Annotated in this window: 50 protein-coding genes and 1 tRNA gene (1 of these 51 running past the window's edge); 21 read left to right on the top strand and 30 right to left on the bottom strand. The window is 67.1% G+C overall.

What is annotated here, in order from left to right; genetic code table 11:
* Positions 1-679, bottom strand: part of the annotated coding region (locus tag DLJ58_RS30835; RefSeq protein WP_124861847.1) for a hypothetical protein (this coding region is incomplete at its 3' end). The annotated region extends 438 nt beyond the left edge of the window; 679 of its 1,117 annotated nt are in view.
* Between the two features lie 658 nt (positions 680-1,337).
* Here DLJ58_RS30835 and DLJ58_RS30830 point away from each other — a divergent pair.
* Positions 1,338-3,281 carry an ATP-dependent nuclease gene (locus DLJ58_RS30830; RefSeq protein WP_124861844.1) on the top strand — a complete coding sequence of 648 codons (1,944 nt, stop codon included), beginning with the start codon at positions 1,338-1,340 and terminating at the stop codon, positions 3,279-3,281.
* 22 nt (positions 3,282-3,303) lie between these two features.
* Entirely contained in the window at positions 3,304-4,833 is a 1,530-nt protein-coding gene (locus DLJ58_RS30825) for a UvrD-helicase domain-containing protein (RefSeq protein ID WP_124861841.1), read from the top strand.
* A 267-nt stretch (positions 4,834-5,100) separates the two neighbouring features.
* Here the strand turns inward: DLJ58_RS30825 and DLJ58_RS30820 are convergent, their stop codons facing one another.
* The 14 genes from DLJ58_RS30820 to DLJ58_RS30755 form a co-directional block, all read right to left on the bottom strand.
* Positions 5,101-6,393, bottom strand: coding sequence for a hypothetical protein (locus tag DLJ58_RS30820; RefSeq protein WP_124861838.1), 1,293 nt, complete (start codon positions 6,391-6,393; stop codon positions 5,101-5,103).
* A gap of 74 nt (positions 6,394-6,467) precedes the next feature.
* A complete protein-coding gene (locus tag DLJ58_RS30815) occupies positions 6,468-6,848 on the bottom strand; it encodes a hypothetical protein (RefSeq protein ID WP_124861835.1) in 381 nt (126 codons plus the stop codon).
* Between the two features lie 96 nt (positions 6,849-6,944).
* Complete coding sequence (locus DLJ58_RS30810) at positions 6,945-10,310, bottom strand: LysM peptidoglycan-binding domain-containing protein (RefSeq protein ID WP_124861832.1); 3,366 nt, start codon at positions 10,308-10,310, stop codon at positions 6,945-6,947.
* Positions 10,311-10,396: 86 nt separating this feature from the next.
* Positions 10,397-10,819, bottom strand: coding sequence for a TadE family protein (locus tag DLJ58_RS30805; RefSeq protein WP_124861829.1), 423 nt, complete (start codon positions 10,817-10,819; stop codon positions 10,397-10,399).
* The gene (locus DLJ58_RS30800; protein ID WP_124861826.1) at positions 10,816-11,250 is read right to left on the bottom strand and encodes a TadE/TadG family type IV pilus assembly protein; all 435 of its coding nucleotides are present in this window, start codon (positions 11,248-11,250) and stop codon (positions 10,816-10,818) included. Before DLJ58_RS30800 ends, DLJ58_RS30805 begins: the two co-directional genes overlap by 4 nt.
* The gene (locus DLJ58_RS30795; protein WP_124861824.1) at positions 11,247-11,588 is read right to left on the bottom strand and encodes a TadE family protein; all 342 of its coding nucleotides are present in this window, start codon (positions 11,586-11,588) and stop codon (positions 11,247-11,249) included. Before DLJ58_RS30795 ends, DLJ58_RS30800 begins: the two co-directional genes overlap by 4 nt.
* An 83-nt stretch (positions 11,589-11,671) precedes the next feature.
* Complete coding sequence (locus DLJ58_RS30790) at positions 11,672-11,872, bottom strand: hypothetical protein (protein ID WP_124861821.1); 201 nt, start codon at positions 11,870-11,872, stop codon at positions 11,672-11,674.
* Between the two features lie 32 nt (positions 11,873-11,904).
* Positions 11,905-12,762, bottom strand: coding sequence for a type II secretion system F family protein (locus tag DLJ58_RS30785; protein WP_124861818.1), 858 nt, complete (start codon positions 12,760-12,762; stop codon positions 11,905-11,907).
* Positions 12,759-13,664 (bottom strand): type II secretion system F family protein, encoded by a 906-nt coding sequence (locus DLJ58_RS30780; protein WP_124861815.1) that lies wholly within the window; start codon positions 13,662-13,664, stop codon positions 12,759-12,761. Before DLJ58_RS30780 ends, DLJ58_RS30785 begins: the two co-directional genes overlap by 4 nt.
* Entirely contained in the window at positions 13,661-15,190 is a 1,530-nt protein-coding gene (locus DLJ58_RS30775; RefSeq protein ID WP_124861812.1) for a TadA family conjugal transfer-associated ATPase, read from the bottom strand. The genes DLJ58_RS30780 and DLJ58_RS30775 overlap by 4 nt, the downstream gene beginning before the upstream one ends.
* Positions 15,183-15,989: a CpaE/TadZ family protein gene (locus DLJ58_RS30770; protein ID WP_124861809.1), complete on the bottom strand. Its 807-nt coding sequence runs from the start codon at positions 15,987-15,989 to the stop codon at positions 15,183-15,185. Before DLJ58_RS30770 ends, DLJ58_RS30775 begins: the two co-directional genes overlap by 8 nt.
* A 1-nt stretch (position 15,990) precedes the next feature.
* Positions 15,991-16,563 carry an SAF domain-containing protein gene (locus DLJ58_RS30765; RefSeq protein WP_158629649.1) on the bottom strand — a complete coding sequence of 191 codons (573 nt, stop codon included), beginning with the start codon at positions 16,561-16,563 and terminating at the stop codon, positions 15,991-15,993.
* Between the two features lie 104 nt (positions 16,564-16,667).
* Positions 16,668-17,537, bottom strand: a complete 870-nt coding sequence (locus tag DLJ58_RS30760) for a hypothetical protein (RefSeq protein WP_124861803.1) — start codon at positions 17,535-17,537, stop codon at positions 16,668-16,670.
* A 14-nt stretch (positions 17,538-17,551) separates the two neighbouring features.
* Positions 17,552-17,980, bottom strand: coding sequence for a hypothetical protein (locus tag DLJ58_RS30755; RefSeq protein WP_124861801.1), 429 nt, complete (start codon positions 17,978-17,980; stop codon positions 17,552-17,554).
* 581 nt (positions 17,981-18,561) lie between these two features.
* Here DLJ58_RS30755 and DLJ58_RS30750 point away from each other — a divergent pair.
* The 5 genes from DLJ58_RS30750 to DLJ58_RS30730 all read left to right on the top strand — a co-directional run bounded on the left by DLJ58_RS30750 (position 18,562) and on the right by DLJ58_RS30730 (position 25,929).
* Positions 18,562-19,071 carry a hypothetical protein gene (locus DLJ58_RS30750; RefSeq protein WP_124861798.1) on the top strand — a complete coding sequence of 170 codons (510 nt, stop codon included), beginning with the start codon at positions 18,562-18,564 and terminating at the stop codon, positions 19,069-19,071.
* A gap of 50 nt (positions 19,072-19,121) precedes the next feature.
* Entirely contained in the window at positions 19,122-19,646 is a 525-nt protein-coding gene (locus DLJ58_RS30745; RefSeq protein ID WP_124861795.1) for an ImmA/IrrE family metallo-endopeptidase, read from the top strand.
* A gap of 8 nt (positions 19,647-19,654) precedes the next feature.
* On the top strand, positions 19,655-20,893 hold the full coding sequence (locus DLJ58_RS30740; RefSeq protein WP_124861792.1) for an MAB_1171c family putative transporter: 1,239 nt from the start codon (positions 19,655-19,657) through the stop codon (positions 20,891-20,893).
* Positions 20,890-21,750 carry an oxygenase MpaB family protein gene (locus DLJ58_RS30735; RefSeq protein ID WP_124861789.1) on the top strand — a complete coding sequence of 287 codons (861 nt, stop codon included), beginning with the start codon at positions 20,890-20,892 and terminating at the stop codon, positions 21,748-21,750. Before DLJ58_RS30740 ends, DLJ58_RS30735 begins: the two co-directional genes overlap by 4 nt.
* A gap of 219 nt (positions 21,751-21,969) precedes the next feature.
* A complete protein-coding gene (locus tag DLJ58_RS30730) occupies positions 21,970-25,929 on the top strand; it encodes a hypothetical protein (protein WP_124861785.1) in 3,960 nt (1,319 codons plus the stop codon).
* Between the two features lie 62 nt (positions 25,930-25,991).
* Here DLJ58_RS30730 and DLJ58_RS30725 read toward each other — a convergent pair whose 3' ends face one another.
* Positions 25,992-27,008 (bottom strand): C40 family peptidase, encoded by a 1,017-nt coding sequence (locus tag DLJ58_RS30725; protein WP_244219202.1) that lies wholly within the window; start codon positions 27,006-27,008, stop codon positions 25,992-25,994.
* A 38-nt stretch (positions 27,009-27,046) separates the two neighbouring features.
* A complete protein-coding gene (locus tag DLJ58_RS30720; RefSeq protein ID WP_124861779.1) occupies positions 27,047-27,511 on the bottom strand; it encodes a hypothetical protein in 465 nt (154 codons plus the stop codon).
* A 265-nt stretch (positions 27,512-27,776) separates the two neighbouring features.
* On the opposite strand from DLJ58_RS30720, the gene DLJ58_RS30715 reads away from it, so the two are divergent.
* From DLJ58_RS30715 to DLJ58_RS34770, 8 genes are all read left to right on the top strand, one after another.
* A complete protein-coding gene (locus tag DLJ58_RS30715) occupies positions 27,777-28,073 on the top strand; it encodes a hypothetical protein (RefSeq protein WP_244219201.1) in 297 nt (98 codons plus the stop codon).
* Positions 28,074-28,076: 3 nt separating this feature from the next.
* Positions 28,077-28,820: a DUF8175 domain-containg protein gene (locus DLJ58_RS30710; protein WP_124861771.1), complete on the top strand. Its 744-nt coding sequence runs from the start codon at positions 28,077-28,079 to the stop codon at positions 28,818-28,820.
* Positions 28,821-28,824: 4 nt separating this feature from the next.
* Complete coding sequence (locus DLJ58_RS33940) at positions 28,825-30,273, top strand: hypothetical protein (RefSeq protein WP_158629648.1); 1,449 nt, start codon at positions 28,825-28,827, stop codon at positions 30,271-30,273.
* Complete coding sequence (locus tag DLJ58_RS30695; protein WP_124861760.1) at positions 30,270-31,760, top strand: SCO6880 family protein; 1,491 nt, start codon at positions 30,270-30,272, stop codon at positions 31,758-31,760. The genes DLJ58_RS33940 and DLJ58_RS30695 overlap by 4 nt, the downstream gene beginning before the upstream one ends.
* Before the next feature lie 21 nt (positions 31,761-31,781).
* A complete protein-coding gene (locus tag DLJ58_RS30690; protein ID WP_124861757.1) occupies positions 31,782-33,227 on the top strand; it encodes a hypothetical protein in 1,446 nt (481 codons plus the stop codon).
* Positions 33,224-35,059 carry a type IV secretory system conjugative DNA transfer family protein gene (locus DLJ58_RS30685; RefSeq protein WP_124861754.1) on the top strand — a complete coding sequence of 612 codons (1,836 nt, stop codon included), beginning with the start codon at positions 33,224-33,226 and terminating at the stop codon, positions 35,057-35,059. Before DLJ58_RS30690 ends, DLJ58_RS30685 begins: the two co-directional genes overlap by 4 nt.
* Positions 35,060-35,600: 541 nt before the next feature.
* Positions 35,601-38,903, top strand: coding sequence for an NACHT domain-containing protein (locus DLJ58_RS30680; RefSeq protein ID WP_124861751.1), 3,303 nt, complete (start codon positions 35,601-35,603; stop codon positions 38,901-38,903).
* A gap of 156 nt (positions 38,904-39,059) precedes the next feature.
* On the top strand, positions 39,060-39,239 hold the full coding sequence (locus tag DLJ58_RS34770; RefSeq protein WP_244219200.1) for a hypothetical protein: 180 nt from the start codon (positions 39,060-39,062) through the stop codon (positions 39,237-39,239).
* A 289-nt stretch (positions 39,240-39,528) separates the two neighbouring features.
* On the opposite strand, the gene DLJ58_RS30670 is transcribed toward DLJ58_RS34770, so the two are convergent.
* The 5 genes from DLJ58_RS30670 to DLJ58_RS30650 form a co-directional block, all read right to left on the bottom strand.
* Entirely contained in the window at positions 39,529-40,479 is a 951-nt protein-coding gene (locus tag DLJ58_RS30670; RefSeq protein WP_124861748.1) for a hypothetical protein, read from the bottom strand.
* A 183-nt stretch (positions 40,480-40,662) separates the two neighbouring features.
* The gene (locus DLJ58_RS30665) at positions 40,663-41,163 is read right to left on the bottom strand and encodes a DUF4913 domain-containing protein (protein WP_124861745.1); all 501 of its coding nucleotides are present in this window, start codon (positions 41,161-41,163) and stop codon (positions 40,663-40,665) included.
* Positions 41,160-42,305 (bottom strand): hypothetical protein, encoded by a 1,146-nt coding sequence (locus DLJ58_RS30660; protein WP_124861742.1) that lies wholly within the window; start codon positions 42,303-42,305, stop codon positions 41,160-41,162. Before DLJ58_RS30660 ends, DLJ58_RS30665 begins: the two co-directional genes overlap by 4 nt.
* 19 nt (positions 42,306-42,324) lie before the next feature.
* Complete coding sequence (locus tag DLJ58_RS30655; RefSeq protein WP_124861739.1) at positions 42,325-43,764, bottom strand: relaxase family protein; 1,440 nt, start codon at positions 43,762-43,764, stop codon at positions 42,325-42,327.
* Positions 43,761-44,177: a hypothetical protein gene (locus DLJ58_RS30650; RefSeq protein WP_124861736.1), complete on the bottom strand. Its 417-nt coding sequence runs from the start codon at positions 44,175-44,177 to the stop codon at positions 43,761-43,763. Before DLJ58_RS30650 ends, DLJ58_RS30655 begins: the two co-directional genes overlap by 4 nt.
* A 451-nt stretch (positions 44,178-44,628) precedes the next feature.
* On the opposite strand from DLJ58_RS30650, the gene DLJ58_RS30645 reads away from it, so the two are divergent.
* Genes DLJ58_RS30645 through DLJ58_RS30635 form a run of 3 tightly spaced genes read left to right on the top strand, consistent with a single transcriptional unit; the run spans position 44,629 to position 46,543 of the window.
* Positions 44,629-45,663 (top strand): tyrosine-type recombinase/integrase, encoded by a 1,035-nt coding sequence (locus tag DLJ58_RS30645; RefSeq protein WP_406085352.1) that lies wholly within the window; start codon positions 44,629-44,631, stop codon positions 45,661-45,663.
* Positions 45,660-45,992 (top strand): helix-turn-helix domain-containing protein, encoded by a 333-nt coding sequence (locus DLJ58_RS30640; protein ID WP_088947546.1) that lies wholly within the window; start codon positions 45,660-45,662, stop codon positions 45,990-45,992. Before DLJ58_RS30645 ends, DLJ58_RS30640 begins: the two co-directional genes overlap by 4 nt.
* A complete protein-coding gene (locus DLJ58_RS30635; protein WP_124861729.1) occupies positions 45,989-46,543 on the top strand; it encodes a hypothetical protein in 555 nt (184 codons plus the stop codon). The genes DLJ58_RS30640 and DLJ58_RS30635 overlap by 4 nt, the downstream gene beginning before the upstream one ends.
* Positions 46,544-46,548: 5 nt before the next feature.
* On the opposite strand, the gene DLJ58_RS34990 is transcribed toward DLJ58_RS30635, so the two are convergent.
* The gene (locus DLJ58_RS34990; protein WP_279635924.1) at positions 46,549-46,671 is read right to left on the bottom strand and encodes a hypothetical protein; all 123 of its coding nucleotides are present in this window, start codon (positions 46,669-46,671) and stop codon (positions 46,549-46,551) included.
* Positions 46,672-46,689: 18 nt separating this feature from the next.
* Here DLJ58_RS34990 and DLJ58_RS30630 point away from each other — a divergent pair, with 18 nt between their 5' ends.
* The 3 genes from DLJ58_RS30630 (at position 46,690) to DLJ58_RS30620 (ending at position 49,458) form a co-directional block, all read left to right on the top strand.
* Positions 46,690-47,229, top strand: coding sequence for a hypothetical protein (locus DLJ58_RS30630; protein WP_124861726.1), 540 nt, complete (start codon positions 46,690-46,692; stop codon positions 47,227-47,229).
* A 302-nt stretch (positions 47,230-47,531) separates the two neighbouring features.
* Positions 47,532-48,053, top strand: a complete 522-nt coding sequence (locus DLJ58_RS30625; protein WP_088951644.1) for a GNAT family N-acetyltransferase — start codon at positions 47,532-47,534, stop codon at positions 48,051-48,053.
* 97 nt (positions 48,054-48,150) lie between these two features.
* Positions 48,151-49,458: an MFS transporter gene (locus DLJ58_RS30620; RefSeq protein WP_167493757.1), complete on the top strand. Its 1,308-nt coding sequence runs from the start codon at positions 48,151-48,153 to the stop codon at positions 49,456-49,458.
* Between the two features lie 2,554 nt (positions 49,459-52,012).
* Here DLJ58_RS30620 and DLJ58_RS30615 read toward each other — a convergent pair.
* The 7 genes from DLJ58_RS30615 to scpB all read right to left on the bottom strand — a co-directional run.
* A complete protein-coding gene (locus DLJ58_RS30615; RefSeq protein WP_124861723.1) occupies positions 52,013-52,258 on the bottom strand; it encodes a helix-turn-helix domain-containing protein in 246 nt (81 codons plus the stop codon).
* Between the two features lie 220 nt (positions 52,259-52,478).
* The gene (locus DLJ58_RS30610; RefSeq protein ID WP_124861720.1) at positions 52,479-53,624 is read right to left on the bottom strand and encodes a tyrosine-type recombinase/integrase; all 1,146 of its coding nucleotides are present in this window, start codon (positions 53,622-53,624) and stop codon (positions 52,479-52,481) included.
* A gap of 119 nt (positions 53,625-53,743) precedes the next feature.
* Positions 53,744-53,817 (bottom strand) — tRNA-Pro (locus tag DLJ58_RS30605).
* A 196-nt stretch (positions 53,818-54,013) separates the two neighbouring features.
* On the bottom strand, positions 54,014-55,420 hold the full coding sequence (gene der / locus DLJ58_RS30600; RefSeq protein WP_091407237.1) for a ribosome biogenesis GTPase Der: 1,407 nt from the start codon (positions 55,418-55,420) through the stop codon (positions 54,014-54,016).
* A complete protein-coding gene (gene cmk, locus DLJ58_RS30595; RefSeq protein ID WP_124861717.1) occupies positions 55,417-56,097 on the bottom strand; it encodes a (d)CMP kinase in 681 nt (226 codons plus the stop codon). Before cmk ends, der begins: the two co-directional genes overlap by 4 nt.
* Before the next feature lie 195 nt (positions 56,098-56,292).
* Entirely contained in the window at positions 56,293-57,063 is a 771-nt protein-coding gene (locus DLJ58_RS30590) for a pseudouridine synthase (RefSeq protein ID WP_124861715.1), read from the bottom strand.
* Positions 57,050-57,671 (bottom strand): SMC-Scp complex subunit ScpB (gene scpB, locus DLJ58_RS30585; RefSeq protein WP_124861712.1); only part of this gene is annotated, 622 nt, incomplete at its 5' end. The genes DLJ58_RS30590 and scpB, both read right to left, overlap by 14 nt.

Here is a 57,671-nt window from a genome sequence, read left to right as displayed (position 1 = left end):
CGTTCGCCCCTGGCAGGACGAGTCGCGGCCGCTCGACCTCTATCGCCTTGCTCAGTGGAGCGGCAGCGCTGTTGGCCACCCGCTGGTTGTCGCTGTACCAGTTGTTCAAGTGGGAACTGGTGTCCCAGAAGCCGCCCCGCTTGTTGTCGTTGGCCTGGCCGTCGACCTTCATGGTCGCCTCCAGGTCGTCGGCCTTCTCACGGAACGCACCATCGGCGTACGACGACGGGTCGCTCTGGTAGTCCTTGCGCAACGCGGACAGAAAGGCTGAGGCGCTCTCGCCGTCCTGAGCGCCATCGAGTTCCCCACCGTTGGGCAGGCTCCACTCGTTGATACCAAAGCCGTCCCCCAGCGGCACCGGGATGCTCGCGACCGCTTTACGGACGTCACCCTCGATGCGTGACAACGCTCCGCTGACGTTGCTCGCGTTGGTGATCAGATCCTCGATGCCCCGGCCGATATCGCTCAGGTGCTCCCGGTACGCGTCTCCCCCGCTGCCCTTCCAGCCGGCGAGCATGCCCGGGAGACCATCGGTGTGCGGGCGCTCGGCGCCTGACGCGATCGGGCCGACAAACGAACGCCCGACCAACGCGTCCCTCAGATAACCCAGCGAGGTGGAGAGGTTGCTCCACCCTCCACTCAACGCCCCGACCGTCTCCGGATCCGCCGCAAGCGTCACCTCGCGGACGCAACTCTCCCACGTCCCAGTCATGACCACCCCTCACAGGCCATGCATGCGTGAGTAGGCATGCCTGTCGCCACGCGCCAAGCGCCTGACCCCAGCAGCTCATCGGAAGACTCGTTCGAACCCAGCGCAGAATTGCCCAGCAGCTGCGGTTCGACATGAAGTTTCACCACTGAATGCCCTCCCCCGAGTCGGCGCGAGCTTACAGTAGCCACTTCACCCCAAAGAGCGACGGGGCGGATTCCATCGATGGCGGGCTTAGTGGCAATTGTGCAGCTTTGCCGCTAGATACATCGGTCGCTGAGCGAGTCGGCACATGGCCATCGGAGGCAGCAGACGCCACAGGTCCGGACCCGCCCCCGCTGCGCCTCCCGCGCGTCCGTCCACCGTCGCTGGCTGAGTAAGGGCGTCGCGCAGTTGGTTACTACGGTCATCGCAGTCCCCAGACGGACCGCAAGCATTGACCCCGCCGCGATTGGCGAGGTGAGGGCTGCCAGAGCGTGTGCTGTGCCACCGTGATCAACTTCCAGATCTGGCCGATGAGCGGATGGCAACTTCGACTGTCTTCGCTGTTCTTGTCTGGTCACCGTGAGTGTGGTGTGGTGTCTCATTCAAGGTCAAGGAGCCTAGGATCTACGGAAGGGCTGGACGCGTGCACCTCAGCAAGATCACGGTCCACGGATTCCGCGCCAGCGCAAACCAGGATCTTCAGTGCTTGTTCCCAGGTCGGTTCTCGGTTCTTGTCGGCGCGAACAACGCCGGCAAGACCACCATCTGCGACGCGTTATCCCTCGCCCACCGGCACGTGTTCCCTCGACTGCCGCGGCCGTCGTCGGCGACCCTTGGACCGGGCGACCGCAGCATCGATGTCGAGTACACATACGCCGACGACCCGCACGAAGAAGGTCCGCTCGGTCGGCATCTGCTCGACCAGAGTGGTGTCGCCGCGTCAGGGGTCGCTGGGTCCTGGACTTACGCTCTGTCACGGGACTTAGGGCGAGTGTCCGGCCGGCTGTCGGTGGGAGCTACGAACGCTGACCTCCTCGAACAAGTCCGCCTGATTTACCTGCCAGCGTGGCGCAACCCGCTCGATGAGCTTGCTCGCCGTGAAGCGCGCATCCTGGTCGAGCTGCTTCGTGCGCAGCAGCAGCGACTAACCGGCTCACGAAATCTCGCAGGGCTGAGGGCCCGCGCCGCCGGGCTCCTCGACGCGCTTGCCCGTGACGGGGTGCTGCAACTGCTTGAGCAACGCGTCACTACCCACCTGTCGGCGTTGAGTGCTGGTGTAGCGCACCAGTGGCCGTTCATCCGCGGCCAGGTTGTCGACGACCAATACCTTGCTCGTGTCCTGGAGTTGATGATCTCCGCCGTGCAGGACCGCGCCGAGGCTCGCCATCTTGAAGTGTCGGGTCTCGGATATGTCAACCTGCTGCACATCGCTGTGACACTTGCGGCGATCCCTGACTCGCAGGACGCGGGTACCGACGAGCCCACAGAGGACCACGCGGTCGAGCCAGACCAGGCTAACCCTGACTCGCACAGCGCCGGTCAGCCGAACTCGCCCGGAGAGGATCAAGGGTCCACGGCCGCGGAGCCATCGCCGGAGGAGCAGTTGGCGCAAGCGCGCACGGAGAGAGATTCGCAGGAGGACTCGTTCTTCCCGGCGTCGCCCTTCCACGCCACGGTAGTCATAGAGGAGCCGGAAGCACACCTACACCCGCAACTGCAGCACGGCCTTGTCCGATATCTTCGTGCCACGGTTCGACGCCGACCAGAGCTGCAGGTGATCCTGTCCAGCCACGCCACCGACGTCATCACCACCTGCCGTCCAGAGGATGTGGTGGTGCTACGGCGCGCCCGCGACGGTTCAAATGTATGCCGGCCGGTGGCGAATCTACCGATAGCTGCCCGGCCTCGGGTGCTGCGAATGGCCCGGCTGCACATGGACGCGACTCGGTCGTCGGCGCTCTTCGCCGAGCGGCTCGTGCTCGTCGAAGGGGTCACCGACGCTGCGGTGCTGCGCCAGTTCGCTCGCGCCTGGGCCGGCAGCGACGCAACCCGGGCGGCGTTCGCCGAAGCGCTGACGATTGTGGTGATGGGTTGGAAAGTCGGCGAATGGCCGGTGCAGTTGCTCGCTACGGAACGCTATGAGCTCGCCGACAGGGTGGCCGTCCTCGGCGACAGCGACCTCGCTCTGGACGCGAGCCCGACGCCGCCTGTGTGGATGAGGGAATACCCGGCTGACACAGTGCGGTACTTCTCCAGCCACCCCACGCTGGAGCCAGCGTTGACTGAGGGCAATGAGACCCTTGTCGCGGAGGCGCTGCAGGGCATCGGGGTGGATGCACCAGATGAGATAAACCGGGCCACGGTGACGGCTCTCTTCCGCAGCGCGAGCCGGCGCGATGGCACCCCAGCCGGCGCGGCGGCGAAGCACAAGGGCGACTTCGCTCTCACGCTCGCTGGGCTACTTGAGGAGCGCATTGACGCCGATCCCGCTTCGGTACATGTCCCTCAGCACATGGCAGCGCTGCTCGACTTCCTGTTTGCCCCGGGTGAGATGGCGGAGCATAGCGAGCCGGAGTTTCCGTTCTGAAACCTGACGGGAGGTGCTGAGGATGACGACCCGCGCAGTGGCCGGCAACCCTGCTGTGGTGCCGCGGCACCGTAGTCGGCTGACCGACGAGCAGTTGCGAGCGATCACCGCGAAGTCGGCGTGCGTGTTCATCGAGGCGGCCCCGGGCTCGGGTAAGACGACCGTGGCGGCGCAACGGTTTGGGTTGCTGCGGTTCGCTACTCCGGTTGATAGCCGCGCCGTCGTTGCTGTCTCGTTCACCCGGTCGGCGACCAAAGAGCTGCAGCAGCGGGTGATCCGAGCATGGGGGTTCGCAGCGCTGACTCCGCCGCATCGGATAATCACTATCGACACGCTGCTGTGGGAAGTGTTGACATTTCTGCTGCGCGCCGGGCACCTTACCTGGCCTGGTGGGCACACCAACCTGACTGTGATCGACACGTGGAAGCTGCGGCTGCCGCACAACTGGACCCGGTACCAGCCCTCCTTGAAGCTCGACGGCCGTGACGTCACGACGACCGCATGGTGGGCAACTGAAGCCAAGTCCCGCGTTCTGCTGGCACCGTTCAAGGCGGCGGTTGGCGATGGAGTCTGCACCCATGACGATGTTCGCCGAGTGTTGGCCTATGCGCTGGACGACCCCCAGCTGGAGGCAATAGTCGCGGACCGGATCGCCGCGTCCGTGCGAGCGTTAATCGTCGACGAGGTGTTCGACGCGAACCCGCTGGACCTTGCATTGGTTAGTTCGGCCGCAGACCGGGGCGTGAGCACAACGATCATCGGTGACCCGTGGCAGGCGCTATACCGGTTCCGCGGCGCCGGCCCACATCTGGTGCCGAACCTCGTCGAGGCAAATGACTTCGCCACGTTTCCGTTAACCCGGTCGTTCCGGTTTATCACCGCGCAGACGCAATCCATGGCCCGGATGTTGAGGGAAAAAGTTCCGTTAACGGTGCTACCCCGCGCGGGGCAGGAACTTGACGTGGTGCTTGCCGCCACGTGGAAGGAACTGTGGAACATCGGCGGCGACATATTGCCGTTGTCGTTTGGAAGCCCAGACAGTGTGCCGGCTGCGGCTGCGCTGCTCCTGCTGGATTTCGTCACGTCCACCGCCTTCGGCGCGGCCGCAGTGTTTCGCGACGAGGCGCTGACGCAGCTGGGCATCGTTGATGTGTCTGCCCGCACCCGGTTGGAGCCCTTCTTCTCGGACGTCGTTGCCACGCTGCAAGAGCCTGTGCGTTCGATGGCGGCGGAGAAGAGGTGCATCAACAGGGCGTGGGATCAGTTGGTAGCCGCGATCGGGACAGAGTCGCAGCGGGAGTTTCCGCGGCGGCACCACTCGCACACCGAACGGCTAACACTACTGCGTCAGCACATACTGTCAGACCCCCACCGGCCCGTGCCGGGGATCACCATCCATCAGGCAAAGGGGCGAGAGTGGCGTTGTGTCGGAGTGTGCCTGGACGACACGGACATCGACCGGCTGTTTCACGGGTTGGATGAGACACAAGAGACGGACCGCCGACTGTATGTGGCATTGACCCGAGGTAAGGAACTCACCGTCGTCGTATAGGCGCATCGAGCAAGCGCTCGAAGATGTTCACATCATCGCCCTATTGGCGAGTCGAACGTCTTCACTCAATATCAGGTGCATGACCCGCCGCGTCGCGCGTTGCTGGGAGTCGTGGCCAGCGGAGACGTGGGCCTGGAGAGCGGATGCCGCTAGGTCGGGCGGCGACGGTCAGGAAGGACCCGACGGTAAGAGCAGATAGCCGCCGCCCGTCAGGAACCCGACGATCGAAGCAGGAATAGAGCCCCTTATATCGCCGTCAGTCCGACTTCACCGAGATCGATGAACGTCCCGCCCCGAGGACGGATCTGCCGGCAACCAGGACGGCTCCGGCGTCGAGGGCCGCGGTCGCGGCGGGTTGGGAAACGCCCTGGCCGAAAGGCTCACTTGTGCATGATCATTATCGGCGTCTTGCCGCTGCACCAGCGCCCGGGCGAGATCCTGCACGACGTCGTCGCCTCTCACGGCGGGACGCCAGCGCTCCGCGGCGCGGAAGACGAGGGAGCCAGCTGGCCGCTGCAGCACCCCCTCGTCCTTGACGAACAGGTCACGGCGCTGCAGGGCGGCCGAGAGCCCTTTGTGAAGGGTCGCCGCCATGAACGGAAGCTCCGCGTTGAGACGTGCGATCTGCGGAAGGTGCCTGCCACCCGGCTCGCCACGGTCGCCCGTACTGAGGGATCGCAGCCAGCGTAGAACCTCTGTCAGTTCTGCAGCAGTGTCGCAGGCTGGGCCGACCGGAGGGGTGGCACGAAGGTCAGCAGCCGCGATGGCTGCTTGCCGCCAGCCGCCGATCATTTCCGGGTCGCCGGTGCTGGAGAGGATGTGCACCGCCAGGCCGAGTTGAGTTCCGAGCTGCAGGTGCACGCTCGTCAATTCGCTTGGGTTCTGCCACATCCAGGTTCGCGCTGCGCTGACGGCTGCGACCGCGTCACCGGCGTTGCTGACGGCCGGTGCGGGATTCAACGGCGGCCGGGCAACATCGAGGCCGTGTAGCCGGGGATGCCCACGACCCAAGGCAATCAACTCACGGGCGACAGCGCTCAATCGGCTGCTGGCGGTCCACCTGGCGGCTTCCGCCGCCGGCCGGTAGATCTCGATAAGATGGCCTCGCCGTTGGTCGAGCCATCCCGGCAGCGCAATGTCGATCATTATCGCGGCCGAGGTGAGCCGAGCGATGTCGGCGAGGCCGGATTGGACGCCACCGCCAGCTTGAATCGCGAGCCCCTCCGGAGTGCGAGGTGTCTGTCCCGGCGGGACGTGACTGGCGAGGATGTCACCGATCACGCCGATCGCGTCTACAGCCCGACGCAGCGAACGCGCCGGCCCGGTGACCATGGCGGCAGGAGAGGGCGGGTAATCCCGATCAACGACCGCAGCTGATTGGAGCCCAACGTAGAGCTGCGTCAGGGTCTGCCCATGCCTAGCCAGAATGGCCGTGGCACGGGCTCGATCTGGCACCTCCGCTGCCGGGCGGCCGCCAACCAGCAGCGCCGTCGCTCGAGCCAACTGCGTGTAGATGGCAGACCTGGCAATCACGGCGGCATTGATATCGGCCGCAGCCATGGCACGGCTTCGACCCATCGCGGTAGACGCGGTACGTAAGGCTCGGTGCGCCTCGTTGTACCACTGACCGACGGTCATACCAGGGCCGCGACCGCGCGTCGTAGCTGTTGGGCCCCGGCGTCATGGCTGAGCCGTCGAGCCAGGTCATCGCGATCGTCGGCGGCCAGACGATCGTGGTACCGCGCGAGTTGCTCCAGCAGGGTCTTCACGGCGAGGCGGGTCTCAGCGTCATCGCGGATCGGCGCCCCAGCGTCAACAACCACGTCGTCGTGTTCCGAGTAGAGCCTCGCTCGTACATCAAGCAGCTCCAGACCAAAGCGGTCCCACGCGAGGTCGGTGCCAGCCAAACTCTTCCACGCCTCGATCGCCAGCTGCATAGCTCCTGCGGCGACGGTGTCATCGACACCGCGTGCGAGTCGAGCTGTGATCTCCCTTGCTGCCTCGGCATAGGTCATGCCGTGAGCTTGATTCGACGTCAACATCAGGTTCACTCCCCTCGTGATTTGACGTATCGCGGTAAGACGACGCATATCGGATGCGCCCTTGTCGATCTATCCACTCCCGCTGGTCGCGGACAGCAGATCTGGCAGGAGCTCGCGCAGCAGCGCATAGGTGACCGGCGTCAGGTCTTCAGGCACCTCGGCTTCTCGGGTACGCATCAGCTCCCCCAGTAGGTTGCGCAGCTCGGCGGTGTGTCCCTCGATGTGCGCGGCTCGGATGATGTCGTGCCAGGGCCCGTCGTCACCACGCTCCGGATCGGCCAGCCATGCCTGCTGTACGGCCCATCGCGCACCCGTGGGGTCACCCGCCTCAAGGTAGAGCTCGGCGAGCTCGTGTGCGGTATCCACGACTGCGGAGGTGATGTGCCCCGGATAAATGTCGGATTCGGGTAGCCAGGTGAAGGGGTTGCGGGTGCCAGTGGCGTACGCGCGGTCGGCTCCGTCGAGTGGGGCGCCCTGAACGAGCTCCAACGCGGCTCGTAGGTCCTTCACGCCGGCAGGTCCACGACTCTCACCGCGGCTGCGCAGCCGACGGAACAGGTGCCAGTCCAGCAGGTAACCCGGTGCCAACCGATAAAGCCGGTCAGATCCCATCTCGGGCAGCCAGGCAGAGCCGTCGGCAGTCTCCCCCAGCCACCGGCGGGCGCGGGTGATGGCCACCCGGCGGCTAGCGTCCTTGACCTGCTGATCGGGCCACAGCGCGTCGGTGAGCTGCTCCGCGGATGCACCGCGGGCACCGCGTTGAGCGAGGTAGACGATGAGTTCCGCGTGGAAGCGGCGCCGCTGATCGGGCACCGGGCCGGGCGCCTCGACCGCGACCGTCCCGAGGACGCTGATACGGGGACGAGTGCCGTCCTTCTCCCGCCAGGATCGCAAGTCCGCATCGAGTTGCGGGTCGGCTTGGCGGCGGCGCTGGCGAATCGCGGCGATGACCTCACGACGTGGGACCGTGGCGACGGTGCGGGCGTGTTCGATTCGGGGCACGGCGACGATGGGGTCCGGCGGGGTAGACGCATGGCCCCCTGCTTCATCGGACGTGGGCGTCGTAGGTGCGGTCGGCTCGCTCGTACTGAAGAGGTGGAGCACACAGCCGGCGGCGTCCGCGTCTTCCGCCCACCGTTCCGGCTCGGCGGCCGGCGGGGTCGGATCGTCCGTGGCCGCCCGCGCCTGCGCCATGATCTCGACGAGTGGTTCCAGCTCGTTTACGGGTAATCCTGCTGCGGCTCCGTCGACGAGGAGGAACGGCAGGGCGAGGTGCAGCACGCCGTCGTCGTCGATGATGGCGGTGTTCGGGCCAGCGGCGGTGGGGGCCTTGGTGGTGCTCGCCACTGCGACAGCGCACCGTCCGGCGTCACGCAGCTCCTTCCCCAACTCGTCGAGTACGCCGAGGTCGCCTGCGTCCGGGTCCGCGACCAGCAGCACCTGAGGTGCCCAGGCTTCGCCGACGTCGAATATGCGGCCGGCGAGCGTGTCGGCTGCCCCGCTCGCGTTCAGGGCGACTGCCACGGCTGCGGCACGGCGCCGAAGCCGCGTCGCAGCTTCCCCGACCGACGAGACCGCGCGCACCCGATCTGGGTTGAGGGCGATGAGCAGCTCGGTCTCCGGCGCCGGGAAGCCGGTGACGACAACCTCGACATCGTCGGACCAGGTGTTGCAGGCCAGCTCGCAGGCAACGTAGCGCAGCAGGGCGAGCGTACGTTCGCTGTCACCAGCAATGGTGAGGCTGCCAACCCGTTCGAGGTCGAGTAGCAGGTGGCGACCGGGCTGTGATCCGACGGCGACGAGAGTGGGCAACGGGGCGAGCTGCTCGGTGACGGGCGGAATGATGACATCGCCGGGCAGGGTCCAGTTCCTGCGATCCACGATCCAAGACGCGGGCGGTTGCGGGCCGGGCTCGCTGAGCACGACCGTGACATCGCGGTCGACAATCCAGGCGGCGGCGATATCTGGCAGAGCCTGATCCCGCTCCGCCAGCGCCGCGGCGAGGCTGCGCAGGGCGAGGTCGAGCCGGTCGACGTCGGCCGGTTGCTCGGCCACGCGCAGGGCTCGCTCCGTGGCGCCGCCTTGAGGGTGAGGCAGCCGGCGGCCAGGCCTACGATGCTGGCGCTGGCGGCCTCGGCGACGTAACACGGTCGCGAGTAACAATGCGGAGAGCAGCCCTGCGCCGGCCAGCGATCCCAGAACGGCCGCCTCGTTGAAGTCGCTGTCCTCGGCCGGCTGCGTGGGCCGGTTGTCCGGCTCCGAGGGGTCTGCGGTCACCCCTGCCGTGGTCGATGGGGCGGCTGTTGTGGGCGAGGACGTTGGCGTAGCGGCAGGGGGTTCGGCGGCCGAGGACTCCGGCTTTTGTGTGGCCGGCGCCGGTGGAGTAGTTGTATTCGGCTGGTTCCCGCCATCGTCCGGTGCGCGAGGCACGGTCGGCTGGTCGTCGACGTCTGGAGCGCTCGGAGCCGGCTGGGTGCGGTCGCCGGCTACGAGCTGGCCCTGAGCGTGGTCAGCAGGTCCCCGATCGCGGGCGTCCGGAGGCAGGGTGACGCGCCAGCCACGCTCGATGTGGTTCGGGAACCGATGGTCACGTCGTTCGAGATCCGGGTTCATGGCTGCAATTTCGGCGTAGCGGTCGGCGTCACCGAGAAAGCGTTGAGCGACACCAGCCAGCCAGTCGTCGCGCGCCACCTCATAGACCGGTGGTTCGGCCGATGCTGCTGGTGTCGTCTGCGTCGTGGTTGCCACTGCCAGCAAGGCATCTACCGGGATCCGCAGTGTCCAGCCGGCGTACACCCGGGTGTTGCCTGGTTGGAGGGTCCGTCCGTCCAGTTGCGCAAGGCCGTGGTTGATCTCAGCTAAGCGCTGCCAGGACACGTTGTGCCGCTCTGCGATGTCGAGCAGGCTCTCGCCGCGCTCCACGCGATGCTCGAGGTAACCGGTGGCGTCCGGGCCGTCCTTGGGTACGGCTTTGAGCGGTGCGATCTGCTCAGGGCTCGCATGTTCGGGTGCGGCCATGGCGGGGCTGGCGGGCACTGAGGCCGAGGCCAGGGCCGGAGCGGCGATCGCGCCAATGATGGCGGCAACAAGTGCGGCCGCGGCACGCTGTTGCAGCCGAGCACCCGGAATCCGGGCGGTGTTGCGCGGGACACGCCCGTGGCGGCGTCCACGCAGTTGGGCGACGGTCTCCACGGCCAGGGCGACCAGAAAGGTGACCCAGGTCCACGCGGCCAGAACGACGGCAACCCAACCGATCAACGCCAACGTCTGCAGGAAGAGGTCTCCATCGTCTCGGCTGCTGATGGCATTCCAGATCTGGTCGACGGCGGCGCTCGGGTCTTCGGTGAGATCGCTGAACCACGCGACCACGCCGGGCACTGGATTGCCGGCGGCCCAGACGAGGAGAACCGGCAGGGCGACGATCAGCGTGACCACGGCGAGGGCGCCGATCCCGTCGAGTGCCTGCCTACCCCGACCCGCCGTCCGTACGGTCCGTGCCACGGTTGTCCCCCTCCGGACTGCTACTGGGCGATCAGGGTCGCGGTCGCCCGACCGGTCGCCGTCGTGCCTGCTCCCCCGCCGAACAGGTCGAGCAGGATCGGGTTGTAGGTAACCGTGACTGTGACGGTGAGCTGTTGGGCCCCGTCCACGGTGGCGGTGCCTGTGACTCCGTCGAGATCATCGAGGTACGCCTGGACAGCGGTGGAGGCCATCGAGGCGTCGATCTCCTTGGCGCCGCCGTCGATGGCCTGCCCCGCCCTGATCGCCTGACCGCCGGCCCGGGCCGCCTCTGCGGCGATGTTGTCCGCCCGTTGGTACGCGCGCACCTTGGCGCCGCCGTCGACGACGAGGCCGATCAAGGCGAGGAATGCCGGCGCGAGGACGGCGAACCAGATCGTGATCCGACCATCGTCGACGCGCATTCGGCGCCTGGAGGTGGTCACTGCCGGCTCCGGTACGTGTCTAGCGGGCTGGTGAAGGTAGCGGCCAGCGGCACGGTACCGGGCATCCCGGGCAGCGCGACGTCGGAGAAGGTAGCGGTGCAGCTAACTGTGGCGGTAACGGTGGCGGGTTCGCCGGCGGGAACGCCGAAGCCTGCGGTGGAAACGGTGACGTCCAGGTCGGTGCAGCTCAGCCCTTGGGCGTCAAGGGTGGAGTTGGCGGCGGCCAGCGCCTGCGTGTTCGCTTCACTGCCGGTACGGGCTAGGGACGCCGTGCGGGCGGCGTCGTAGGCCGCCGCCTCGAGCGCCTGGCGGGCGAGGTTGACCCGACCACCGATGACGGCGCCGGCGAACAACGCCAGGATGGCCGGTGCCACCACTGCCATCTCGATGCTCGCCGAGCCGCGCTGATCGCGGATCCACCAGGCGCTCATGGTGTGGTGAGCCGTTCGACAGGTCCGTGGGCGGACTTGCTGATGGTCCAGCGGAACCCTGGTAGCACCGTAACCGCCTGGCCGGTAACGGTGACTTGCACCTCGGTCGCGGTGCGGGTAACGACGACCCGCTGGTTGTCCAGGCCCACCCCAGCAGCCGATAGGAAGTTGGCGGCACGCGTCTCTCCCGCTGCGGCTGAAGATTGATAGCCGCGCGCGGCGCTGGCCCCCTGCGTCGCGGCACCCAGCGCGATGGACTGGGCAAAGAAGATCAGCCCGGTCTGAACGACCGCGAAGGTCAGCAAAATCATCGGCAGGGCGATGACGGCGAATTCCACCGGCGAGCTGCCACGGTCGCTGAAGGAGGGGCCCGTCTGCCCGCATCCGATGGGGCGCGGGCAGAAGCTGGGCTGCGCCCGGGTCACGGCTGAGTTGGGATGAGATCGACCCAGCCAGTGGCGACGGCGACGATCCCCCCGGCGACGACTATGGCACCAGCGACGAGGATCGCGGTGATGACGGCGGTACCGACTGGGCTGTCGCCGCGGTCGGTCTGGGTCGGATCGGTCATGTCCTGCCAGCGAGTCACCAAGTAGGTGGTGACGCCGTGGATGGTGAGCATGGCGGCTCCTTCCGTGAGGGGTGGTGTCGGGGTCAGCGGACGAACAGTCGGGCCATGAACGGGTAGCCGATGAGGACGAGGAGCACGAGGATCAGCGCCGAGGCAGGGATGTCGAGCTTGTTGGTCCGCAGCTCAGCCTGGGCGAGGGCCTCGGTACGAATCCGATCTCGCATCGAGTCGGCGCGGGCTCGGAGCGTCTGGTGGACGTTGGCGCCTTCGCTGCCAGCGGTGCGCATGATGTCGGCCAGATCGCCCAACTCGACGACATCAATGTCGCGAGCGAGGACCTTCAGCTCGTCCCAAGGCGGCCGCAGCTGCAGCTGGGCGCTGAGCAAAGCTTCTCGGACACGAGCGAAGACCCAGCCGTGGCAGACGCTGGCCGCGCGGTCCAGCGACTCCACCGGGCCATGGCCACCCAGAACCTGATGTGCGGCGAGGTCGAGGTAGGTGCACATGGCCCGGGTGAACTCCGCCCGTGCGACCCCGGCCTTGGAGACGACTTCTCGGTGGGCCAGCACCGCGCCGGCCGCGGCAGCGGCGATCGTCGCGCCCACGGGAATGAAGACCGGGATCGGCAAAGACAGCGCCGCGACGGCGATGGTGATCAGGGCGGGCAGGATCAGGCAGAGCAGTGCCGACAGGCCCAGGGTGAGGAAGTACTGGTCGGTGCTGCGGTCCAGCAGCCTCAAGTCGGAGTGAGGCACCGTGAACCGCCGTCGGAGCCAGCTGATGCCGGCCGGAGCGTTGCTCGCGGTGCTCAGCGGATGAAGCCGCCGAAGCGCGGGACCCAACGCCGGCGGAGCCGGAATCAGCTGTACGACCAGCAGGAACACCCCGAGCCCAGCCATCGCGCCAGCAAGGACCATGGCGGTGAGGTAGCCGTTGTTCATGCTGCCACCGCCAAGGTCTGCACCTCGACCGGTGGAAGAAGCCTTTCTCGCTTGGGCGGCAGGCTGAGCTTGCGTACCGAGCTCATCAGCACGACGTACAGGCCGGCGAGGAAGAGCAGCACGAGCTGCCCGAGCACACTGCCGTAGGGCTGCAGGTAGTGCGGGTTGATCACCCCGTACGCCAGCAGCAGGATGGTCATGCCGGTCAGGAATCGAACCGCGAAGCGCGGACCCTCGCGTTTCGCATCCACCGTCGAGCGCATCTCGATCTCTGCGGCGATGGACCGGCTGATCCCCGTCAACACCTCGTGCAGACCCTCGCCGCGGTCGGTGACGTGGAGCATCAGCGGGGCGATGACCTGGTCAGCGGTGTAGTCGTTGAGGTCCTCGGCCATCTGCTGAAGGGCGGCGATCGGGTCGGCGCTGCCCTGCAGACGCGCCGCCAAGTCGCGGACCTCCTGCTCAATGAGCTGCGGTGCCGTCGCGGCGGTGGCGACTACGGCCTGCTGCAGGCCGATTCCCCGGGCGACGATGTCGGCCAACCGGCGGGTCCAGGCTTCTACGGCTTCGAGCCGGGCGATGGCCAGTTTCTCGGCCCGGCCGGCGGCGAAGAGCCACGGTATCCCGGGAACGGCAATGCCGATGATCATTCCGGCGGCGGGCCAGCCGGTCAGCAGCCAGGTCAGGGCGCCGGCACCGATCGTCGTACCCACCTTGATCTGGTGGGTGCGTTGCTCCCGACGCGTGCGTCCGGGCCCGGTCAACCAGCGACGGGCCTGCTGTTGCAGTGCCGAGGGAGGCCGGGGCGGACGGGTTGTCCCCACGACTCCGAGAACACCGAAAACCGCACCGGAGACAGCGAGCATGCCTGCCAGCACAGCGGAGAGGTCGAGGATGCTCATGGCTGCCTGTTGAGGGTGTCGAGACGGGCGCTCCACGCGCCGTGGTTGTGCTCCCCCTGCCGGATGTAGGCGGTCAGTTGACGCGGGTCGTAACCGACACGCAGCAGGGGTTCGAGCAACCGCTCCGGCAGATGCCGGGGTACGGCTCTTCCGTCCGTTCCCGGCCCGAAGATCTGGGTGGTGACGAGCTGGTCACCACTCATCCCGCCCACCTCAAGGACTTCCGAGATGTAGCGGTGCTTGCGCCCGCCGAGCTTGGTCTCGTCGTCGACGTTGACGTACACAATGAGGTCGATCGCGCCGCCGGCCATCCGCCGTGCCAGTTCGGCGGTCATCTCGGGCCCGTGCTGCAACGCCAGTTCGATGACGCGGTCCATCACGGCCCGCGGGTGCCGGGCGTGAATCGTGCAGAGGGAGCCCTTGCTGGTGGCCATGGCCTGCAGCATCGGCACGATCTCCCGGGACCGGACCTCGCCGACGATGATTCGCTGCACGGACATCCGGAGGGTCAGCGGAATCATGTCCATGATCGTGACTTCGCCGGCGGGGCGACCGTCGGCTCCGCGGGATCCATGGCCTTCTCGGGACTCGAGACTCATCGCCCACCGGTGTCGTCCGGTGGTATGCAGACCGAGCTCGCGGGACTCCTCCAGGGTGACGAACTGCTCCCGGTCTGGGATCTCGCGGGCCAGTCCCCGTAGCAGGGTGGTCTTTCCAGCATCGGCCAGTCCGGCCACCATGATGTTGAGACCGGAGGCCATGGCAGCCTTGAGGAAGTGGCAGATCAGGTCATCCATGGCGCCGTACCGGTCGCGGAGGTCCTCCAGGCTGATATCCATGAGGGTGTGCCGGCGGATGGCCGCGTAGGGACGCACCGACACCTGCATCAGCACGGTGAGGCGGCTACCGTCGGGCAGTTGCATGTCCAGCCATGGCTTGGTCGATGACAGTGAGCGCTCGGTGGCGCCGGCGCGCATCGCGAGGACTTGGAACATGTCGATCAGCTCTTTGTCGGTCTCGGCGACCGGCTCGCCGACAGTGATCCGTCCGTCGATGTGCTCGATCCGCACGTTGTCGCACCCGAGGATGTGGATGTTGACAATGTCCGGACGATCGAGCAGCTGCTGTAGGCGGCCGAGGCCGAACATGTCGGCCGCGACCGCGTCGAGCAGGGCGTCTTCTTCCGCCTGCAGGATCGGTTGCCCTGCCTGGTGCAGGGCGTCGACGTGCTCGCGTACCAGTCGAGCGGCGATGCGCTCCGCTTCCGCGTGGCGGTGGGCGGTGGAGACGTTGGGTGTCTCCCTGAGTGCCGCGGTTAGTTCCGTGCTGACGCGGGCGCGTAGCTGTCGTACCGCCGCGTAATCGATGCTCACTGGCGCCGGAGGGTGTGCGGCTGCGGCGGGCAGTTCGGGTGCTGACCTATAGGCGGCCGCAGTGCCGTTCCCCGGCCAGCGGTGGCCGTTCGTGGCGACGCGGTCGACCGCTGCCGGCCACGTCGGACCGCTGGCTGGACGCTCATCAGGCACGACTACTCCCCCTCGACGACTTAGGTGCCAGGTGGGCGCGCCGCCGAGCAATCGCGTCGCGTACCGCCGGCTCTGCACTGGCAGCGGCCCGGAGCAATCGCTCACTGCCTCGCAGTCGACCACCGCCGTCGCTCAACACCTCGGCCGTACGCCGGTCGTCGGGGAGCTCGATCGCGGTGGGCAGCTGCAGTCGCTGCTCGATGTCCCGTCGGCTGTAGGGGCCATCGCCGATCAGGGCCAGAGCGAGTGCTCCGGGCCCTTGGCCGTACTGCGTCAGTTCCCGCCGGAGCATCTCTGCCGCGCCCACGGCCGGCGCGATGGTCCGCAGGGTCGCCGCGCGCACCACGAGCAGCAGCAGGTCGGCACGGAACAGCAGCGGCCACGGCGGAGCGCTGGTGGCAAGTCGCCCGCAGTCAGCGATGACGTCGTAGCCGGGCTCACGGTGCTCCAACTGGCCGAAGAACGCGGTCAGCGGCTCCCAGGTCGGCCGGATAGTGCCCGCCTGGACCGAATCGTTGATGCCGGGTAGGACGAACCGCTTACCCGGATCCTTCGCGTCTAGGTCGATGAGCTGGTGGGCAAAAGTCTCGGCGAGCTGGTCGCGTAGGGCGGCTGCTGCCAGCGGCAGAAGGCCGATGGGTGGAATCTCAAGTCGGGACAGGTAGCCGCTCAGGACGCTGCCGCCAGCCGGGTCGCATTCGACCAGAACGGTGCGTCCTTGCCAGGACAGGGCGCACGCCAATGCGGTGGTGGTGACGCCGGGTGAGGCCTTGGCCGAAACCATCGCGATGATGGCCACGTCAGCTCCCCGTGGTCAGCGCGACGACGATTCGGCCGGCGGCCGCACGGGAGGCAACGAGCGGTCCATCGCGTTCGGGGACAGCGACGTTGAGGAGCCTTGTGCCCTCTTTGACCCCAGCGCGCACGTCCACCACGGTGGCCTTGATGCTCATCGGTGCTGCCGTCGTCTGCTGCTGGTTCGAAACCGGACCATCGTCCGCGGTGACGACGAGCAGCACTCGGGCACCGGGCTTCACCCTCTCAGCGGGCATGCGCTCCTGCGGCAGGCTGAGTCCCACCAGCTGCTCACCCTCGTTCGGTACGGCGGTGTCGGTGAGCTGTCCCCTGGTCAGCAAGGTGCCGGGCACCAGCCCGACCGCCGCGAACTTGCCGACGACCTCGTCGGCGGCGTCGGCCCTGATCGGTTTGAGCACGAGGTCGACGGTGATGCGTACCGTACTGAGATCCGACCGATCGATAGTTGAGCCAACCTCGACCGCACTGCTCACTGCCAGGTACTCGGCGGTGGTGCCGACCTTGCGCAGTACCGCAGCAGCGATCAGCCCACCGGCAGCGACAAGCGCTACCGCCAACCAGACGAGTGCTGGCCGCCAGCGGCGTTGCGGTGCGACGCGGGGAACGGCGTACGGTGCAGCAACCGGCGAGGCGGCGCGGGAGGACTTGGTTGGTACGGTCGTCATGACGTGATCACCTGCAGTTCGTCGATGTCGATCGTGGCCGTGGAGGAAAGGTCGACGGTCTGAGATCCGGTGGTCCCGCCCCCACCACTCCACGTGACCAGCCACGACGTGGTGGCCGTGACGGTGTATCGGCCTTCGGCCTGAGTGCTGCTCGGCTGGGAGTAGCCGCTGTAGCCGCAGTCCGGCGATTTTTTGTTGCCGTATGAGGGCTGATAGGGGGTGCCGGGCGTGGTGCAGGTGACGGAGCTGCCGTCGCCCATGGTCCAGACGATCTTTTGCGCGGTGGCGGTGGCGGTGACCGAACGTCCCGGTACAGCCGCAGTCCGCGTGATGGGTCCCCACGTGCTGGGGCTCACCTTGTTCCAGAGCCAGATCGGCAGTCCGACCAGACCAGTGCCGTCGATCTGCGGGGCGATTCCGATGCTCGGCCCGTCGAGTTTCATCTGAGCGATGGCTCGTTCAGCGAGCTCCTGGTAAGACGGCAGAATTCCAGCGGGCGGGTCTGCCGACCAGGTCGCCGGCGTCTGCGAGGCGACACCCCCGTAGACGCCGCACGTACGGATGCTCCAGTAGCCATCGGTCCGGCCGCCTGGCGGTGGGGGAACTCGGCTGACGTAGCAGGATCCGTCCCAAACGCCGAGTCCATCGACCACGCACGGCACGGTTTGGCCCTCGTAGCTGCAGCCTCGACCGGTGCCACCACCACTGCTGTTGCCCCCACCGCCATTTCCGCCGCCTCCGGCGCCGGGCTTCTCGACAACCCAGTAGCAGTTGCCTAAGGCATCGCAGTGCTCGTAGTCGGCGTACGCCGCTCCTGGCGCGATGAGGCTGCCGCCGCCCAGCGACAGAATCAGGACGGCAGCCACGAGCACCCTTCGAGTCAACATGGCCTCTCCCGTTGGGCGCTTACCTCTCGGACACGCCATTGGCCGTCGTCGAACAGCTCTGCCTTTGCGATCACCACGTACCTTGTTGCCTGGCCCGTGGTCCGCACGGACTTGCCGGTCTTCTTGGAGACCACGTCCCACTTGCCGGTGTCGAAGCAGTCCTCGACTTCAGCGGTGAAAGGACGTTGGGTGGTGTCGACCTTGCTCACGACCGGCGTGGAGGCTGGTTGCCCTTTGGTGACGAGCCCCTGCTGAAACTTGATCAGCAGGTCCTGGCGCACCGTCAGCAATGCCGGGTCTGCCACGAACTTGTCGAGCTTGGCGTTGTAGTCACCCTTGTTTGAGGCGGCGACGTAGGTCCGTACGTAGTTTCGATAAGCCGCCAGCGCGTCCGCGCCAGCTTCGGCACCCTCGCCGTTCACCGCCGAGGACGTTGGCGCCGAGGACGATGTCGCGGTGGGGCTGGGGGCGACCGCAGGGATGTCGTTTCCGCAGCCGGTCAAGAAGACTGTGAGGGCTGCAGTGAATCCGATGGCGCAATAAGGCATGGCTACGTCCCTGGCCTTGCTAGCCGTTGAGATCAAGGTGATGCCTCCTCCGGCTGATGGAGAGATCGCAGCCATGTGCCGCTGTCGCTGGGCCGCTGGCAGGTAGCGTTTCCCTGCCTGGGCGGCCCAGCGGCCCCCTCCTGTAAGCAGCGGCCGGGCAGAGATGGTCACCTCCGCCAGCAACCCAGTGCGGCATCGAGTGCTGCAGGAGGAGTCCCCCCGTTGCGCTCCTGTCGGAGCTGATTCCTCCCACTGATGGCTCCCCCCAGTACGGGTGGTCGGACCTCAACTCGTCCGCCACGCAACGGGCGTTGAGCGGATTGGATTCTCGCTCAACACGCGTTGCTCCAAACAGGAGCGAGCATACGCTCACGTTCCGTGTGCGTGTCAACATCTGTTTCGTTGGCACATACACATGCGACACTGTTGTTTAGGTCGCTGGAGGGTGAAGCATCATGGTTGACGATCGGTACGCAGAGCAGGAGCTGCCACCCCTCGACACGCTGGCAGCAAGGGTGGAGTACCTGTTCGACAAGATTCGCCCCACCCCCGACGAGCTCAGTGACTCCGACGAGCCTGGGCGTAAGTACACCAACAGAGAGATCGCCGACAAGATCAACGAAGCGGCCACCGAAACGGGCGTGACGATCAGCGCCGCCTACATTGGAGAGTTGCGCCGGGGGGTGGCCAACGATCCCCGCACCTCACACGTGCGGGCGCTGGCTGCCGCGTTCGGTGTGAATTCGGGCTACTTCGTGGACGACGCGGCAGCACGACGGATACAAGACCAGATCACGCTGCTCAGCGAGCTGCGTCGGATGGACGTCAAGCAGGTGGCGCTGCGACAGGTGCTTGCCGACAACGGACTCTCCGCGACGGACACGCAGCTCATTGAGCAGATGGTGGCCCGACTGCGGGCCGTGGCCGAGGGCAGTGGGAGTTCCGCGCCCGACGATCGCAGATAGCCGTGCAAGTACTTCGGTGGCAGTACGCCGACGAGCGGGGGAACGCTGACGTGAAGTTGCACCGATTACGTAAGCACTGCGAACAAATCGTTGCCGACCTTGAGGTGCCGGAGCCGTTCGACATCCAGAAGCTCTGCGACGTCCTCGGTGAACGGCGTGGCCGGCCCATCCACCTGGTGCCGATCAAGCTGCCGGCACACACCGTCTGCGGGATGTGCGTGCCAACCGGCGACTTCGACGCGATCTTCTTCGAGCAGGACACCTCACCTCTGCACCAACAGTTGATCATCGGTCATGAGTTGGGTCACCTGCTCGCCGGCCACCGGGCAACCGAAGTCCTGGATGCGGACGCCTCTCGGCTGTTGCTGCCGGACCTGGACCCGCAGTTGGTCCAGCGCAGCCTCGGCCGCAGCAACTACGCAGCGGCCGAGGAACGCGAAGCCGAGATGATCGGCTCGCTACTCCTCCGGCGACTCCGTGGCGGCCACAGCGACGTGGACGACGAACCGCTCGACGACCAGCACGCCGAGCTGTACGGCCGGCTGCGGCACTCCCTCGAACACCCCCACAGGTAGCCGCCGCGATGGACACGGTCCTTTACACCCTGTGCGCGGTGGCTGGTTGGATCGCGTGCGGATATATGGTGCGACTCCAGCGACGGCATCCCAGTCAGGCGCGGCGCGCGATTTGTCTAGGCCTCGGGGCGTTCGCCGCGGGTATCTCGTTCGCCATCCCGGCCGTCGCAACCGCGATCGACCAGGTGTCGGGCCTGCCCAACCTGGCCAAAGTCATGTCCCACGCCGGCGCCTTGACCATCTCGGCGAACGCCGAAATCATGCTCCTCCACTTCGCACTTCCCCCGGCGACGGCCGCTGCCCGTGCCCGCCGATGGATCTGGGTCACCGCGTGCGCATTTCTCGTGATGGTCGGCCTGTTCGTGTACACCCTCACGTACGACGACCCGGTCCTCCTGACGGTCGAGTACGCGACTGACCCCGTTGTGACCGCCTACCTGCTGATCTTCCTATTGCTCGGCTTTTTCGCGTACTGCTTCGACATCACCCGGCTGTGCTGGAGCTTTGCGAAGATCTGCGGGCGACCATGGCTGCGCCGCGGCCTCCGCATCACCGCAGTGGGCGCCGCCTTCGCGCTGCTCTACAGCACCAACAAGATCGCGTATCTCATCGCCTACTGGGCCGGCTATCAACCAACTGGCGAGCGACAGATTGCCGCTGTCCTGGTGACCATCGGCGCGTTGCTCATCACGATCGGCCTCACCATGCCCGCCTGGGGACCGACCCTGAGGATTACCCGTCGGTGGGAGGACTACCACTCCTACCGACGACTCGAACCACTGTGGCGGGACCTCATCGCGGCACTTCCCGAGCTTGAACTCGACCCCACCCTGCGCCAGCGCTTGGTGGCCGTCGGCGACATCGACTACGCGCTGACCCGTCGGGTGGCCGAGATCCGCGACGGGCGCCTGGCGCTGCGCCCCTACACGGATGTCAGTGTGACGGCATTGGCCGGACAGCTCGCCGAGCAGGCCGGGCTGACCACCGAGGAGCGGCAGGCAGCCGTCGAGGCCGCACACCTTGCCTGCGCTTTGCGTCGACATGGCGCCGGTCTCGTGGCCGCGGTCCCGCAACCCGCAGACGAGCTGCACCGCCCGGACGGTGGCTACGCCGGCGAAGTCGCGTGGCTGATTCTCGTCACCGACGCCTACGCCCACTCGCCGGTGGTGGCCCAGACGCTCGCCGCGACCGGAGAGCTCAGCGCTCAGGGCACCCCGCAATCCGCGGCAGGAGACGCCCTCCGATGAGAGGCCGCTATGCGAACCTGGCCCGTATCCGTTCTCTGGACCCAGAGCGCGACTACCTGGACATCTACCAGACCATGCTGCGCTACGAGTTCCCTTGGGACATGAAGCTCGGGCTCAACCTCGCCTTCAACCGGTCCTTCTCGATCCCCGCCATCGCGGCCGTACACACGGCCACCGGTGAGCTGACCGAACGCACCCAGAAGCGGATCGACGACACCGGCCTCCTGATGTACGAGATGGTGCTCAACGGCTTCGAGCAGCCTCGTGGCCGAGACGCGCTGCGGCGCGTCAACCAGATCCACCGGCCATACGAAATCAGCAACGAAGACTTCCTCTACGTCCTCGGCTGCCTAGTGGTGATTCCGACGCGGTGGTTGCAGGAGTACGGCTGGCGCCAACCCTGCTGCCACGAGCTGCAGGCCACGTACCTGTTCTACCGGGAGCTCGGCCGGCGGATGGGTGTCACGGACATCCTCGGGTCGTACGCAGAGTTCGAGACCTGGTTCGACGCCTACGACGCCGCTCACCTGCAGCCCAACGACGACGCGGCGGTCATCGAGCGAGCCACCCGGATGCTGATGCTCACCCGGATCCCACAGATGCTCGCACCGCTGGGGAACTCGCTGGTTAGCGCCATGTACGACGCGCCGCTGCGGCGCGCGATGCGTGTTGACGCGCCGGCGTGGCCAGTCCGGGCTGGTCTCCATGTGGCGCTGAAGATGCGCTCGCGGCTGCAGCGGTGGGTTGGAGCGCCAAGGACGACGGCGTTGTTCGCCGACGGGATCAGAGCCAAGAGCTACCCCAATGGGTACGAGGTCAGCCAGCTTGGTCCGCAGCACGGCCACGTGCATGAGTAGCACGCCGCGCCGCAGACCTTCGACCGGCTGTTCCGACAAATCAAAGAGGCCATCCACCGGTGCCGGACCAGCGGGCGAACTAAAGGGACGACGCGCTTCTTGCGCGTTGCGGCATGATTCGAGACAATACCAGCGGCGCGTCAGAATTCAGAGACCTGCTCGCTGCATCGTCGATGAAGCGTGCCACTCCAGCACTGTGAGGCGAGCCAGAATCGGTGAATGATGCTTGAGGATCTGCGCAAGCTTGAGAGCAAATGGAAGCGCGTCAGTCCAAGACGAGCAAATGGCGGCCGCCATGCAATTTCTGGGTTCCACTATCAATTCCACTCAACCCTCTTGAGCACAGTCTCCAGGTTCATCGAAGACCCAGGCGCGAGCTCCGAATCAGTCATAGCTGAGTGCCTCTCAGACCTACGCATCGCCAAAGACGACGCCGTGGTCACAGTGCAGATTAAACGCCGACACACCAACCAGTCGGTCCGCGCGGCCCTTGATCAGCTTTGGGAGATCTATCTCCTCGCCAACGAATTCCCGAACCTGCAACCACGCCTACGATTCGAAATCCAAGCGTCCACATCCGATCTAGGAGACGCAAAAGCGACAATAGACAGGTGGATTAACAACCCTGAACGTTCAGATTGCGATTCAGTCACGCTACGGTCATTTGCAAGAGCGGTTCAAATAACGACGGTTAGTGACCCGGCCCGTGAATTGCACGCAATCTTACATAACAAGCTGAGCGCCTCAAATCCCGTCGCACTTGTCCGCAGGTGGCTTGCGCGCCTACTAGAGTCAAGCGAAAGTGAGGATGGATTTTCGCTGGCCGCCCGTGATATCTGGAGTGAACTAGTAGAATTAGGTAGCAGTAGGACCACCAGAAGAGCAGATATTCGCCTGTGGCAAGACGAGTATGTCCAGCCTGCCAGGATAGAACCCGGCGAGTATCTAACTGGCCAACAGCCGAGGCTCTACCACCTCCGCGACGGCTACTTTGCATCAAGACCTGAGATTCTGGATCGAGTCAAGCAAGACTTCCTAGTCTGGCTAGATTCGCAACCGGCTTTCGTAGACAATACAGTAAGACTACCTATTTTCTGGATAGGCGGACGGTCGGGTTCCGGGAAGAGCATACTTTTGCTTCAGCTGCTAGCAGATCTACATTCTGGTGCAATGGCACGAGTGGTATGGCTTGGGAATAGTCCCAGCCTTCTTGCTCGCGGCATAGAATGGGTAGAGCAAGCGGAGCGCGGCGATCCAGACTCGCATCTTCTTTCCATTCTAGCTATCGACGATCCTTACCACACTTCCTCTGCCGAGGTTACGGCTCATTGGCAAAAGGCTATCGCGATAGTCGATGATCTGCGGCATAGCGGAGAAGGAGAACGACTGCCGCTACTCGTCTGTTGTGGCCCGACCGAGCAGGCCGAGCAACTTAGTCGAGATTTCGCCGATGACGTCACGGTCACTCAAAGCCTGCTAGAGAAGGAGTCCGCAGCAGACTACGAAGTCTTAGGTTCATGGTTTACCCGTAGAACAAATACGAAGATCGTGCCGGTATCTGAACCAAATATCCTACTCGTACAACTCTTCTTTGAATGGCACCACAAGACGTCGCTCAAGGAATTCGCTGCCAGACTCCGGGACCGTCTCCTTGCGATGGACTCGCAGAATAGAATCATCGCCGCAGTCACCAAGGTGCTGGCAATCAATCGCCTTTACTCTGGATATCCGACTCGAGCTTTCGAAAGCGCATTGCCTGCAGAGCAGCGAGATGCACTAGCCAAATTGCAAGAACAAGAGCACCTAGAAATTCGCGGCCAAGGTTCACGGCAAGGCGTATGGCTGACTCACCCTCACATTGCGAACCTAATATACGATGCTTGGTTTCCGGAGAGCGCCAGCACCAATACGCGAAAGAACCACCTACTCCGAGTAATTTCAGATTGCAACCTTTACGGCGAGGATCCTGCGACACGGACCGCGCCGCTTTGGGCTCTCTCCCGAGTTTTGGCAGACGTTACAGGTGACTTAGGAGCGAGAGTATCGAAGGACAGCATTGCAGAGATACTCCTTCAGACGTACCGCGAACGCATAGCTGCAGATACAATGCCGCTTGCCGAACTCCCGGTATGGCTGGAGTTAGCCGCCGCACTTCCCACAATTGAGTGGAAACCGCACCCCCTGCCAAGGACCCTTTCCTACATTAACGGCACCAAGGTCGGGGCCGACACCACAGGCCTCCGGCTAACTTGCCACAAGCTGCTGCAGCACTACAGGCAGTCCGAGGGTGCGGCACAAGCGATTATAGATTTGCTCGAACAAAAAGCGGATTGGCGGGAATGGCATTTTGTTGCAATAGACGCAGTTAAAAAGCTCCGCGATCCACGACTTAATAGTCTTATCGAATTCTGGGCTAAGTCAACTAACGTCATCAAGAATATTGCTGGCGATCTACTCTCGGCCGCCTTGAAGCACTTACCGGAAGATGAGAAGCTTGTTAGCCTTTCTGCTTCGCTGTTAACCACGGCCGCGCCGACTTCGCAATGGGGCGAAGTGGCGATACGTCTTCTCGAACGCGATTACACCCTCTACCGGCCGCAGGCAATGCAGTGGTTGCGAGCCCACAGGCTACGGCGCGAAGTTGTCTTTGTCCTCGCCCACTTGCTTCATCTACAAACAGTAACCGGCGATCACGACCAAGACATTCTTAATGTTGCACGCCTTTGGCTGCAACGCCACTTTCTAGAACCTACGGCTAATTTCGTTCTCGAGCCCCTACTAGGGCTCGTTTCACCAAACGATGAGATGCATCGGCTGGCCTCTGGGTGGCTAACGGTGGGCGCAGGAGATCAGAGTGATGTAGTAACAGTGTTGGTTTCCCAGTACGGGCGGAGTGATCTGGGGCTGCGTTGGCTGCTTGAAGCGTCAAGCAACCACGCCTCGTGGCCGTACGTCTGGGAGGCTGTTTGGAAGGCTCATGACCGTTCACGTGAGCTTGCCGAGATCGGCCTGGCGTGGCTTGATGGTCATCACGACCATTCTGCCTGGCCACGGGCCTGGAAGGCCCTGTGGCGGTGGAACTTCTACAGGGAGGCCATTGGACCTCAAGGTCTCGACTGGCTCACCCGCCGCAACTACTCCCCGGAATGGCCGGGGCTGTGGAGACTGCTTTGGAAGTCCGGTGAGTCAGTACCACAACTCTCTGACGAGGGCTATAGATGGCTGCCCAATGGCACATCGCACACATTGTGGCCACATGTTTGGGAAGCCCTATGGAAAACCGGTCGTCGTGGCGATCAACTTCAACCGTTGGCCCTAGCCTGGATCCAGCTGAACCCCGGGCACGAAAGGTGGCCACACCTCTGGGACGAGCTGCGGAAGGTCGATTGGGCAACTTCCGAACTTGTCGAACTAGCCTCCGCCTGGCTGCAATCCTACGGATTGGACAGACATGGTTGGCACCATGTCTGGGTTAAGTTGTTGGAAGAAGACAATTTTTCTGAACCATTGAATGCCGTCGCCTGGAGTCAGCTACACAACTTCGCCTCGATTCGAGAGAAGCCAATTTCAAGCCGGTGGCCTCGGGTGTGGCGTAGCTTGTGGGCGTGGTGCCCAGAGGATCGAGAGCGCCTGTCGATCGCGGCAATCGAGTGGCTTTCTGTCGCGCCGATTAACAAGCAGTGGCAGGAGGTTGCCTTGGCAAATCTTGATCACGGGAAGGTGGTGGCGGAGCTCCACGAAGTTGCCGTCACCCGGCTGAACGAACTTTCGCAAGACGACGTCAACTGGACCACTCTTTGGCGAATCGGTTGGTTGTGCGACTTAGACCGCCCAATACTTCGTGACGGCGCCATGGATTGGCTCAATAGTCATCAAGAACGGCGGTCATGGCATTCTGTCTGGCATACACTATTGAAGGAAGACAGGCATTCTCAACAGCTTTTCTCGCTAGGCATGGAATGCATTCGTCACCAACTTTCTCATGAAGCATGGCATTTAATTTTTGGCGCTTTGTGGCATATTGAGGTGCAGCGGGATGAGTTGGGGGATCTCGCGCAACGGTGGCTTTCGCACTCCTGCAATGGCGACGTCACATCTCGGTCAGTGGTGCAAAACTTGCTAGCAGAGCCTCGAACGTCGGGGGGTGGACTGCCAACCAGAAAGACCTATATGGAGTAATCGCAGCATCAGGCCGTCAGGACAACCTGACTAGATTAGCGACAGTGCGGCTTAGGCATACTTCATCGCGAAATTGGCCTCCGGATAACGGCCACCTGCCGGCTCCAGTAGCTGACCGGAACGACCTTAATAACGTCGCCGGTTGAGGGTGCCTGAACGAGGTACTGCCGACCAAAACGGTCAGTACCGATGTACATCCCGACGTGACCAGGTCGAGTCATCGTGCCGTCCGAGCCGGGGATGAAGATCAAGTCAGCTGGCCGCATCGCCGCCAGCGAGGGGACGTCGACACCGGTGTGCACCTGGTCGGCGGTAACCCGAGGGATCGGCACGCCGCCTTTAGCCCAAGAGGCCATCATCAGGCCGGAGCAGTCGTAGCTGTCCGGCCCTTCAGCGCCCCAGACGTAGGGCTTGCCACGCTGCGCAAGGGCGAAGGAGACGACCGCCCGCAGCTGCGGATCGGACGGCAGTATGTACCCGTCGGGAAGGCCGGCGTCGTCCAGGGGCGGGAGTCCGTCCCCGCCGTCGCTGGTGCAGACGATGTTCAAGCCGTCGCTGATCAGGGCCACCAACTGCTGAGCCTCGGGCTGCCACTTCGCGTACGCGTCGGGGAACGCCGACCGCTGCACGGCCTGCGCGGCCTGGGTGAGCGGCATGGTCTGCCAGCCGTGGACCTTGACCAGTCGCTCGTAGAACTTCCGGGCGGCGTAGCGGGGGTCAAGAATCTGCTCTGGGGTGCCCCAGCCCTGGCTGGGTCGCTGCTGGAACAGCCCGAGCGAGTCGTGGTCGTTGTCCTCGCCGAGGTGGCCGAGGTTGCGCAGGGTGGACTCCTGCATCGCGGTGGCCACGGCGATCTCCCAGCCGTAGCGCGGTATGTGCAGCTCGGCGCCGACGGAGACGATGACGGCCGCGTTGCTGACCTGCTCTGAGGTCCAGGAGCCCTGACCGGGCCAGCCCGTTTGTGCGGCAGGAGCGCCGGGCGAAACGCTGGGCGGACCGATGGTGCACCCCATCGCCGGACTCGCTCCGATCACCGCGAAAGCAACGAACACGATCAGCGCAAGCGGCGCCAGGACCACAACGGCGAGTCCTCCGGCGAGGATCGGCCACCGCCGGCTCATCGCAGACCTGCCTGGCGGATCTCGTACCCAACGACCCGCCAGCCAGATCCGTCCGGGCCGCCGCGACGAAGGCTGCAGTCGACCAGGCTGTACTCCGTCCAGCCGTCTTCGCCCCGGGGAGTCGCGCTCACCCGGACGGCGCGCCGTGCGGTGATCGCGGTGTCTGCTGGCTGCAGCGCGTCGACGAAGGGTTCCACGATCGTGTCGACGTACGCCCGGTGTTCGGCCCAGGTCGCCCAGCGGCCGTCCCTCCCGGCGGCCGGGCTTTGTCCGGCCAGGGCGCTGCTGACGTAGCGGATGGCGCGCTCGTAGGCGTCGTCCGGTCCGGCATCCCGCCGGGTGTCGGCGCTGTAGAGGGCCGCGGTGAACCGGTGGCACACCTCGCCGGGATCGGCGTGTGCGAAGCCCGGCTGTCTAGGCGGTGGAACTGGGGCGGCGACGTCTGCCGAATTGAGAACCATTGTGCTTGGCACCGTCGGCGCTGGCTGTCCGCCGCCGGTGCAACCGGTAACGGCCAACGTCAGGGTGAGCGCCGCTGCTGCTCGAGTTCGCGCATTCATGGCCACGACGGTGCCGCGTTGCCAAGGCCGTTACCGCTGCCAGTCGTCGCTGGTAGCGGCGGTAACGGTGCCAGCAATACCAGCGTCAACTCTGCCGTCAGCCCCAGCCGGCGAAGGTCCAGGGCAGATGCCCAACCGAGGGCATCGTGACCTTCGGGAGACTGCTGTGTTCGCTCACTACCTCGCTGGGGCTGCGCTCGACGCCCTGGCCGCGCCTACTCCCCCGCCGGCCGCCCCGCCCGGACTTGAGGCAACCGGGAATCTCTTCATCGGCTGGATGAAGTGGATCCTCATCGTCGCTGGCGTCGGCGGCCTGCTTGTCTGCGGGATCATGATGGCTGTCGGGCGCCGCAACCGATCGGCCTTTGCAGCCGATGGGGCAGCTGGCATCCCGTGGGTGCTGGCTGGACTCACGTGCGGCGCAGTCGCGGCCGTGGTCGTCGGCGCAGTACTGCCGAGCTGAGTCATGACCTACGACGTCATTACTCGCGCCCGCCGCACCACACGCCGCCGGACTACCGCCCTGTGTTTGACCGCTGCGGCGGTGCTAGGCGCCGCAGCCGTAACGGTGGTGTTCGGCGGCGGCCCGGATCGTCCTGTCACCTCGACCTTAGGTCCGGTGCTGGTCCGCCCCGAGACCACCGATGGGCAAGCATTCCTGCCGAATGACTTGGGCTGGGCCGACGTCGCGGGAGTCTCGGTGCCCGTATCGGCGCAATCCGGCCCTCGCAACTCCAGCGAGGGGCGGGCTCGCGGGTTCGCACACGATCCTGGCGGCGCGGTGCTGGCCGCCGTACACATTGTCGTGCGCGTCAACCCGCAGGTCGGGCCGGCCGTGTTCGGCCCCACGCTGCGTACCCAGGTAATTGGAGCCGACGCGGCCGCGATGCGGGCCCAGGTCGCGCAGGCGTACGACGAGCTGCGCGGCCAGGTGGGCGTGGCGGACGGGCAGCCCGTCGGACGCCTGAACGCCACCTTGCTCGGCTACCGAATCGTCAGCTACACCGACGACGAGGTCGCCCTACGCCTGCTGACGGAAGCATCGGGCGGCTCGGGTAGCTCGCTGATGGTGAGCACCGAGGTGCGTGTGCGCTGGACGGACTCGGACTGGGCGCTGCTGGCACCCGCTGGTGGGACGTTCGACCAGGCCGTGACCGTCGTTCTGGATCCCTACACCTCCATGTTCCTTCCCTTCAGCGCAGGTAGGTGACCTCATGCCAATCTGTAACCCCTTCATGCCCGCGACCTGCAGCGGCGTCATCGTCGGTGGAATCAACACCGGCATCGAGGCTCGCGACTCGATGGTCAACACGATCCTCGACGGGCTGGCCAGCGCGGTGAAAGACGCCATCCAGTGGGTCGCCGGCCTGCTAACCAGTTGGACGCTCATCCCATCGAACAACCTGTGCCCGACCAGCGGGTCCGACCCGGGTCAGTGGGCCACCGACTGGATGGCCCAGTGCAACGGGGCGGCCGGGCCAGCGCAGCAGCTGCGCGGGTTCATGCTGCCGATCACGATCCTGGTCCTGGTCGGCGGGTTGTTGTGGCAGGGCATCACCATCGTTATCAGCCGAAAGGGGGCGCCGCTTCTGCAAGCGGTCCGGGGAGTCTGGAACACCGCCCTGTGGGGCAGCGTCGGCGTCGCCGGCACCCACCTGGTCCTAGAGGCCGGGGACAGCTACTCAATGTGGCTGCTGAACGAGGCGATCTTCAAGGAATCCAACAAGCCACCCAACGAGGCGATGAGCGCAGCGCTCGGCGCGCTGCTGCTTCCCGGCGCGTCGGTTGCCCCATTCGTGATGATCCTGGTCGGCGTGTTCGTCATCCTCGCCGCCGTGGTGCAGACGATTCTGATGGTCTTCCGCGAAGGCGCCGTGGTGATCCTCGCCGGACTGCTGCAGCTGGCGGCGGCAGGCTCCATCACCCGAGGTACCGGCCAGTGGCTGCACAAGACCCTCGGATGGACGCTCGCGCTCGCGCTGTACAAGCCGGCGGCGGTATCGGTGTACGCCACTTCGTTCATGATGATGCGCGGTAACGGGCGGGACTGGCTGATGGGTCTCGGGATGCTGGCCCTGTCGGTGATCGCCCTACCCGCGCTGATGAAGTTCTTCACTGTCTTCACCGGCGGCGTCGCCTCCGGAGGCGGAGGCCTCGGCATGGCCGGCGCTGGCGCGGCCGCAGGCCTGCACGCCGCGTCTTCGGTACGTGGGGCGGTCGGTGGTCACAGTGCCGGCGACCACGCCCGCTACATGGACTCACGGGGACCTGGTAACGGCAGCGGCAACGGCCCGACCGGCGCCATGCCGACTCCCTCCGCGCCCTCGCCGACGGGTGGGTCCGGTGGGGGCACAACCGGTAGCACGCCGACCGTGATCAACGGTAGCGCCACCGCCGGCGGCAATTGGGGTCCGGTAACAGCGACAACCGCCGTGCCGGCTGGATCCGGCGCTACCGCGTCCGCCGGTGGGAGCGCGGCAGCTGCTGGTGGCGCGGCGGCTGGAGGTGGCACGGCAGCGGCCGGGGCGGCAGGAGCTGCGACCGGACCGGCGGCACCGGTTGTCATCGGCGCCGTCGTGGCCGCGCAGGCCGCAGCTAGCGCAGCGAAAGCAGGGGCGAACACGGCAAACTCCGCGATGCGGGACGGGATCACGCCGTCATGAGCAGCAACCAGGCGCAGATACGTACCTACGGGGGTTGGCGGCGGGCGCGGGGCATGGGCCTGTTCGGCCTCGGACCGACGCAGACCTTCGTCGTCCTGGCGGCGATCACCGTGCTGATCGTCTCCGGATCGATGGGACTGCGGGCGCTGGCCGTCTCCGCCGGTCCCTGTGTGCTGCTCGTGGTGCTGTTGGTCCTGCGGTGGGACGGGGTGCCGCTGTCAGCCGGAATCGCACAGCGAGTGCGATGGCTGATCGGCACCAGCCGCGGCTACACCTCGTACCGCTCCGGGGTGATGGTGGCCGGCGAGCACGCCTGGCAGCTGCCGGGCGTACTCGCGCCGACCAGCCTGCTGACCGTCGAGGACGAGGGTGCCGACGGGTACGGGGTGGTCTACAACCGCCGGTTGGGCACCATGACGGTGACGCTGCGCTGCGCGGCGACGTCGACGTGGTTGGCCGATCCGGACGCGAGCGCCGCGTGGGTGGCCAACTGGGGTGGCTGGTTGGCGAACCTGGGCTATCTGCCGATCGTCGACCACGTCACCATCACCGTGGACACCGCCCCGGACCCCGGCTCCCGGTTGGCCGACCACGTCAGCCGACGGATCGTCCCCCACGGGCCGGCTTCCGCCCGGCGAGTACTGCAACGGCTGGTGGAGGTGTCCCCGGCGGCTGCCGCCGACGTGGAAACTCGGGTGTCTGTGACCTTCAAGCCCGGCGCTTCCCCCAGCAAACCCAAGAACGAGAACGAGGCCCTGGAGGAGATCAGCCGGACCTTGCCGGGTCTGCAGGACTCGCTGGGCAGCTGCGGCCTCACCGTTCTCGGCCGGGCCAGCGCGGAGGCCATCTCGGCCGTTGTGCGGACGGCCTTCGACCCGGCCAGCCGAGGAGATGTGGCCCGCCTGGCGGCGACTCCCGGCCTGAATCTGACCCGGTGGCTGGACTGGGACAGCGCCGGGCCGGTGATGGCTGAGGAGCACCTCGACCGGTACGTGCACGACTCCGGCACGTCAGTGTCGTGGGCGTGGCATGAGGCACCGCGCCAGCACGTGCACGCCGACGTCCTGGCGCGGCTGCTGGCACCCGGCCCGTACCCGAAGAGGGTTTCGCTGCTGTATCGGCCTTTCCCAGCCGGGGAGGCCGCGCGGATCGTGGAGAGCGAGGTCAACGCCGCGGCGTTCCGGGCGGCGTACAACCGGGCGCAGAAGCGCGACGAGTCCGCTCGGGACCACGCCGATCGGGAACGGGCCCTGCAGACCGCGCGGGAAGAGGCAACCGGGTCCGGGGTGGGCCTGATGTCGCTGTTCGTCACCACCACCGTCGTCTGCGCCGACGACCTGGGCCGGGCCATCGCCGATGTCGAGTCCCGCGCCGACGTAGCCAAGATCCGGCTACGGCAGCTGCGCGCTAGCCAGGCTGCCGGCTTCGCCACGACCCTGCCCTGCGGCGTTTGCCCGCCGCAGCTGGCGCGTCACTGGCCCCGCTGACCTCAAGAGCAGGAGCGATCAATGAAGAGCACCGCCGCCGCAGACGCGGTCGCGCCGGCGCCAGCATGGGGTGTACGGACACCCGGCGCTGGCCGAGCCAGCCACATCTCCCCCGGAATGGAGTACCAGGGCACCACCGTCCAGCTGTGCGGGCTGTTTCCTTTCGTCGCCGGATCCGGGGCACCCACGATCGGCGTACCGATCGGACGGCACATGCTCTGGGGCGAGGTCGTCTGCCTCGACCCCCTCGAATGGCTCCGCGAAGGCCTCATCACCAACCCCGGCGTATTCGTCCTCGGCCAACCCGGCGTCGGCAAGTCCACCGTGGTCAAGCGGCTCATCACCGGCATGACCGGATTCGGTACCAGCGCCCTGATCCTCGGCGACACCAAGCCGGACTACACCCGGCTTGTCGAGCACCTCGGCGGACAGGTCATCCGCGTGGGCCGCGGCCTCGACCGGCTCAACCCACTCGACTCCGGCCCTCTTGGCAGCGCGCTCGCCCGGATGGACAGCACCGAGGCCCGGCAACTGCGCCTCGAAATCCGGGGCCGGCGCATGTCGCTGCTGCTGGCGTTATGTGCCCTGGTGCGAGGGCAGGCGCTCAACAACACCGAGGAAATCATCCTGGGGCGGGCGATCGACGTACTCGCCGAGCGCCTTGACCGGGACCCCACGGTGCCGGACGTGCTGAGCCTGGTCGAAGCCGGCGCCGACGAGCTACTCACCGCAGCCCGGGCCCGCACCGACGGCGAGTACCGGCGCCGCGTCGACCAGCTCGTGCCTACCCTGGCGCTGCTGTGCGAGGGCAGCCTGCGCGGGGTGTTCGACGGCCCGACGACCAAGCCCTTGGACCTGGACGCGCCGGCCGTCAGCGTCGACATCTCCCAGGTCGCCGCTGCCGGGGACCAACTGGTGGCCGCCGCCATGCTGTGCACCTGGGCGTACGGCTTCGGCATGGTCGACGCCGCGTCCGTGCTTGCCGACCAGGGCCTCGCACCGCGCCGGCAGTACCTCGGCGTCATGGACGAACTGTGGCGAGCCCTGCGCGGCGCATCCGGCCTCGTCGAGCACGCCGACGCGCTCACCCGACTCAACCGGCAACGCGGCATGGCCAGCGTGATGGTCACCCACTCCCTCGCCGACCTAGACGCTCTACCCACGCCCGAAGATCGGGCCAAGGCACAGGGCTTCATCGAACGCTCCGCCATCAAGATCCTGGCCGGGCTACCGCCCCGCGAACTGAACCGGGTCAATGAGGTGATCAAGCTGTCGGGACCCGAACGGGAGCTAGTGGCGTCCTGGGCTGCGCCGGAAGCGTGGTTCGCCGGGTCTGTGCACCCAGGCCGGGGTAAGTATCTGATCAAGACGGGCGAGCGCAACGGGCTACCGGTGTCGCTGACGCTGGTCGGTGACGAGTGGGAGCTCTACGACACCGATGCAGCAATCCGGCAGGTGCAGCCATGAACACCCGGCCCGTCGAGCCGCGCGGCAGTGTCGGAGGTCCGCTCACCCCGTTCCTGATGCTGGGGCTGGCGTGGGCGGTCATTGCCCTGATGTGGCTGTCCTGGCTGGCCGGATGGATCGCCGCTGCAGTAACCGGGCAGCCCGCCATTGGGCCCGGCTTCGGATCGGCGTACCTCGAGTACCTGCTACGCACCGAATGGTCGGCGTTGTGGCCCGGGGCGTCCCCCACCGTCGTCGGTCTGGTCTTCGCGGTGTTGCTGCTGATGCTGGTCTGCCTGATCACTCTCACGGCGATGTGGTGGCAGGGGCGCAAGCCCGACGCCGAGGACCCGCTGCCGTCGCTCGCCGGCCCGGCCGAGGTACGGGCGATGACGCTATCCGCGGTCGCCGCCAAGGCTCGGCGCCTGCGGCGCGGCCTGGCGGATGCGGCGGTGAGGGAGATCTCGGCCGAGTCAGCTGGGGTCGTTCTCGGCGCGCATCGCCGGCGGCGCGGCTCAGGTCCTCGGCTCTACTCCTCCTGGGAGGACGTCATCCTCGCGGTGATGGCGCCCCGCGCTGGAAAGACGACTGCAATGGCTGTGCAGTCCGTCCTCGGCGCGCCGGGCGCGGCCCTCGCCACCAGCAACAAGCCCGACCTGTGGGCCACGACGGCTGCCCTTCGCGCCGAGCGTGGCAGCGTGTGGGTGTTTGACCCGCAGTCCATCGCCCACGTGCCGCAGGGGTGGTGGTGGAACCCCCTGGCCTCAGTCGAGGACGTCGAGGACGCCCACCGGCTGGCCAACCACTTTGTCCAGCAGGTCCGCAACTCCCAAGGCAGCGACGACTTCTGGATTCAGGGAGCGCAGGACCTGCTCACCTCGCTCATCCTGGCCGCCGCGCTGGAGGGCCGCACGCTGACCTCGGTCCAGGCGTGGCTGTCTGATTCCACCTCGCGGGAGCCGGCGACGATCCTCAAGAGCCACGGTTTCGGTGCCTCCGCCCGGGCGATGTCCGGCCGGCAGGCCGGCGCACCGGAGACTCGCGAAGGGCTCTACGAAACCGCCCGCACCGCCGCAGCGTGCCTGGCCAACCCGACCATCATGGCCTGGGTCACCCCACCAGACCTGCCACTGCCGACACTGGAGGTCGAAGCGTTCGTCGAGAGCGCCGACACCCTGTACCTGCTGTCCAAAGACGGCGCCGGAGCGGCGGCACCGCTCGTCGCTGGTCTGACCGACCAGGTGCTGCGGGCCGCAGTGACGCTCGCCGAGGCGCACGGCGGCCGGCTCGACCCGCCGCTGGTCGCCTGCCTGGATGAGGCCGCGAACATTTGCAAGATCGCAGACCTGCCGGAGCTGTACAGCCACCTCGGCAGCCGAGGCATCATCCCGCTGACAATCCTGCAGTCCTACCGGCAAGGGACCAGAGTGTGGGGTGAGCGAGGCATGGACGCACTGTGGTCAGCGGCCACGGTCAAGCTGATCGGCGCAGGCATTGATGACGCCCGGTTCGCCGAGGACCTGTCCCGGCTCGTCGGCGAACACGACGTTACCGTCGCCTCCCGCACCCGAGACGGCAAAGGCCATACCTCGTACCAGACATCGGTGCGCCGGCAGCGGATCCTCGACCCGGCGCACATCCGGGCACTGCCAAAGAGATCGGCGTTGTTGTTCGCCACCGGCGTGAAGGTGGCGATGCTCAACCTGCTGCCCTGGTACGACGAGCCGAGCGCCGACCGACTGACCGCGGCCGTCGCCGCCTCCACCGCCGAGATGACCCGTCAGGCGCAGCGCACCCGCGCCGCACGTCGGGACCGCCTGACCCAGCGCTCCTGGCGGGGACGGGCCGGCTGAAGCTAGCTTGGATATCTGAGGTAGTCAATGGCGCACCTCGACTCAAGCAAACGACGTCCCCTGTACGCGGCATTGGGCTTGAGCCCGAGCGGCTGCTGGCGGCCGTCGAGGCTGCGGTGGCGTACTACCTTGCTCAGCTCGAGTACGCCGACGGCCCTCGCGCCTATCTCGCCGAACGTGGTGTTGCTGTGCTCGTGGAACGGGAGTGGCCGTGGCGGGTTGGGTATGCCCATTTGGATGGCGCCCGCTGACGCGCCACCTACGCGCGGCCGGCTTCACGACGGAGGAGTTGGTAGGCGCAGGCTTGTCGACCCGCACCCGGAGGGAGCCGGTCCGACTCGTCGATGTGTTCCGAGACCGGTTACGGTGCGGCTGCCGGGGGTCCCGGTACCCCGGTCGACGATTCGCTCCGGCCTCCGATGTCGCCGTCCGGACCGCTCTTCAAGGAAGTGCGGCCTTTTGTCGTGCGTGAGGCGTGCCCAGTCCGCCCTTCGCGCGCGATGATGAACTGCTGCATCCCTCCCCTCGCAGGAGCCGTCGCATGGCCAAGACACTGAGTTACGCCGACGCCGCTTTGCTGCTAGGCGGGCTGGACAACCCCGTGGTCACCGCCTTGGACCGTGTGACTGGAGGGCTGATGCTGGCCGCGGTGCCGGCCTTTCCGGCGGTACTCGGATGGTTCGACGCAAAAGTTGAGTTCGCCCGGCTCGGGCAAGACCTGGTGCGAGGGCTTGTCGAGCGGCGTAGTGGTCTGTCGCGGTACGGCCGGACCCAGCGAATCGAGGCTGCCCACTCGGTGCTGGTGGTGACCGCGTACTTCGAAGCGCTGGCAGCATCGGACCTGCCGTTCCGCTTCACCGACCTCGACCTCTCCCGCGCCGAGCAGGAGTCCCTAGCGTCCGCTGCGGCAATCGAGGCCACTGGCAGCGTCGCCACGTCGGGCCTGGCCTCTCCGGTGCCGCTACCGCGGCCGTATGAACCCGAGGAGCAGTTCCAAGAGCGTCTGTTGCTCTATTTCAGCGAGCTCTCGGCAGGGATGATGGCGTTCATCAGGGGCCTGCACATCGCGGACGTGCTGAGCGAAAGCTCGGAACGGCGAGCCGCTGCCGTGCTGCACAGCCTGCCGAAGCTGGCCGTCGAGCGTTACGCCGAGCTGATCCGCCGGCTCGCGGTCGACTTTCCCGAGGTGGCACTGTGGTCGGCTAGCCGGGATCACGCCGCCACGCGGGCGGAGGTACGGGATCTCGGTCCCGCGTTGTCCATACTGCACCGACTGCTCAGCGACATCTCCACCGGCCGGGTTCCCGACGAGCGCCGCACGAGCCTGGCCAACGCTTATGGGGCGACCCTGGATCGGCCGATTGTGGAGTCCACCGATACTCCGCGGGGACTACAAATCCCAACGTTGGCGCAGGCGTACGTCGAGCCCATGTTCCGGACTGCGAGGGTAGACGCGGATGTCCGGGCGAGCGAGGAGCAGTGGTGGATTCAGCAGCCGCTTCGGGAGGACCTAGAGGAGTTCGTCACGGGCCATCTGACCTCGTCAGAGGCGACGGTTGCGCCGCTGCTCGTTCTCGGCCAACCCGGATCCGGAAAGTCCGTGCTAACCAAGGTGCTAGCCGCAAGGCTGCCATCGGCCGACTTCTTGCCGATCCGCGTGGTACTGCGCGAAGTTCCCGCGGACGCGGTGCTACAGGATCAAATTGAACACGCGATCAAGGCGGTCACCGGTGAGCGACTTGAGTGGCCGGCACTAGTCCGGTCGGCACCAGACGCACTGCCGGTGGTATTGCTGGACGGGTTCGACGAACTGCTCCAGGCAACCGGGGTCAGTCAAACCGACTACCTGGTGAACATCGCCCGATTCCAGCGCCGCGAGGCCGACCAGGGCAGGCCTGTGGCAGTTGTGGTGACCAGCCGTACCAGCGTCGCGGATCGAGCGCGACCGCCGGAAGACACAGTCGCGCTGCGGCTGGAACCGTTCGACGAGGAACGTGTCGGGGCATGGCTAACTACCTGGAACTCCACCAACAGGGAACATCTAATCGCTCGCGGCCTCGAACCGCTGTCAGCATCGACGGTCCTGCGACACCCGGACTTGGCCGGCCAACCGTTGCTGCTGCTGATGCTGGCGCTGTACGACGCGGACGGCAATGGTCTGCAGCGGCTCGCTGGGGACCTAGGCCGCGGAGAGCTGTACGAGCGGCTGCTGCGCAACTTCGCGGCGCGAGAGGTGACTAAGCACCGCCCTTCGCTAGGCGAACGAGACCTAGATCGGGCCATAGATGAGGAGCTGCACAGGCTAGCGGTGGTGGGCCTGGCTATGTTCAACCGAGGCAGCCAATGGATCATCGAAACGGAGCTAGAGACGGACTTGACAGCTCTTTTCGGCCCGACGCCTACGGCTGACCGTCGAGATCTGCGCGCGCCCCTCGGGGCGGCGGAGAACGCTCTCGGCCGGTTCTTCTTCATTCACCGCTCACAGGCCTCCCGAGACGGCGCCGAGCTGAGGACGTACGAGTTCCTTCACGCGACGTTCGGCGAGTTCCTGGTCGCCTGGCTGGTCTGGCTGGCACTGCACGAGGTCGCTGCTCGGCACGCAGCAACGGCGTTCGCGCATAGCTCTAGCCAGGCCGACGACGACAGGCTGCACGCTCTGCTCTCATTCACCCCACTTTCCAGCCGCGCACCCATCCTCAGCTTCCTCACCGAGCGAGCTGACGCGATGTCGGCCGCCGACAGGAGCGGACTGACCGATCTGGTGATCCAGCTGTTCCGGGCAGCCCACGACCCACGGCCGGCTCGCACCCACGCCGACTACCAACCCCGCCGCCTAGCCCTGACCACCCGGCACGCGGCCTACAGCGCCAACCTCGTGCTACTGGCCGTCTGCCTGGCCAGAAATCTGACCGCGGGAGAACTATTCGGCCTGACCACGGACCGAGTGGCCCCTTGGCACCGTGAAGTGCTGCTCTGGCGCTCACAGCTCAGCAGCGAGGACTGGTCCGGGATTGGGCAAGTACTCACTCTGCGCCGGATCTGGGACGGCGCCCTGCGTGACATACAGCTTGAACTGGCCGCCGACGAGGTTAAACCGCCACCAGTCGACCCGGCGTGGACGTATGAATTGCCCAACCCGGGTGATCGCATTGATGTGTACGGACAGCACCGCGCGGCGGTGCTGTCCCGTAAGGGCTACCTACAGTGCGGGAATCTGGACGACGTTGCGCTGCATACAATGGCGCCGTTGCTCGACTACCTTGGCGCCACGGTTAACACGTTCGTCGGGTTCGGCAACGACGACTACGGCTCCGCCGCGCACGCGCTGCTGCAGGCCTGGCTGCTGCCGCTTCGCGAGGCGACCAACGACGAACGGCAGCGGAGCTACCTGCGATGCGCCCGACTAGCGGTAAGCCGGGCACTGAATGAGGACGAGCGGCATCTCTACGCCCGCCTTTTGGTCGATCGCCTCGCCACGGATCCCGACGTATCTGCCGCTCTAGTCGCGGAGGTGCTTCAGCTGTTCATGGCTTCTCGCGCCCTAACCAACAGCGAGGAAGGGAAAGCAACGGTCGCGCGCTGCGGCCTGGCGTTCCTCAATGTGCCCCAGTCCGCGCAGACGCCAGATGAGAAGCGAGTCGCCGAGACTCTCATCTCCGTCCTCTCGTGGCCATCAGAGCAGGACCCTCGGCCGGTGGCCCAGGCATGGGTTCGGCTAGCAGAACTCGGCTACTTCGCTGACGATCACCATGTCGACGGCTGGCCCGGGTGGCCCGACCTGACCGAGCGCCTGTTCGCAGCCAACCAGCGCAACCGCAGGCGCGAGCGAGGTGGGAGGCGGTAGGAGTGGCGCGAACTTCGTCTTGCCATTCTCGGCCCCCGCGTCTCGCGCGTGAACACATTGGATCGACGGACGGATGGACGCCAGTATCCGACCTGCCGCAGATGGGGGACGGCGACTCGGGGCCACCTGCCACCGGCGACGCAGGAGAATGTGACGGTGCGCCATGAGCATCACATCTTCCACAACCCGCCGTCGTCGACACCGGCCGCGGTACACGCTGCGCTCGACCGGGGCGATCTGCCTGCCGCGCTGGATGCCATGGTCGGCACCGCGCTGTACGGCGACGGAGACTGGAGCTGCACCTTCGGCTACTTAAGCACGAGGATCACCAAGTAAGCGCACTCGCCGCAACGTGCCTGGGGCATCTCGCGAGGGTCTACGGTCAGCTGGACGAACGCCGAGTAGTCGCCGCCCTGCGCCGAGCTCGGACGCTGCCATACACCAGCGGCACCGCCGAAAACGCGCTGGAGGACATCCAAATCTTCCTCCACCCGCGGCGCGCACGTTGGCGCGGACGGCTGTGGACCGCGATCCGCCCATGGACGTGGATCTGACTCGAACGCAGCAGTGCCACAGTGTGCGCGCGAGGGGCGCACAACGGCCCACGGCGGACCACGTACGGCGGTCAGCTCTGCTGGTAGTTCACCGCGGCGAACCCGCACGGCTGGTGCAGGTGCAGGTAGTAGGCGCCCTCGCCGTAGTCGTCCAGATCCGCGCCACCGATCAAACCCACATAGTCCAGTGGTTGGCCGCAGCCTGGGCAGTCGGCGTGCTCGGCGTCCTGGATCCATTCGGGCCGGCCGCCCAGCGTCGACCCGCCCCGGTTCCAGGCACTGGCCTGATAGGGACTCGGCCGTGCCGGGCCCAGGACCGGCGCCAGCGCCGGCGGGTCCTTGGGTTCGGATGAACCGAGGTAGCTCGGGCGGGTGTTACCGGCCCACCAGGTGGTGGCGCCGGCCGACGTGACCTGGCTGTACAAAGTCGTATAGCAGGCGCAGAAATGACAGGTCTCGATCACCAGTCGGCCGGACCAGCCCGTATGTGCCAGCGCGGCGCCGACATCAGGGTCCGCGGTGTCCAGGTCCGCGGCAATCCACAGCGGCGACGCGCACCATGGACAGATGCGACCATCCGCGCGTCGCGGTATTTCGCGCATGACCCACCGGTACGCGATGCTGCCGCACAGGTCTCGGCGGCTGCCGTCCGGGTCGGCCGTCCAGCCGCCCTCCAGCGCATAGCTCAGCGCATTGACGTACAGCTCGTCCGCACCGGCCGGCGGTTGCGTCGACCAGCGACGCATGGCGCTCTCGGCGAGCGGGTGAGCAGTCTGCGCCAGGATGACGCGCAGCTGATTGAGGCAGTCCGGCGTCCGGCCGCCGTCGATCCGCTCGATGACCCGGCGGACCACATCGGCGTCCGCCGCCCGATACAACTTCGCTGGCCACAGCACGTCGACATCGAGCAGGGAGCCTAGGTACGGAGTCAGCCTCCCCGGATCGGCATCCGCGATCACGCACAGCCTTTCGATCGCGTCGTCGTCCTCGGCGGCCGCGCTCTTGATCAACTCTTCGATCATGAGGGGATGCTAGTCATATCGATCAACCGGCCACGCAACAGACCGCTGCCCACGACGCCGCAGCACGTCGGTGCCGGTGCCCTCCATCTCCGCCGTGATTCGGACGCGTAGCCTGACCTGGGGGAAACGGCGAAGAAGCATCACATGTGCGTGATCATGCACGCCGCCGGCGCCGGCCTGGTGTTAGTCCCACCAGCTCCACCAGTCCTCTGGAGCGGGCTCGGCTGGCATCTCTGCCGACGAGTGGTGTCGCGACTCTCCGAGATCACCGGTCGCAGCGCAATTGCGGAACGGGCCGTCGTCGCCGTACAAAATGGGCAGTTGATGGTCGAGTTCCCGCAGCCAGGGCAGCATGCCGGTCATCTGTAGGCGGGCCTGTTCCCAGCCGTACCACAGGGCCGTCAGCCGAGTTACCGCTTCGTCGTGGCGCCACCATTGGTCGCACCAGTGCCAGCGGGTCATGCCAACCTCGCTGACTGGGCGCGGGAAGGTTGGCAGCAGGTAGGTGGTCACCCACTCCTCGACCGTCGAATACAGCGGCCGCTGGTCCCCGGCGTGCGGGCGCTCAGCTTGGGCTTGTTGCAGCTCAAAAACCCGCGCCGCCAGTCTCGCCACCTCAGCGGCGAGCTCGTCGACTTGGGTAACCGCTCCAGGTTGGGCCTGTTGCGACCTGGTGGCCGTCATCGTGTCCGGCCCTGCATCGGCACCGCGGTGACCGCTATCGCCGATTGCTTGCCAGCGACTGCGGGATTGATCCGAGCAACGCGAAGCTTTGGGAAGGCCTGCGTCCAGGCAGGCACCGCGAGCGTGTCAGCGTGGTGGACGGCAGCGGCGGTGGCGGCCGTGTGATCAGCATTGTCATCGTGGCACGTGCCTGCCGTCTGCCCGGCTGCGTGCTCGTCGGCGGGGGTGCGGGGATTGCCGAACCTCCCGCCGTCGCGGACTCCCACACCGCGCTCGGCAGCCGCTCGGCTCTGCAGGTCGCGGGCCAGTGCCTCCTCCACGTGGCCCTGCGCCAAACGGATGCCCTCGACCGAGCGACCGTCAGCTTCGTCCGCTCTGATGGCCTCGTGCATCCCGGCGGCGAGGTCGCGTAGTAGCTGCACCGCATCGCCGGCGGGCAGCCGTCCGGTGGCTCGCCACTGGCGCTGCAACTCGTCGAGTGCCTCCGGGCGGACGTACTCGGCCAGCTTCATCGCCTCTTGCCGAACCGCGGCGTCGAGTTGATCGACCAACGCAACGCCACTCGATGGCAGCGCAGCCGGGCCGCCGTCGGGTGTGATCCCCTGCCGGTCGGGTGTGCCACCGTGTGCGCGAGTTGCGTGCTGGCGGTGACCTGATCGGGCGTCGCGCTCCCACACCTCCCGGGCGGCGGTACGCATGGCCTCAGGAACGGGTGCTCCTGCGTGCCGGTGGCGCTCGTAGGCGGCCATCAGGTCCGGCCGAAACTGCCGCAGCCGCTGTTCGGCAAACTCGACCGCCCGCTTTGCCACCGGGTCGCTGCTGGCGTGGATCGTCGCGGTACGCCAGATGGCGGCGGCTTCGGCGAAGGTGGCCTTTTTGACCAGCCAATCGCCGTCCAGCGACGCCGCCATCCGTTCGCGATCCGCGCGTACTCTCGCTGCCAGCCGGTCGGCTTCGCGGCGGGTCGTCGCGGCGGCCTGATTGCGGCGGACCTCGCGTTCCCGTTCAGCGGCCTTGTTCTGGATACCGACGGCGGCCCATCGGGCGCCGGCCTCGCCGACGGTCGCCATCGTCGCTAGCCCTTGCAGGAACTGTTGGTGGGTCTCGGCCATCGGGTCTTCGTGTTGCTGCGGCTGCGGCACGCGCACCTCCCTTGCCTGCTCAGCGACCGCGCGCGGTGCGCCGGCCGCCTCCCACTGTCGGTGCGGGTGTTGACGTCGCAGTTAGCGGTGGCGTTACCGCCGGTTGCCGGCCACCCGCTACCAGCCGCAGCACGTCGCCAGCCGCCCGGGCCGCTTCCGCCTGGTGCAGTCGCTGCTGGGCGCTCCTCAATTGCTCGAGCGTGTCAGCGAACCGGGCCAGGTCCATCACGAGCGCAAGGACTACGAGGGCATCGTCGTCACCTGAGATTCGGCCCATGAGCGCCACCAGGCGCGACATAGCGCGCATCTGCTGGGATCGGCCGGTAGGTTTCTGGACCCGGCCGTACAAATCCCGGGCTGCTCGGTCGAAGGCCTCGGCGGCCCGGTGCAGTGGCCCGCGCCGGTCACCCTCCACAGCGGCTGCCAGGCTGGTAACCAGATCCGCTGCGGCGACCGCGGTGGCCTGCGCCCGACCTGGTGCGGCACAGGCGTCGCGGCGAATGTCCTCAGCGGCCGTAGCGGCAACCTTCGCGGCCTGGCGCATCGCGGCAGTCCGCTCGACCCGGCCAACCACTGGCGCTGCCGGCAGGGGCGTGGGAGTGCCCCACCGCAGCAGCAGCTTCGGCAGGGTCATGTCGGGCGCCAACCTGCCTCCGCTGAAGTAGACCGGTTTCCCGTCCGCGGTGCGGGCTTCGGGGAGGGCCACCGCGTACCCAGTGATCTGCCGGGGATCGGTGCTGCTGTGTCGAAGCCGGACCAAGACTCCGGCAGCGCGTAGCCGGCCGAAGAACTCCTCCTGCGACCCGGCGGCGGCCACGGCAGTCCGTACCCGACGACGCAGTTCATCGCGGGGCGTCTGCGCGCGGCCCGTGCGACGGGCCTTGGTGACCTCGGCCGGGTGGGGGCGTCGGTGAGCGGTACGGTCGGCAGGCGGGACACGTCGGTGCAGGTTGTAGCGGCGGGCGACGTCGTAGGTGGCCTTCACGCAGCGCGGGTAGTCGTTGCGCAGCCAGTTGGTACGGCCGTCCTCACGCACCAGCGTCGCGACAATGTGTACGTGGTCGTCGGCGTGCCGCATCGCGATCCACCGCAAACCCGGATCGGTCGCGACGGTCGCGACGCCTACCTCGGTGAGCATCTCGACCGCCATGCTCGCCCACGTGGTGTCGCTGACGCTGCGGTGCCGGTCCTCGGGCGCGAGCCGCATGCTGGCATGCCAGACGAACTTGGTCGGCGGCCGATAGCCGGCGCGAACCGGCTGCTCCAGCAAGGCCGTCAGCGCGCGAAGGCTCCGCCTACCGCTGGCGGTGACCTTGGGCTCCAGGTCGCTCAGAGAGCCTGCCCCGTCCCAAGCGGCCACCAGGTGCGGGTTGACGTGTTCTTCCGCCTTACCTGGACCCCACAGGTAGCGCAGCAGACCGCCGACCCGCGAGCCCCGCCGGTGTACGCGCGTGATCACCGCAGCTTCCTGTCGATACGGGAAATCACCTCATCGAGCCGGGCCACCGCCTCCTCGCACAGCCGGACGGCATCTGCGGCCCACTCGGGCAGTTGGCCGGTGGTGTTGAACGCCGCGGCTGCCTGATTGACGTTGTTGCCGAACATCACCACGGCCCGGCGGGCGGCAAACAACTCGTGCTGCAGATCGCGTAGGTCGCCTGCCGTACCACCGGGTGCCTGAGCGGCGGACGCAGCGGCGACAGCTGCCTTCGCCGCGTACCCGGTCGCGGTCAGCTGCGCGGCCACCGCCGCAGCGTCAATCGCAGCCTTCTCCTCGTCGGACAGCCTAAGCAACACAGCATGCGGACGGCCCGGCCGGTTGTGGGCACGATGACGGGCCTTACAGGGCGGGGCAGGCTGCTCACTGTCCATTGCCGCCACTGTGCGCCGCAGGCGTTGCCGTCCATGTCAGCGGCGGCTACCAGGGCTGGCCACGCCGACGCGGCGGGCACAGCCCGCCCCCATTGCCGATCTGCGACCGCGCCCGGTCGCAAATTGATAAGCAATGGCCATATCTTGCTTCATCCGCCGCCTGTTCGATCAGATGCGAATAGGCGACTGTTGGCGCGCGCTTCAAGCGGGGGCCCTACTGAGCGGACAACGTTTACGCTGATCGGTTGGTTGCGCAAGTTCGGCATCGAAGGGCATGGGTCCTCGCCTAGCGAGTCAGGCCGATGACCTGGAGGTTTCCGAGGCGACCGCATCTGGTGCGGGAAAGTCGCATCCACTGCGACCCCCGTCCGTTACACCGAGCGTGACGATCAAGGGCGCGGCCGGCATCCACGTGGTCTCCGGGGTGGCGCTGCTACGGCCGGAAGAGCAGGTGTTCGAGGCGATGCTCGACGGCTGGCAGGCCCAGCAGACGGCGCGGAACCTGTCGTTGGCCACGATCGCGGCGCGGCTGCGGGTGATCCGGGCGTTCGCCGAGCACGTCAACAGCTACCCGTGGCAGTGGCTGCCGCAAATGATCGACGAGTGGAGCACCGACCTGCGGGCGGTGCGCGGGCTGGCCCGCTCAACGCTGCGCGGCTACCAGGAGGCCGTGCGGCTGTTCTGCGAGTACCTCACCGACCCGGCCTATGGCTGGGCGGGCGAGTGCCAGCGACGGTTCGGCTCACACCCGGTGCAGGTCTGCCACGAGTGGAACACCGCGGTGCACGTGCAGAGCAACGAGTCCGATCCCCGCAAACGCGCGTTCACCGTCGACGAACTCCAGGCGCTGTTCGACCATGCCGACGAGCAGGTCATGCGGATCCGCGGCGCCGGCCGCAAGGGTTGGCTACCGGCGTTCCGGGACGCGACGCTGCTGAAGACCGCATACGCCTACGGGCTACGCCGCAACGAGGCCCGGATGCTCGACGTCGTCGACTTCAGCACCAACCCGCACGCCCCCGAGTTCGGTGATCTCGGCGTCTGCCACGTGCGGCACGGCAAGGCCATGGCCGGCTCCGCGCCGAAACGGCGCAGCGTCCTGACCATCTGGCCGTGGGGCGAGGACATCCTGCGGCAGTGGATCACCGAGGTGCGCCCGCTGCTGGCCCACGATGGCAACCCGGCCTTGTGGCCGTCCGAGCGCCGCGACCGCATCGGCCTGCAACGGATCAACAGCCAACTCACCACCTACCGCAACGCGCTCGGCCTCGGTCCAGGTCTGGACTTCCACTCGCTGCGCCGCTCCTACGTCACACATCTGATCGAGGCCGGCTGGGATCCGCTGTTCGTGCAGCAACAGGCCGGCCACGAACACGCCTCCACCACCTCGATCTACACCTGCGTCTCCTCCGACTTCCGCACCCGCACGCTGCGAGCCGCGTTGGACCAGACCATGGGCCAAGCCCTCCCTGGAGCGACCGGATGAAACGCCAAGTCACCTACCAGTGGCGACTGCGACAGGTCATGGCCGAGCACCACATGTTCGCCACCACCGAACTGGTGCCGCTGCTCTCCGAGCGCGGGATCACCCTGTCCGCGTCCCAGGTGCACCGCTTGGTATCCGGCACACCCGAGCGGCTGTCGCTGGCGGTTCTCGCCGCGCTGTGCGACATCTTCGACACCACCCCTGCGTGCCTGATCACCACCAGCGCCGAGAACCTCGCACCCCGGCGCATCGCCGCGGTTGGCGAGCCCGCCACCGGGAACCCGCAGGCGATCCGCCCCAAGCGGGCGACACTGCGCTCCAGACCATGACCGGCACGGAGATCGTGTGCGGTGACTGCGGTACCGTGCCGCCGGGCCGCCCCGGCCGGCGACCGCTCTGTCCGGCCTGCAAGCTCAACCGGCGCATCACCCTGCTACTCGACGACGGCACCGGCCACATCCGTCCCGCACTGCGACCGCTGGCGACCGCGCTACGCAACGCCCCGAACCTGTCCACGTCAAGGCTGTGGCTCTACAAACCCCAGGCCGCCGAACTGCTGACCGCACTCGCAACGGGCCGCGTCCCGCTCAGCCACGACGGGCTCTCCACCTGGCCACGCCCGGGCGCCGCCCGCCACCTGCGCCACCGGCTGATCGCCTACGGCATCCTGCCCCCGGTCGACCCGAGCCTGGCCGACATCGAGTCCTGGCTGCGCCACCGTCTTGCCCAACTCAGCGAGCACCTCACGAGCAGGTACTTCGCCAATACGCGCTCTGGCATCAACTCCCCCGGCTGCGGGCCACGGCAGCCAGCCGGCCGCTGCGCTCTACCGCGAAGCCCTACGCCACCCAGCAGTTCACCCAGGCCCAACTCTTCCTGACCTGGCTACACGACAACGGCATCGAACGGGCCGCGCTCACCCAGTCCCAACTCGACACCTGGTACGCCGCCCACCGCGTCCACCAGCGCTACCGGGTACGCGGCTTCCTCACCTGGGCCACCTCGCATGGGCACCTCCCCTGCGGCTTGGTCGTCCACCAGGTCACGTTCAAACCCGGCACCACGATCACCCAGCAGCGCCGGCTCGAACTACTCCGCCACTACCTCACCGACGACGCCGTGGCGCTACCAGCGCGGGTCGCAGCCGTGCTGATACTGCTCTACGCCCAACCACTCAGCCGAATACACCGGCTCACCCGCGACGACCTGCTCACCATTGACGGCACCCCACACCTGCGCCTGGGCGACCCGCCGAGCCCTCTACCAAACCCGGCCGCGCACCTGCTTCACCGCCTGGTCGACGAAGGCGGCAGCGGGAGTCAGTGGCTGTTCCCCGGCCGCCTGCCCGGCCAACCCGTCGCCTACGCCACCCTGCACCGCCGACTGCGCGGGTCGGGATTCCCGCTCGGTGAGGCCCGAATCTCAGCGCTCCGCCAACTCGTGCTGCAGGCGCCCGCACCGGTCATCGCCGACGCGCTCGGGTTCCACCAGACCACCACGACCCGCCAACACGCCAACGCCGGCGCGACCTGGAGCCGCTACCCCGCCAACCGCAACACTCAGTGACGGGGAAGATCAGCCGCCTGCCCGTCACTACGCACGCGAGCGGCGAGTCGGACGATTCGTTGCGGCCAGCTCAAATATGACCCAAGTCACAAAATCGCCGCCCGTGGGGCTTACTGAGTTCCTAGCGTTCCTCGTCTGGGTTGCGTCCTTGACCGGGCTGACATCGCCCAGTAGGCCGGCACGGCGCCTCCTGGTAGCTGTCGAAGCACGTGGACTTTATGGAGCTGACTCGCCTCCTGGGGATGATCAATGCTGGTAAGACGCGGCTCGTTCAGCGGTCCGGCTTTGAATACCGTGACCGCATGCCCGAGTTGATTCTGCCGACTATCCGCCTGCACGCCGCGTTCTTGGATTGCCGCGACGACTGGGGCCCTGGCCTCCACGAGGACGGCTTCGGCCTGGGGGCCGACGACGATGTGGACTCGCCCGCAGGCTTCGCTGCTTGGGTGCGCGAGCGGGTCCGAATGGCCCATCCGGCCGGCGATCCGTGCCCGGACGAACAGCACGGCTCACCCCGGTGGATCGTCGAGAACGGCCACGTCCTCGGGGGAATCGCCCTCCGGCACAAGTTCGACGACGAAATCGGCCAGATCGGCTACGGCGTGCGGCCGTCCGCGCGCCGCCGAGGATTGGCGAGTTGGGCACTCGGCGAGATGCTCGCGGAGGCTCGCGTCGTCCTGGGCCTAGATCGCGTCCTCATCCCTTGTCTGGCCGACAACATCGCGTCGGCCCGGACGATCGAACACAACGGCGGCGTCCTCGAGGGCATCCGCGACACCGAGCACGGTCCAGTGAGGCGCTACTGGATCGCCTTAGATCGGTGATAGGTCACGCGTACCCCACGGCAACCCGGCCGAAGCCGAATCTAGGAACTACTCGTCTTAGGCCAGGGCGGTCCGGGAGGTGCGGACCGTGTTGGATGTGAAGCCGTACCGGGACGCGCTCGCGCTGCCGGGGTTGCGGCCTCTGCTGCTGGTCGCGATCCTGGCCCGGGTGCCGGTGGCGGCCACCGCCGTGGTGATGACGCTGCACGTCCTCGATCTAGGCCGCGGCTTTTTCGCCGCCGGGCTGGTGGGGGCTGCGATGACGGTCGGTTCGGCGCTCGGCGCGCCACTGCTCGGCCGGCTGGTCGACCGGCGTGGCCTGCGGCCGATGCTGCTGCTGACCACAGCGGTCTCGGCGCTGTTCTGGGCGACGGCGCCGGTCCTGCCGTACCCGGTGCTGCTCAGCGCCGCGTTCGTCGGCGGGTTGCTCACCCTCCCGGTCTTCTCCGTGGTCCGGCAGTCGATCGCCGCGCTGGTCCCGCCGACTGAGCGCCGTCAGGCGTACGCGCTGGACTCGATGTCGGTCGAACTCAGCTTCATGATCGGGCCTGCGGGGGCGGTGGCCCTGGCCACCAGTGTCTCGCCCACCCTGACCATGTACGGCGTCGGCGGCGGCATCGTGCTGGCCGGACTCACCCTGCTGGTGCTCAACCCGCCGACCCGGGCCCGGGACGAGGAGACGACGCCGGCACGGGCACTGCCCCGCCGGCAGTGGCTGACCCCACGGCTGATCGGGCTGCTCGCCGGTGGCGCGGCCAGCACACTGGTGATCGCCGGCATCGATGTGTCAGTGGTTGCGATGCTGCGTGACGCTGGCCAGGTCGACTGGACCGGCGTGGTGCTAGCGCTCTGGGCCTCGTGCTCCTTGATCGGCGGCTTCACCTACGGCGCGCTGTCCCGCTCGCTGCCGTCGCTGATCCTCACCCTGATCCTCGGTCTGGTCACCATTCCGATCGGCCTGGGCAGCGGCCAGTGGTGGCTGCTGGCCCTGATGCTGCTGCCGTCCGGAGCCTTCACCGCGCCAACCGTGGCGGCCACCGCCGACGCGGTGAGTCGGCTGGTGCCAGCGAGCGTGCGGGGTGAGGCGATGGGCCTGCACGGCTCGGCGATGGTGGTGGGAGTGGCGCTCGGCGCCCCGCTGGCCGGGGCAGTGATCGATGCCACCGCGCCAGCCTGGGGCTTCACCGCGACGGGCCTACTCGGCGCACTGATCGCGCTGGCGGTACTGCCGACCCAGTCGAGTCACCGACACTCCGAAGCCACGGCCGAACCCACCACAAACTCAACCGTCGCTCCCCGCTCGATTCCGCCCCCGCTCGATCATCGATCTAGGCGAGCCGAAGAACCGCCACCCGCAAACACACCTAAGCGAGCACCAGACCAGCCGTTCAATCACATGCTGTGACGGATCTTCCTTCGCAATCGGGCACTCGAACCAAACGAATACGCGATCTTGCCAGTTAGCCTCCAGTGCCGGTCTCACTCGTATTGGTGGTTCGCCCAGACGGGACCGACAGTCCAAGGCCGCCCCCGCCGTCGGTTGAGTGGCACCATGTCGCCGGGGTTAAGCCTGGCGGCCGGCGAGGGCGATGTTCTGAAGGGGGTTAATGCACGAGTAGGCGTCGGAAGCCTCATACGACCTATGGGGACTTGATCTTGTTCGGGGCTTGTTCAGCTCCAGCCCACACCGCGCGGTGCCACCTGTTTGCCAGTCGCCCCACTTGAACCCCATCAACTACCCTGCAGGGAGTTCGCTTGCCCTCTACTTACTCCCCAGGGCATCGCGCGGACGAGGATGAAGTGAGCCAGCCTTGCGAAACCTAGTGAATGAAATCTGCGAAGTCGATCTTTGACGCCGCAGGTCAAGAAGTCTGCTCCCCGCGCACGCGGGGGTGATCCCAGGACCTGCAGCACCTGCGTCCCGGCGGCGGCCCTGCTCCCCGCGCACGCGGGGGTGATCCCGGGACTCCGGTTGCGGAAGTATCTGACTACGTCTGCTCCCCGCGCACGCGGGGGTGATCCCCACACCCGGTCGCCGGCACGGAGTACAGCCGTCTGCTCCCCGCGCACGCGGGGGTGATCCGGCATGGCAGGAGTGGGCGAAGACCCACCCGGACTGCTCCCCGCGCACGCGGGGGTGATCCTTATTGCCTGCGGGAACGTCCATCAGTGTCGTCCTGCTCCCCGCGCACGCGGGGGTGATCTCCAGCGCGGCCACACCCTCGGGCACATCCCACGGCTGCTCCCCGCGCACGCGGGGGTGATCCGGTGGCCAGCAGCGCCGGCCCGATCGCCGACGCCTGCTCCCCGCGCACGCGGGGGTGATCCCGCGACGCCTGAGCTGCGCGCGACTGTCGCCTGCTGCTCCCCGCGCACGCGGGGATGATCCGGCGCAGCTGCGGCAGGTGTACGGCGAGGCCGCCTGCTCCCCGCGCACGCGGGGGTGATCCCACGCTCGACGCCACGGCGGAGCCGCGCGTGCTCTGCTCCCCGCGCACGCGGGGGTGATCCCCGGTACGCGGTCGCGACCCGGGACATCAGCTCCTGCTCCCCGCGCACGCGGGGGTGATCCCGCGCCGCCGGCGTAGCCGCGGGCAACCCCGAACTGCTCCCTGCGCACGCGGGGGTGATCCGTCGTCGCCGAGGCGGTTCTTCCGGGCGACCAGCTGCTCCCCGCGTACGCGGGGGTGATCCGCGCTCGACGTCGCGTCACGGCAGATCGACAAGCTGCTCCCCGCGCACGCGGGGGTGATCCCACCTCTCGGGCCGCTGGCCCATACGGCAGTTGCTGCTCCCCGCGCACGCGGGGGTGATCCGGCATGGCAGGAGTGGGCGAAGACCCACCCGGACTGCTCCCCGCGCACGCGGGGGTAATCCGGGGCCCGGAGGCCCGGGGCCGGAGCGGTCTTTCTGCTCCCCGCGCACGCGGGAGTGATCCCTTCGTCCGCGACCTCGGCGGCGGCGAATATCTCTGCTCCCCGCGCACGCGGGGGGTGATCCTGGTGATCCCGGAGGCGATGGCGAGCTGTGCCGCTGCTCCTCGCGCACGCGGGGGTGATCCTTGCTCGGGTCTCCGCCGTCGTACGATTCGTAGCTGCTCCCCACGCAAGCGGGGGTGATCCTGGGTTGCGGTAGGGGTGGCATCCTTTGGCTGGCTGCTCCTCGCGCATGCGGGGGTGATCCGGCGGTGACAGAGTGCAGCCCCGAGCAAGCTTCCTACTCCCCGCGCACGCGGGGGTGATCCGGGCAACCGGGTCGCGCAGAACCCGCCGGGTGTGTGCTCCCCGGGCACGCGGGGGTGATCCGGTACTGGGTATTGGCCCAGACCGGGCGCGGCGCTGCTCCCCGCGCACGCGGGGGTGATCCCTGCCCGGTGGAAACCTCGTTGAATCGGAGGGTCTGCTCCCCGCGCACGCGGGGTTGATCCGGCGAGCGGGCCGGCTGAGCGCCAGCCATCGTCCTGCTCCCCGCGCACGGGGGTGATCCGGGACTGCACGACCGGCGGGGTGCCTGGTACCGCTGCTCCGGCGCACGCAGGGGTGATCTCACGGAGTCGCCGTCGACCTCGGGTCAGCTCAGGTCGATCCCGCACCGCGGGGGTGCTCACTCCACGGTCAGCTCGCCGACGCCGCTGTTCTCTGGTCCCCACGCACGTGGGGATGATCCCTATCCCCAGCCGGTTACTGATCCGGTGATCGTCCGTGTCACTTCCGCCGTAAACGACTGTTGGCGCTCTGCCACAGCTCCACGTGCTGCCACCTGGAGAAGTTCTCCTCGCACAAGAAAGTGTCGGCGCGAGCTCAACAGCCGTAGGTATGCGCTCGCCCGGACTCTTTACCTGCGTAAGCCAGCAGCAAATTGACATCGCCTTCTTGCGAGCCGCGGATGGTCGATCGAGCGGCGGACAAGCGCGGAACAGCCCCGTCGTAAGAGCGATCGATCGACACTTGCTCAGCCGACTACTCAACGCCAAGCAGCTTGAGGATGGCATGGACAGGCACCAGGTATCGCCGGCCGACCCGCAGAAGGCGCACTGGAAAATCGTTGGTTTTGGCCAGGGCGTAGGCCTTGGTGCGTCCGATTCCCAAGATCGCTCCGGCGGTCTCGATATCGGTGGTGATGCCGAGATCACGTACCGCGTCGATCGTCCACACCTGGTCCTGCGCCCGACTCGGCTTCTGTCCGTCGCTTGTGGTGGTTACCATCGTCCGCACCCCCTGAGGTCGTGAGCACGCCGTATCGGCGTCAGTTCTCACGATGGGAGCAACCGGTTGTCCGGTGCGTTGCCAGCGGAGTACCCACAGCCTGCATCGGCATCAGCATCCACATAGGTTGCTGCCCTGCTGGCAGCCGGGACGCCGACGCGAAGCGGGGAGCGCAGCTAGAGGCAGGGAAGCCATGTGTGAGCGGGTGCTTCCGGCACGGCTACGCCTTGGGTGACCAGCTTGCGGCGTCTCCGAGCACCGCTTCCATCAGCTCCGCGGCCTTCCGTTCGCTCTCCGGCAACACGTGGGTGTAGACCTCCCGCGTCGTGCGACTGTCGGCGTGACCAAGCCGCCGCTGCATTACGTGCTCGGGAACACCAGCGTCAGCGCCGGTGGTAGCGGAGGTGTGCCGCGCATCGTGGAGAGAGATCACCGGGACACCGGCGTCGGCGCAAGCCTTCGCCCACTGGTCGGTGAAGTACTTCGGGTAGTACGGCTCCCCGTCCTCGCGGCAGAACAGGTAGCCGCCGTCGTGGTACAAAACTCCGGCATCGACCTTCTCCGCGTCCTGACGCGTCCGGTGAGCGTCCAGCTCCGCTACCAAGGCTGGCCCGAGCGCTACTGCCCGCTTGCTCTTGCCCTTGGGTGACTTCTCGACCACGCCGTTGCTGGTCGTGGTGCGCTGCCAATGCAGCAGCAGAACGCCGCGATCGAGATCCACGCGCGGCCACTTGAGACCGGCCAGCTCCCCTCGGCGGGTGCCGACGACGATCGCCAGCACCCAGGCGGCACGCAATCGGTGGTCGCCGTGGTACTTGAGGAACTTCGCCGACTGTGCGGGCGTCCAGACGCCCTTGCGCCCCATCGTCTCCCGCTCGACCTGCCGAGGCTGCCGCACACCGTCCACATTGACCCCGAGGTCGCTCAACGCCTTCATCATGACCCGGTGCACGATCCGGACGGTGGTCGACGACAGCGGACCGCCGCTTTTGCCACCGCTCTTCAGCAGCTTCTTGTACAGCTCGTGGATTACCCGCTTGTCGAGGGCGTAGAGCTGCCGCGTGCCGATGTGCGGCACCACGTAGCAGCGCATGATGTCCCGGTAGTTGCTGAGCGTCGTCTCCTGGACATCCAGTTCGCGCTCGTTGAGCCAGCTCTCCAGCTCTGCGGCGACGCTGCCGTCGGCGCCGAGGTCCGCTCCACCGTAGGCAGCGCGGGCGTCTTCCTCCGCCTTCAGGGCGGCGGCCTGGTTGGGGAACCCCTGCCGCTTGTGCTGGCGGCGCCGCCCGTTCGCGTCGGGCGGGAGGTCGATGATGAAGAACCAGCGGGTCTGGTCGTTGGCGAGGCGGTAGTTGTAGACAGCCATGAGGCTGCACCTCCGCAGTAACGGGATCGAGGGATGCAACCCACGTTAAGCGATCTCCGTTACCGCCAGCGTTACCGCAAGATCACAGATGATCTTCTATATCCGCTGGTGAATACCAGTCGGGACGGCCGGATTCGAACCGACGACCCCTTGACCCCCAGTCAAGTGCGCTACCAAGCTGCGCCACGTCCCGCCCCCGCGTGGTTTCCCCCGCGGCAGCCGGTACAGCTTAGCGCAGCAGCTCCGACTCGTCCGCACAGGCCCCACCGACGTAGCGAGGCAGCAGAACTACCGCACATCCCCTAGAGCGTCCTAGGAGGGTGGGGTTGGATAGGGAAATGCCGGATGGGCAGGGGCGCCCATCCGGCATTTGGCAGAACTGGACCGCGTCAGCCGTGCGCCTTGCCTCGGCCGCCGGGGCCGAGCTTCTTGCGCGGGCGGACCGAGATCTCGATCGGGCTGCCCTCGTACCCGAATTCCTCGCGGAGCTTGCGCTCGACGAAGCGCTGGTAGCCGGCGTCGAGCGGGCCGGTGGTGAAGAGCACGAACCGTGGCGGTGCCACACCGGCCTGCGTCGCGAACAGGATCCGCGGCGCGCGCCCACCACGTACCGGGTGGGGGGTGGCCTGCACCAGCGCGGTGAGCCACTGGTTGAGGTGCGCGGTCGGCACGCGGGTTTCCCAGCTGGCCAGCGCCTTGTTCAGGGCCGGGGCCAGCTTGTCCACGGCACGGCCGGTCATCGCCGACAGGTTCAGCCGGATCGCCCAGGGGATGCGGCGCAGCTCCCGGTCGATCTCCTTGTCCAGGTAGTACCGACGGTCGGCGTCGACCAGGTCCCACTTGTTGAACGCGATGACCAGCGCCCGGCCCGACTCGGTCACCATCGACAGGATCCGCTGGTCCTGCTCGCTGATCGGTTCGCTGGAGTCCAGCAGCACCACGGCCACCTCGGCGGCCTCGATCGCGCCGGCGGTACGCAGGCTGGCGTAGTACTCGGTGCCGCTGGCCTTGCCGACCCGCTTGCGCAGTCCGGCCGTGTCGACCAGTTGCCAGGTCTGACCGCCGATCTCGACCAGGCTGTCCACCGGGTCCACAGTGGTGCCCGCCACCGAGTCGACGACCGCCCGCTCCTCGCCGGAGAACCGGTTGAGCAGGCTGGACTTGCCGACGTTCGGCCGCCCGACCAGCGCCACCCGGCGCGGCCCGCGCGGACGGTTCTCCACGATCGCCGGTGCCTCCGGCAGCGCGGCGAGGATGGCGTCCAGCAGGTCGCCGGAGCCACGTCCGTGCAGCGCGGACACCGGGAACGGCTCACCGAGGCCGAGTGACCACAGCGAGGTGGCCTCCATCTCGATGGAGTTGTTGTCGGCCTTGTTGGCCACCAGGATCACCGGCTTGGCGCTGCGCCGCAGCATCTTCACCGCGGCCTCGTCCACGTCGGTGGAGCCCACCATCGCGTCGACCACGAAGAGCACCACGTCGGCGGTGACGACCGCCGTCTCGGCCTGCGCCGCGATGGCCGCGGCCCGGTCCTTCGCGTCCGGTTCCCAGCCGCCGGTGTCCACCACGGTGAACGCCCGGCCGTTCCACTGCGCGTCGTACGGGACCCGGTCGCGGGTCACGCCAGGGACGTCCTCGACGACCGCCTGCCGGCGGCCGATGATCCGGTTGACCAGAGTCGACTTGCCCACGTTGGGGCGGCCGACCACGGCCACCACCGGCTGCGGGCCGGTCGGTTCCTCGACGGCGACGTCGGGCTCCCGCAGCTCGACCCAGCCACCACCATCGCTACTCATGCCACGCCCCGCTCGGTGAGGAGCTCGCGCAGCCGCGCCACGACCTCGTCGATGCCCAGCTCGGTGGTGTCCAGCACCACCGCGTCGGGCGCCTGCGCCAGCGGGTTGACCTTGCGGGTCGAGTCGAGACGGTCCCGCCGGGCCAGATCGGCGGCCGTGGCCGCCACGTCGGTGGCGTCCTCGGCGCTGCGCCGGGCGGCACGGGCCGCCTCGGAAGCGGTCAGGAAGACCTTCAGGTCGGCGTCCGGTGCCACGACCGAGCCGATGTCGCGACCCTCGACCACCATCCGACCAGCGTCGGCGATCATCTCGCGCTGCCGGGTGACGAGCAGCTCACGGACGGCCGGCACGGCGGCGACGGCGGAAACCGCGCCGGTCACCTCGGCGCCACGGATGTCGGCGTCCACGCCCACCCCGTCGATCGTCACGGCATACCCCTGCGGGTGGGTGCCGATACGCAGGTTGACCTCGCCGGCGACCTTCGCCACCGACGCGGCGTCGGCGAGATCCACGCCGGAGCGCAGCACGGCCCACGTGATCGCCCGGTACATCGCCCCGGTGTCCAGGTAGCGCGCACCGATGCTCACGGCGAGCCGCCGCGACACGGTGGACTTACCCGAACCGGACGGCCCGTCCACAGCGACCACACATCGCCCGGTCCGTACGTTTTCCTCCACCGTGTCCTCCTCAGCCCGTACCTCACGGATCGCCCGGTGATCTGGCGCCGCAAGCGGTTGTCAATCGTCATCAATCATGCCCGGGTCCATTGGCGGACCCGCGCGCGACGCCGCCGGAGGCGACCCACGCCACCCGGGCGGCCGCGTCCCGGCCATCGGTGGAGCCTACCGGCTGCCGTACCCCGAACTCGGGGGTCAGTCACCCACCGCGTTGAACAGGGCGGCGACCTCGGCGTTGGTCAACCGCCGGATCCGTCCGGTCCGCAGTTCACCCAGCCGGATAGGGCCGATCGAGGTACGCACCAGCCGGGTGACCGGGTGTCCGACCTCCTCCATCAGCCGTCGGACGATGTGCTTGCGGCCCTCGTGCAGGCTCAGCTCCACCTGGGCGGATTTACCCAGAGTGTCCACCACCTTGAACGAGTCGACCTTGACCGGCCCGTCCTCCAGCTCGACGCCGGCCAACAGCCGCTTGCTCAGGTTGCGCGGGATCGGCCCGACCACCTCGGCGAGATAGGTCTTCAGTACCTCGTACGAGGGATGCATGAGCTTGTGCGCCAGGGTGCCGTCGTTGGTGAGCAGCAGCAGGCCCTCACTGTCCGCGTCGAGCCTCCCCACGTGGTAGACCCGCTGCTCCACCCGGTTGCCGATGAACTCGGCCAGCTCGTTGCGCCCCTTGTCGTCCGCCATGGAGGTAACCACCCCGCGCGGCTTGTTCATCGCCACGTAGACCAGGCGAATGTCGACCTGGAGGCGCTCCCCGTCCACGTGGATCACGGAGGTGGCCGGGTCGACCTTGTCGCCGAGCTTGGCGACCCGGCCGTCCACGGTGACCCGGCGGCGGAAGATCAGGTCCTCACAGGCGCGCCGGGAACCCACGCCGGCGGCGGCGAGCACCTTCTGCAGGCGCTCAGCCCCCTCGTAGACGGGCGCGTCGGCTTTGGGGGAACGGTTATCGGGTCGCATCAGCAAGCTCTTCTACGTCGTCGGGCAGGAAGGGTGCGAGGGGCGGCAGCTCGTCGACGGTGTTCAGCCCGAGCTTCTCCAGGAACAACGTGGTGGTCCGGTAGAGGAACGCCCCACTGTCCGTTTCGGTGCCGCACTCCTCGATGAGGCCACGGGTGACCAGCGTACGGATGACCCCGTCGCAGTTCACACCCCGGATGGCTGAGATTCGCGAACGGGTCACCGGCTGCTTGTACGCAACCACGGCGAGCGTCTCCAGCGCCGCCTGGGTCAGCCGCACGGACTGCCCGTCCAACACGAACCGCTCAACGTACGTAGCGTATTCCGGCCGGGTGTACAGCCGCCACCCGCCGGCCGCCCGCCGCAGCTCGAACCCGTGCCCGGCCGCCGTGTACCCGGCGGCGATCTCGTCGAGCATCGGCCCGACCCGCTCGGCGGGCTGCTCCAGCACCTGGGCCAGCACCAGCTCGCTGACCGGCTCGTCGACGACCAGCAGGATCGCCTCCAACGCGCCGCGCAGCTCGGCGTCGGACAGCTCGGGTGCGGGCTCCGGCGCGACCGTCGCGCGCCGCCGCCCCGCCAGCTGCCGCCGGGGTACGTCCCCAGCC

Source organism: Micromonospora arida (assembly GCF_003857035.1).
In the GTDB taxonomy this organism is placed as follows: Bacteria; Actinomycetota; Actinomycetes; order Mycobacteriales; family Micromonosporaceae; genus Micromonospora; species Micromonospora arida.
Note: the sequence above shows the minus strand (reverse complement) of the source record. Positions and strands in the feature narration are given on the sequence as shown.

What these genes read in the sequence shown, in the direction of transcription:
- DLJ58_RS30825 (WP_124861841.1), top strand. Translation starts at nt 3,304, where the DNA reads ATGACGACCCGCGCAGTGGCCGGCAACCCTGCTGTGGTGCCGCGGCAC.
- DLJ58_RS30820 (WP_124861838.1), bottom strand. Translation starts at nt 6,393, where the DNA reads ATGGCTGCGGCCGATATCAATGCCGCCGTGATTGCCAGGTCTGCCATC.
- DLJ58_RS30815 (WP_124861835.1), bottom strand. Translation starts at nt 6,848, where the DNA reads ATGACCTATGCCGAGGCAGCAAGGGAGATCACAGCTCGACTCGCACGC.
- DLJ58_RS30800 (WP_124861826.1), bottom strand. Translation starts at nt 11,250, where the DNA reads ATGAGCGCCTGGTGGATCCGCGATCAGCGCGGCTCGGCGAGCATCGAG.
- DLJ58_RS30790 (WP_124861821.1), bottom strand. Translation starts at nt 11,872, where the DNA reads ATGCTCACCATCCACGGCGTCACCACCTACTTGGTGACTCGCTGGCAG.
- DLJ58_RS30785 (WP_124861818.1), bottom strand. Translation starts at nt 12,762, where the DNA reads ATGAACAACGGCTACCTCACCGCCATGGTCCTTGCTGGCGCGATGGCT.
- DLJ58_RS30780 (WP_124861815.1), bottom strand. Translation starts at nt 13,664, where the DNA reads ATGAGCATCCTCGACCTCTCCGCTGTGCTGGCAGGCATGCTCGCTGTC.
- DLJ58_RS30750 (WP_124861798.1), top strand. Translation starts at nt 18,562, where the DNA reads ATGGTTGACGATCGGTACGCAGAGCAGGAGCTGCCACCCCTCGACACG.
- DLJ58_RS30740 (WP_124861792.1), top strand. Translation starts at nt 19,655, where the DNA reads ATGGACACGGTCCTTTACACCCTGTGCGCGGTGGCTGGTTGGATCGCG.
- DLJ58_RS30735 (WP_124861789.1), top strand. Translation starts at nt 20,890, where the DNA reads ATGAGAGGCCGCTATGCGAACCTGGCCCGTATCCGTTCTCTGGACCCA.
- DLJ58_RS30730 (WP_124861785.1), top strand. Translation starts at nt 21,970, where the DNA reads ATGATGCTTGAGGATCTGCGCAAGCTTGAGAGCAAATGGAAGCGCGTC.
- DLJ58_RS30720 (WP_124861779.1), bottom strand. Translation starts at nt 27,511, where the DNA reads ATGGTTCTCAATTCGGCAGACGTCGCCGCCCCAGTTCCACCGCCTAGA.
- DLJ58_RS30710 (WP_124861771.1), top strand. Translation starts at nt 28,077, where the DNA reads ATGACCTACGACGTCATTACTCGCGCCCGCCGCACCACACGCCGCCGG.
- DLJ58_RS33940 (WP_158629648.1), top strand. Translation starts at nt 28,825, where the DNA reads ATGCCAATCTGTAACCCCTTCATGCCCGCGACCTGCAGCGGCGTCATC.
- DLJ58_RS30695 (WP_124861760.1), top strand. Translation starts at nt 30,270, where the DNA reads ATGAGCAGCAACCAGGCGCAGATACGTACCTACGGGGGTTGGCGGCGG.
- DLJ58_RS30690 (WP_124861757.1), top strand. Translation starts at nt 31,782, where the DNA reads ATGAAGAGCACCGCCGCCGCAGACGCGGTCGCGCCGGCGCCAGCATGG.
- DLJ58_RS30685 (WP_124861754.1), top strand. Translation starts at nt 33,224, where the DNA reads ATGAACACCCGGCCCGTCGAGCCGCGCGGCAGTGTCGGAGGTCCGCTC.
- DLJ58_RS30680 (WP_124861751.1), top strand. Translation starts at nt 35,601, where the DNA reads ATGGCCAAGACACTGAGTTACGCCGACGCCGCTTTGCTGCTAGGCGGG.
- DLJ58_RS30670 (WP_124861748.1), bottom strand. Translation starts at nt 40,479, where the DNA reads ATGATCGAAGAGTTGATCAAGAGCGCGGCCGCCGAGGACGACGACGCG.
- DLJ58_RS30665 (WP_124861745.1), bottom strand. Translation starts at nt 41,163, where the DNA reads ATGACGGCCACCAGGTCGCAACAGGCCCAACCTGGAGCGGTTACCCAA.
- DLJ58_RS30650 (WP_124861736.1), bottom strand. Translation starts at nt 44,177, where the DNA reads ATGGACAGTGAGCAGCCTGCCCCGCCCTGTAAGGCCCGTCATCGTGCC.
- DLJ58_RS30640 (WP_088947546.1), top strand. Translation starts at nt 45,660, where the DNA reads ATGAAACGCCAAGTCACCTACCAGTGGCGACTGCGACAGGTCATGGCC.
- DLJ58_RS30635 (WP_124861729.1), top strand. Translation starts at nt 45,989, where the DNA reads ATGACCGGCACGGAGATCGTGTGCGGTGACTGCGGTACCGTGCCGCCG.
- DLJ58_RS34990 (WP_279635924.1), bottom strand. Translation starts at nt 46,671, where the DNA reads ATGCGAGGTGGCCCAGGTGAGGAAGCCGCGTACCCGGTAGCGCTGGTG.
- DLJ58_RS30625 (WP_088951644.1), top strand. Translation starts at nt 47,532, where the DNA reads ATGCCCGAGTTGATTCTGCCGACTATCCGCCTGCACGCCGCGTTCTTG.
- DLJ58_RS30615 (WP_124861723.1), bottom strand. Translation starts at nt 52,258, where the DNA reads ATGGTAACCACCACAAGCGACGGACAGAAGCCGAGTCGGGCGCAGGAC.
- DLJ58_RS30610 (WP_124861720.1), bottom strand. Translation starts at nt 53,624, where the DNA reads ATGGCTGTCTACAACTACCGCCTCGCCAACGACCAGACCCGCTGGTTC.
- der (WP_091407237.1), bottom strand. Translation starts at nt 55,420, where the DNA reads ATGAGTAGCGATGGTGGTGGCTGGGTCGAGCTGCGGGAGCCCGACGTC.
- DLJ58_RS30590 (WP_124861715.1), bottom strand. Translation starts at nt 57,063, where the DNA reads ATGCGACCCGATAACCGTTCCCCCAAAGCCGACGCGCCCGTCTACGAG.